General features: G+C 65.3%; 56 protein-coding genes (2 of these 56 only partly in view). 31 read left to right on the forward strand and 25 right to left on the reverse strand.

What is annotated here, in order from left to right; translation table 11 throughout:
- Positions 1-264, forward strand: the 3' end of a protein-coding gene (locus OU999_13360) for a lipopolysaccharide biosynthesis protein (GenBank protein ID WAC22725.1). It extends 1,254 nt beyond the left edge of the window; 264 of the gene's 1,518 nt are visible here — the last part of the coding sequence; its start codon lies beyond the left edge, outside the window; the stop codon is at positions 262-264.
- Between the two features lie 39 nt (positions 265-303).
- On the opposite strand, the gene OU999_13365 is transcribed toward OU999_13360, so the two are convergent.
- Positions 304-774, reverse strand: a complete 471-nt coding sequence (locus OU999_13365) for a low molecular weight phosphotyrosine protein phosphatase (protein WAC22726.1) — start codon at positions 772-774, stop codon at positions 304-306.
- Positions 775-881: 107 nt separating this feature from the next.
- Here OU999_13365 and OU999_13370 point away from each other — a divergent pair, with 107 nt between their 5' ends.
- Positions 882-2,486 (forward strand): MFS transporter, encoded by a 1,605-nt coding sequence (locus OU999_13370; GenBank protein ID WAC22727.1) that lies wholly within the window; start codon positions 882-884, stop codon positions 2,484-2,486.
- Positions 2,487-2,489: 3 nt separating this feature from the next.
- Here OU999_13370 and OU999_13375 read toward each other — a convergent pair whose 3' ends face one another.
- From OU999_13375 to OU999_13405, 7 genes are read right to left on the reverse strand one after another with little or no spacing between them, the layout of a single operon-like run.
- Positions 2,490-3,101 carry a VOC family protein gene (locus OU999_13375; GenBank protein ID WAC22728.1) on the reverse strand — a complete coding sequence of 204 codons (612 nt, stop codon included), beginning with the start codon at positions 3,099-3,101 and terminating at the stop codon, positions 2,490-2,492.
- A complete protein-coding gene (locus OU999_13380; protein ID WAC22729.1) occupies positions 3,101-4,288 on the reverse strand; it encodes a CaiB/BaiF CoA-transferase family protein in 1,188 nt (395 codons plus the stop codon). Before OU999_13380 ends, OU999_13375 begins: the two co-directional genes overlap by 1 nt.
- Complete coding sequence (locus tag OU999_13385; protein ID WAC22730.1) at positions 4,285-5,217, reverse strand: hydroxymethylglutaryl-CoA lyase; 933 nt, start codon at positions 5,215-5,217, stop codon at positions 4,285-4,287. Before OU999_13385 ends, OU999_13380 begins: the two co-directional genes overlap by 4 nt.
- Entirely contained in the window at positions 5,210-5,818 is a 609-nt protein-coding gene (gene leuD, locus OU999_13390) for a 3-isopropylmalate dehydratase small subunit (protein WAC22731.1), read from the reverse strand. The genes OU999_13385 and leuD overlap by 8 nt, the downstream gene beginning before the upstream one ends.
- Entirely contained in the window at positions 5,811-7,187 is a 1,377-nt protein-coding gene (locus OU999_13395) for a 3-isopropylmalate dehydratase large subunit (GenBank protein ID WAC22732.1), read from the reverse strand. Before OU999_13395 ends, leuD begins: the two co-directional genes overlap by 8 nt.
- A 9-nt stretch (positions 7,188-7,196) precedes the next feature.
- Entirely contained in the window at positions 7,197-7,694 is a 498-nt protein-coding gene (locus OU999_13400; GenBank protein ID WAC22733.1) for a DUF3598 domain-containing protein, read from the reverse strand.
- 12 nt (positions 7,695-7,706) lie between these two features.
- A complete protein-coding gene (locus OU999_13405) occupies positions 7,707-9,080 on the reverse strand; it encodes an alpha/beta fold hydrolase (GenBank protein WAC22734.1) in 1,374 nt (457 codons plus the stop codon).
- A gap of 81 nt (positions 9,081-9,161) precedes the next feature.
- Between OU999_13405 and OU999_13410 the strand changes: the two genes are divergently transcribed.
- The 6 genes from OU999_13410 (at position 9,162) to OU999_13435 (ending at position 14,332) form a co-directional block, all read left to right on the forward strand.
- Positions 9,162-9,842 (forward strand): isochorismatase family protein, encoded by a 681-nt coding sequence (locus tag OU999_13410; GenBank protein WAC22735.1) that lies wholly within the window; start codon positions 9,162-9,164, stop codon positions 9,840-9,842.
- A gap of 136 nt (positions 9,843-9,978) precedes the next feature.
- Positions 9,979-10,863, forward strand: a complete 885-nt coding sequence (locus OU999_13415; protein WAC22736.1) for a polysaccharide deacetylase family protein — start codon at positions 9,979-9,981, stop codon at positions 10,861-10,863.
- Between the two features lie 193 nt (positions 10,864-11,056).
- The gene (locus OU999_13420) at positions 11,057-11,980 is read left to right on the forward strand and encodes a polysaccharide deacetylase family protein (GenBank protein WAC22737.1); all 924 of its coding nucleotides are present in this window, start codon (positions 11,057-11,059) and stop codon (positions 11,978-11,980) included.
- The gene (locus OU999_13425) at positions 11,977-13,401 is read left to right on the forward strand and encodes an aldehyde dehydrogenase family protein (GenBank protein WAC22738.1); all 1,425 of its coding nucleotides are present in this window, start codon (positions 11,977-11,979) and stop codon (positions 13,399-13,401) included. Before OU999_13420 ends, OU999_13425 begins: the two co-directional genes overlap by 4 nt.
- Positions 13,398-13,868, forward strand: coding sequence for a hypothetical protein (locus tag OU999_13430; GenBank protein WAC22739.1), 471 nt, complete (start codon positions 13,398-13,400; stop codon positions 13,866-13,868). The genes OU999_13425 and OU999_13430 overlap by 4 nt, the downstream gene beginning before the upstream one ends.
- A complete protein-coding gene (locus tag OU999_13435; GenBank protein WAC22740.1) occupies positions 13,865-14,332 on the forward strand; it encodes a DUF1330 domain-containing protein in 468 nt (155 codons plus the stop codon). Before OU999_13430 ends, OU999_13435 begins: the two co-directional genes overlap by 4 nt.
- Here OU999_13435 and OU999_13440 read toward each other — a convergent pair.
- The 9 genes from OU999_13440 to OU999_13480 form a co-directional block, all read right to left on the reverse strand.
- Positions 14,329-14,823, reverse strand: coding sequence for an RES family NAD+ phosphorylase (locus OU999_13440; GenBank protein WAC22741.1), 495 nt, complete (start codon positions 14,821-14,823; stop codon positions 14,329-14,331). The genes OU999_13435 and OU999_13440 overlap by 4 nt on opposite strands.
- A 5-nt stretch (positions 14,824-14,828) precedes the next feature.
- A complete protein-coding gene (locus OU999_13445) occupies positions 14,829-15,179 on the reverse strand; it encodes a DUF2384 domain-containing protein (protein WAC22742.1) in 351 nt (116 codons plus the stop codon).
- A 56-nt stretch (positions 15,180-15,235) separates the two neighbouring features.
- Positions 15,236-15,961, reverse strand: a complete 726-nt coding sequence (locus tag OU999_13450) for a hypothetical protein (protein WAC22743.1) — start codon at positions 15,959-15,961, stop codon at positions 15,236-15,238.
- A complete protein-coding gene (locus OU999_13455) occupies positions 15,961-16,320 on the reverse strand; it encodes a hypothetical protein (GenBank protein WAC22744.1) in 360 nt (119 codons plus the stop codon). Before OU999_13455 ends, OU999_13450 begins: the two co-directional genes overlap by 1 nt.
- Before the next feature lie 21 nt (positions 16,321-16,341).
- Positions 16,342-17,553, reverse strand: coding sequence for a class I SAM-dependent methyltransferase (locus tag OU999_13460; protein ID WAC22745.1), 1,212 nt, complete (start codon positions 17,551-17,553; stop codon positions 16,342-16,344).
- Positions 17,554-17,657: 104 nt separating this feature from the next.
- Positions 17,658-18,794, reverse strand: a complete 1,137-nt coding sequence (locus OU999_13465; protein WAC22746.1) for a nitrilase — start codon at positions 18,792-18,794, stop codon at positions 17,658-17,660.
- A gap of 6 nt (positions 18,795-18,800) precedes the next feature.
- Entirely contained in the window at positions 18,801-20,366 is a 1,566-nt protein-coding gene (locus OU999_13470; protein ID WAC22747.1) for an FAD-binding oxidoreductase, read from the reverse strand.
- Positions 20,363-21,670: an MFS transporter gene (locus OU999_13475; protein ID WAC22748.1), complete on the reverse strand. Its 1,308-nt coding sequence runs from the start codon at positions 21,668-21,670 to the stop codon at positions 20,363-20,365. The genes OU999_13470 and OU999_13475 overlap by 4 nt, the downstream gene beginning before the upstream one ends.
- A gap of 104 nt (positions 21,671-21,774) precedes the next feature.
- On the reverse strand, positions 21,775-24,300 hold the full coding sequence (locus OU999_13480) for a TonB-dependent receptor (GenBank protein ID WAC22749.1): 2,526 nt from the start codon (positions 24,298-24,300) through the stop codon (positions 21,775-21,777).
- Between the two features lie 124 nt (positions 24,301-24,424).
- Between OU999_13480 and OU999_13485 the strand changes: the two genes are divergently transcribed.
- The 6 genes from OU999_13485 to OU999_13510 all read left to right on the forward strand — a co-directional run bounded on the left by OU999_13485 (position 24,425) and on the right by OU999_13510 (position 32,287).
- A complete protein-coding gene (locus tag OU999_13485; GenBank protein ID WAC22750.1) occupies positions 24,425-25,108 on the forward strand; it encodes a hypothetical protein in 684 nt (227 codons plus the stop codon).
- Between the two features lie 147 nt (positions 25,109-25,255).
- Positions 25,256-27,724 carry a TonB-dependent receptor gene (locus tag OU999_13490; protein ID WAC22751.1) on the forward strand — a complete coding sequence of 823 codons (2,469 nt, stop codon included), beginning with the start codon at positions 25,256-25,258 and terminating at the stop codon, positions 27,722-27,724.
- Between the two features lie 237 nt (positions 27,725-27,961).
- A complete protein-coding gene (locus OU999_13495) occupies positions 27,962-29,347 on the forward strand; it encodes a phosphomannomutase/phosphoglucomutase (GenBank protein WAC22752.1) in 1,386 nt (461 codons plus the stop codon).
- Positions 29,348-29,361: 14 nt separating this feature from the next.
- The gene (gene galE, locus OU999_13500; GenBank protein ID WAC22753.1) at positions 29,362-30,390 is read left to right on the forward strand and encodes a UDP-glucose 4-epimerase GalE; all 1,029 of its coding nucleotides are present in this window, start codon (positions 29,362-29,364) and stop codon (positions 30,388-30,390) included.
- Between the two features lie 2 nt (positions 30,391-30,392).
- Positions 30,393-31,211: a class I mannose-6-phosphate isomerase gene (locus tag OU999_13505; protein WAC22754.1), complete on the forward strand. Its 819-nt coding sequence runs from the start codon at positions 30,393-30,395 to the stop codon at positions 31,209-31,211.
- Between the two features lie 11 nt (positions 31,212-31,222).
- Complete coding sequence (locus OU999_13510) at positions 31,223-32,287, forward strand: mannose-1-phosphate guanylyltransferase/mannose-6-phosphate isomerase (GenBank protein ID WAC22755.1); 1,065 nt, start codon at positions 31,223-31,225, stop codon at positions 32,285-32,287.
- Between the two features lie 45 nt (positions 32,288-32,332).
- On the opposite strand, the gene OU999_13515 is transcribed toward OU999_13510, so the two are convergent.
- Positions 32,333-33,241: a DUF1838 family protein gene (locus OU999_13515; protein ID WAC22756.1), complete on the reverse strand. Its 909-nt coding sequence runs from the start codon at positions 33,239-33,241 to the stop codon at positions 32,333-32,335.
- A 107-nt stretch (positions 33,242-33,348) separates the two neighbouring features.
- Between OU999_13515 and OU999_13520 the strand changes: the two genes are divergently transcribed.
- The 5 genes from OU999_13520 to OU999_13540 all read left to right on the forward strand — a co-directional run bounded on the left by OU999_13520 (position 33,349) and on the right by OU999_13540 (position 38,257).
- A complete protein-coding gene (locus OU999_13520; GenBank protein ID WAC22757.1) occupies positions 33,349-34,191 on the forward strand; it encodes a CoA ester lyase in 843 nt (280 codons plus the stop codon).
- A complete protein-coding gene (locus tag OU999_13525) occupies positions 34,184-34,693 on the forward strand; it encodes a MaoC family dehydratase (GenBank protein ID WAC22758.1) in 510 nt (169 codons plus the stop codon). The genes OU999_13520 and OU999_13525 overlap by 8 nt, the downstream gene beginning before the upstream one ends.
- Positions 34,694-34,767: 74 nt before the next feature.
- A complete protein-coding gene (locus OU999_13530) occupies positions 34,768-35,946 on the forward strand; it encodes an acyl-CoA dehydrogenase family protein (GenBank protein WAC22759.1) in 1,179 nt (392 codons plus the stop codon).
- A gap of 16 nt (positions 35,947-35,962) precedes the next feature.
- Positions 35,963-37,165 (forward strand): CoA transferase, encoded by a 1,203-nt coding sequence (locus OU999_13535; GenBank protein WAC22760.1) that lies wholly within the window; start codon positions 35,963-35,965, stop codon positions 37,163-37,165.
- A gap of 3 nt (positions 37,166-37,168) precedes the next feature.
- Positions 37,169-38,257: a CoA transferase gene (locus tag OU999_13540; protein ID WAC22761.1), complete on the forward strand. Its 1,089-nt coding sequence runs from the start codon at positions 37,169-37,171 to the stop codon at positions 38,255-38,257.
- 8 nt (positions 38,258-38,265) lie between these two features.
- Here the strand turns inward: OU999_13540 and OU999_13545 are convergent, their stop codons facing one another.
- Complete coding sequence (locus OU999_13545; protein ID WAC22762.1) at positions 38,266-39,066, reverse strand: GntR family transcriptional regulator; 801 nt, start codon at positions 39,064-39,066, stop codon at positions 38,266-38,268.
- 80 nt (positions 39,067-39,146) lie between these two features.
- On the opposite strand from OU999_13545, the gene OU999_13550 reads away from it, so the two are divergent.
- The 11 genes from OU999_13550 to OU999_13600 all read left to right on the forward strand — a co-directional run bounded on the left by OU999_13550 (position 39,147) and on the right by OU999_13600 (position 50,060).
- On the forward strand, positions 39,147-40,355 hold the full coding sequence (locus OU999_13550) for an MmgE/PrpD family protein (protein WAC22763.1): 1,209 nt from the start codon (positions 39,147-39,149) through the stop codon (positions 40,353-40,355).
- Positions 40,352-41,656, forward strand: coding sequence for an MmgE/PrpD family protein (locus tag OU999_13555; GenBank protein WAC22764.1), 1,305 nt, complete (start codon positions 40,352-40,354; stop codon positions 41,654-41,656). Before OU999_13550 ends, OU999_13555 begins: the two co-directional genes overlap by 4 nt.
- Complete coding sequence (locus OU999_13560; GenBank protein ID WAC22765.1) at positions 41,653-43,032, forward strand: phenylacetate--CoA ligase family protein; 1,380 nt, start codon at positions 41,653-41,655, stop codon at positions 43,030-43,032. Before OU999_13555 ends, OU999_13560 begins: the two co-directional genes overlap by 4 nt.
- Positions 43,033-43,156: 124 nt before the next feature.
- Positions 43,157-44,341 carry an amidase gene (locus OU999_13565; GenBank protein WAC22766.1) on the forward strand — a complete coding sequence of 395 codons (1,185 nt, stop codon included), beginning with the start codon at positions 43,157-43,159 and terminating at the stop codon, positions 44,339-44,341.
- A complete protein-coding gene (locus tag OU999_13570) occupies positions 44,338-44,643 on the forward strand; it encodes an REDY-like protein HapK (GenBank protein ID WAC22767.1) in 306 nt (101 codons plus the stop codon). Before OU999_13565 ends, OU999_13570 begins: the two co-directional genes overlap by 4 nt.
- Positions 44,643-45,440 (forward strand): SDR family NAD(P)-dependent oxidoreductase, encoded by a 798-nt coding sequence (locus tag OU999_13575; GenBank protein WAC22768.1) that lies wholly within the window; start codon positions 44,643-44,645, stop codon positions 45,438-45,440. The genes OU999_13570 and OU999_13575 overlap by 1 nt, the downstream gene beginning before the upstream one ends.
- Before the next feature lie 170 nt (positions 45,441-45,610).
- Complete coding sequence (locus OU999_13580) at positions 45,611-46,477, forward strand: polysaccharide deacetylase family protein (protein WAC22769.1); 867 nt, start codon at positions 45,611-45,613, stop codon at positions 46,475-46,477.
- A gap of 214 nt (positions 46,478-46,691) precedes the next feature.
- Complete coding sequence (locus tag OU999_13585; GenBank protein ID WAC22770.1) at positions 46,692-47,453, forward strand: enoyl-CoA hydratase-related protein; 762 nt, start codon at positions 46,692-46,694, stop codon at positions 47,451-47,453.
- Between the two features lie 4 nt (positions 47,454-47,457).
- Positions 47,458-48,336, forward strand: a complete 879-nt coding sequence (locus tag OU999_13590) for an alpha/beta hydrolase (GenBank protein WAC22771.1) — start codon at positions 47,458-47,460, stop codon at positions 48,334-48,336.
- Between the two features lie 16 nt (positions 48,337-48,352).
- Positions 48,353-49,261, forward strand: a complete 909-nt coding sequence (locus OU999_13595; protein ID WAC22772.1) for a hypothetical protein — start codon at positions 48,353-48,355, stop codon at positions 49,259-49,261.
- 13 nt (positions 49,262-49,274) lie between these two features.
- On the forward strand, positions 49,275-50,060 hold the full coding sequence (locus OU999_13600; protein WAC22773.1) for an aspartate/glutamate racemase family protein: 786 nt from the start codon (positions 49,275-49,277) through the stop codon (positions 50,058-50,060).
- Positions 50,061-50,109: 49 nt separating this feature from the next.
- Here the strand turns inward: OU999_13600 and OU999_13605 are convergent, their stop codons facing one another.
- Together OU999_13605 and OU999_13610 are read right to left on the reverse strand one after the other, a co-directional pair.
- On the reverse strand, positions 50,110-51,090 hold the full coding sequence (locus OU999_13605) for a quinone oxidoreductase (GenBank protein WAC22774.1): 981 nt from the start codon (positions 51,088-51,090) through the stop codon (positions 50,110-50,112).
- Complete coding sequence (locus OU999_13610; GenBank protein WAC22775.1) at positions 51,087-51,854, reverse strand: hypothetical protein; 768 nt, start codon at positions 51,852-51,854, stop codon at positions 51,087-51,089. The genes OU999_13605 and OU999_13610 overlap by 4 nt, the downstream gene beginning before the upstream one ends.
- Before the next feature lie 109 nt (positions 51,855-51,963).
- On the opposite strand from OU999_13610, the gene OU999_13615 reads away from it, so the two are divergent.
- Positions 51,964-52,740: a hypothetical protein gene (locus OU999_13615; protein ID WAC22776.1), complete on the forward strand. Its 777-nt coding sequence runs from the start codon at positions 51,964-51,966 to the stop codon at positions 52,738-52,740.
- Positions 52,741-52,776: 36 nt separating this feature from the next.
- On the opposite strand, the gene OU999_13620 is transcribed toward OU999_13615, so the two are convergent.
- From OU999_13620 to OU999_13635, 4 genes are all read right to left on the reverse strand, one after another.
- Positions 52,777-54,036: a hypothetical protein gene (locus tag OU999_13620; protein WAC22777.1), complete on the reverse strand. Its 1,260-nt coding sequence runs from the start codon at positions 54,034-54,036 to the stop codon at positions 52,777-52,779.
- Between the two features lie 65 nt (positions 54,037-54,101).
- Positions 54,102-56,288 carry a polysaccharide biosynthesis tyrosine autokinase gene (locus OU999_13625; GenBank protein ID WAC22778.1) on the reverse strand — a complete coding sequence of 729 codons (2,187 nt, stop codon included), beginning with the start codon at positions 56,286-56,288 and terminating at the stop codon, positions 54,102-54,104.
- A gap of 11 nt (positions 56,289-56,299) precedes the next feature.
- The gene (locus tag OU999_13630) at positions 56,300-56,974 is read right to left on the reverse strand and encodes a polysaccharide export protein (GenBank protein ID WAC22779.1); all 675 of its coding nucleotides are present in this window, start codon (positions 56,972-56,974) and stop codon (positions 56,300-56,302) included.
- Between the two features lie 177 nt (positions 56,975-57,151).
- A protein-coding gene (locus tag OU999_13635; protein ID WAC22780.1) for an O-antigen ligase family protein crosses the window boundary here: on the reverse strand, positions 57,152-57,671 show its end. Its footprint extends 860 nt past the window's final position; the window shows 520 of its 1,380 coding nt (coding positions 861-1,380); its start codon lies beyond the right edge, outside the window; its stop codon occupies positions 57,152-57,154.

Here is a 57,671-nt window from a genome sequence, read left to right on the forward strand (position 1 = left end):
CGCGATGTGCTGATCGCCTGCCTTCCGGGCGTGGGTGCGGCGGCAGCGATGGCGGCGCTGGTCTGGACGTTGCGGATCGGGCTCGCTGGCGCGCTCGACAACGGGCTGCCCGAGATCATGGCCCGGCTGGCGCTGCTCGCGGGTATCGGTGCGCTGAGCTATGTGCTGCTGCTACGCATCCTTGCCCCGCAGATGCTGACCGACGCGATTGGCCTGTTGCGGCGCAAGGCACCGGTGAGCGAAGAGGATATGGCGGTCGCCTGACCGCTCGCCTACCGATCAGCGGGCCGATCAGCGGGCCGATCAGCGCGCGGCACCGAACCGCGCCAGCACCGCATCGGCAATGGCGCAGGCATCGGCCCAGGTCGCGTTGAACCCTGCGTCGTCGCCATAATAGGGGTCGGCCACCGCCTGGCCCTGCCGTCCTGCGACCAGATCGAGCGCCAGGCAGAGCTCGGCGGGGCTGCCCATGGGCGCAAGACGCGTGAGCCCGGCCAGATTGTCATGGTCCATCGCCAGGATCAGGTCGAACCGGTCGAAATCCTGTGCTTGCACCTGCCGTGCACGCAGGCTCGCTATGTCGACCCCATGGGCGCGGGCGACAGCGATCGCGCGGGCATCGGGCGGTTCGCCCTTGTGCCAGCCGCCGGTCCCTGCCGAATCGACCGTCCAGCCCAAGCCCTGCTGCCGCACCCGATGGCGCAGTGCCCCGTCGGCGAGCGGCGAACGGCAGATATTGCCGAGGCACACGAACAGGATCGATGGTGTCTGCACATCATTCTCCTCGGCGCTTGCTGTTGCGGCTCACCGTTTGACGCTTGCGTCACCCTTGCGCTCTGCTAGCCAAGGCGAAGGGACAGAACAACAAGGGAGAGAGATGGATGTCGGGATCAGGTGAGAATCATGTTCCGGCAGAACCGGGCCTCGCGCCCGCGACCACTGCCACGCCTTATGCCTGGTATGGCCTGTTCATCCTGTTCCTTGTCTATGTGCTCAATTTCATCGACCGGCAGATCATCACCATCCTGGCGCCCGATATCAAGGCGGACCTGGGGCTCGACGATGCCGATATCGGCTTTCTCTATGGCACTGCCTTTGCCGTGTTCTACGCGCTGTTCGGCATTCCGCTGGGCCGGCTGGCCGATAGCTGGAACCGGGTACGGCTGCTGACGGTAGGTCTTGCCATCTGGTCGGCGATGACCGCAGTATCGGGCTTTGCCAAGAACGGCACGATGCTGGGCCTCGCCCGGATGGGCGTCGGCGTCGGCGAGGCGACCGCCAGCCCGTCTGCCTATTCGCTGATTTCGGACATGTTCCCCAAGCGCATGCGCGGCACCGCGCTCGCGATCTATTCGGCGGGGCTGTATTTTGGCGGCGGCATTTCGCTGATGATCGGCGGGTTCATCGTCGCGGGCTGGAACAATGCCTATCCCGGCGGCGGCCCTATGGGGCTGGTCGGCTGGCAGGCCGCATTCCTCGCGGTCGGCGTGCCCGGCCTGTTGCTCGCCGCCTGGGTCGCGACCTTGCGCGAACCGGTGCGCGGACTGGTCGACGGGCTGCCGACACCGCCGGCAGCCGAGCCGTTTCGCGGCTTCGTGCAGGAGCTGTTTGCGGTCATTCCGCCCTTTACGCTGTTCGCTGCCGCCAGGCGGGGCGCCAAGGCACTGGCGATCAACATCGCCGTGCTGGCGCTGCTGGGGGCCGCTGCCGCCGGCATGATCGCGCTCACCGGTGCGACGCTGCAATGGCTGTGCATCGCGGTCGGCTATTATGCCGTCTTCTCCTGGGCCAGCTCGCTGCGCGCACGCGACAAGGCAACCTTCGCGCTGATCTGGGGATCACCGGCATTTCTCGTCACCATCCTGGGCTATGGCTGTGTCGCCTTCCTGTCCTATGCCACCACCGCCTTCGGGCCGACCTATGCCGCGCAGGTGCTGGGCGAGGAAACCGCCAGGATCGGCTTCTGGATCGGCGGCTTCGGCGCTTTGGGCGGCTTTCTGGGCGTCATCATGGGCGGGCGCATGTCCGACTGGTTGCGGGCCCGCAGCGAAACGGGGCGGATCATGGTCATCGCCTTCGGCCTGATCACCCCGGTCATCCCGGTGATCCTGGCTTATACCACCGCCAATGACCCGACATCGGATGCCGATTTCATCCGCTTCACGGTGTTCGCCTCGCTCGCCAATATGTTCGCAAGCTCAGCGCTGGGTGCCGCCGCCGCCACGACCCAGGACCTGGTGATGCCGCGGATGCGCGGCACCGCGACGGCGACTTTCTTCCTCGCCACCACCCTGTTCGGCCTGGCGCTCGGCCCCTATCTGGCGGGACAGATGTCGGTCATCTCGGGCAGCCTGTCGACCGGGGTGCTCTCGATCCTGATCATCGTGCCGGTCGGTCTGACGCTGCTGTTCTTCGCCTACAGGCTGGTGCCGCTGGCCGAACGCACCGTGGTCGAACGCGCTCGCGCGGCTGGCGAGGACGTCTGAGCCCTATTTCAGGATCTGGTTCATCTCGATCAGCGTGCCATCGGGATCGAAGAAATTGCAGCCGCGCACCCGGATGACCGGGCCGCCACCCCGGCCCGGATATTCCTGCATGCGGGGCGGCGCAGTCATGGTGACACCGGGCACCCTGGCAGCAGCGGCGCAGCGGCCATCAACATCATCGGTGTTCATCACGATGACATGCCCGCCCGGCCCCATGCGCCGGGGGTAAGGCCCCGGATCGGGCAGCGGCGGATCGATCCACTGCATCAGCCCGATCCAGCCGATGAACGGATCGTTCGAATTGAGCAGCACCAGCCGCGCCTTTGCACCGGGCTCGCCCGCCGGAAGCGCGACGCCGCTCGTTTCCACCACAGTATCATAATTGACCTTCAGCCCGACGACATCGCGATAGAGCTTCAGCGAAGCCTCCATGTCGCGCACGATCAGCGTGACGCGGCGGATATCGGTGGGCAGGCGCTCAGCCGGCGCTTCAACGCCGGGGGAGCTGGTCGCGGGTCTCTCCTGGGCGTGCGCGGTGCAGGCAGTGAGCAGCGCGAGCACAATGCCCGGACTTGCCCGCCTTATGCCGGGGAGGGTTGTGCCAATGGATGCCATTACCCGTCTCCCTCCACCGCGCCCGATTCGAGCAGTGCCGCAATCCGGGCCTCGTCATAGCCAAGCCCTGCCAGCACTCTGCGCGTATCGGCCCCGGGCTGAGGCAGCACCGCGTCGCTGTTGGGGCGTGCGCCGTTCATCTCGATCGGCAGCGTCGGCAGCATCGTCGTGGTGCCATTGGCGAGCGTCACCGGTTCGAGACCTCCGCTTGCCAGCAGGTGCGGGTCGTCGAACATGTCCTCGGGCCGGCCGATCGGCGCGAACGGAAGCCCGGTCCCTTCGAGCTTGGCGATCAGCGCATCGCGCGTCCAGGTTTTCACCAGCGCGCGGATCTCGGGCATGATGCGGTCACGCGCCAGCACGCGCGCGGTATTCTCGCGGATGCTCTGGTCGGCCCAGAGATCGTCGAGCCCGAACAGCGCGCAGAACTTTTCCCACAGCGCGTCAGTCACCACGCCGATGAAGATCGGCTTGTCGTCGGCGGTCTCGAACACGTCATAGATCGCCCAGGCGCTGATCCGCGCGGGCATGGGTGCTGCCGGTTTGCCGGTCACCGCCAGCTGCGCCATATGCTGGCCGATCAGATAGATCGTCGTTTCGAACAGCGAACTTTGCACCTTCTGCCCGCGCCCCGTCCGGTGGCGCTCCTCGACTGCGGCCAGGATCGCGATCACGCCGAACATTCCGCCGGTGACATCGATGACGCTGGAGCCTGCGCGCAAGGGGCGGCCCGGTGGCCCGGTCATATAGGCAAGGCCGCCCATCATCTGCGCCACCTCGTCCAATGCGGTGCGCTCTTCATAGGGGCCTGGCAGAAAGCCCTTTTCGCTGCAATAGATCAGGCGCGGATTGGCCTCGCTGAGCTTGTCATAGCCCAGGCCCAGCCGGTCCATCGCGCCGGGGCGATAATTCTCGATCAATATGTCGGCCCCGGCAGCCAGATCGCGCGCCACCGCCAGGCCATCGGGCGATTTGAGATCGAGGCAGATGCTCGCCTTGTGGCGGTTGTACATCGGGAAATAGCCCGCCCCCGATCCGATCAGCCGCCGGGTGCGGTCGCCGCCGATCGGCTCGATGCGGACCACCTCTGCACCCAGCGAGGCGAGGATCGCGCCGACCGCCGGGCCCATCACCATATGCGTGAATTCGACGACCTTCAGATTCTTGAGCGGTTGCGGTCCGGTCATGCCAAGGTCCTTTCAGGCGCGGCACTGTGAAAGCCCAGCGGCAGGCCCGCATCGGGGGTGAAGCCATAAAGCGGCTCGCCAGGCAGCGCTTCGGCCACAATGGCGCGCACCTTGAGCAGCGCGTCGAGATCGATGCCGGTATCGATACCCATGGCTTCGAGCATGAACACCAGGTCTTCGGTGACGATATTGCCCGAAGCGCCCGGCGCGAACGGACAGCCGCCCAGCCCGCCGAGCGACGCATCGAGCGTGGTGATGCCCTCTTCCAGCCCGGCCAGCGCATTGGCGAGGCCCAGGCCGCGCGTGTTGTGAAGGTGCAAGGTCGTCATCCGCTCCGCGCCGATCTCGGCCCGCACCGCGCGGACCAGCCTTTTGACCTGCGCCGGATTGGCATAGCCGGTGGTGTCGGACAGGCTGAATTCCTGCGCGCCTGCTTTCGCCGAAGCCGCCGCGAGACGGACGACCTGATCTTCGTCGACCGGGCCTTCCATCGTGCAGCCGAACGCGGTCGAAAGGCCCACCGCGAAATGCACGCCGGCCTCGCTCGCCAGCCCGGCGATGACCGCGATTTCCTCCAGCATCTGTGCATGGCTCTTGCGCACATTCTTCAGACTGTGCGTCTCGGACATCGAGAACGGGATCGAGATGGCATGCGCGCCCGCTTGAATCGCACGCGCCGCACCCTTGGCATTGGGCACGAGCGCGACCACGTTGAGGTTCGGGATGGTCCGCGCAAACGCGACGATCTCGGCGCTGTCGGCCATTTGCGGGAGCAGTCTGGGCGGCACGAAGCTGCCCACCTCGATCTCGCGAACGCCGGCTGCGGCTTCGGCGGCGATCCAGCGCTTCTTGGCCTCGCTTGGCATCACCCGGTCGATGCTCTGCAACCCATCGCGCGGGCCGACCTCGCTGATGAGAATGTCAGGCATGGTTCTGCTCCAGATAGACCCAGGGGCGCTGCTGCCGGTCGCGCGCGCGGAAATCGGCAATCGCGTCGCGATGCTTGAGGCTGAGATCGATGGCGTCGAGCCCTTCGAGCAGCATGGCCTTTGCCTCGGCATCGATTGCGAAGGTCCAATGGCTTTTACCGCTGCGCACAGTCTGTGCTGCCAGATCGACCTGCACCTCGCGCCCCGCCAGCGCGGCAATCGCCTGATGCTCCAGCACCACCGGCGCGATGCCGTTGCGGATGCAATTGCCGTGGAAGATCGGGGCAAAGCTCTCGGCGATGATGCAGCGCACGCCATATTCTGCGAGCGCCCAGACCGCATGCTCGCGGCTCGACCCGCAACCGAAATTGACCCCTGACGCGAGGATCCTTGCATCCGCAAATTCGGGCTGGTTGAGCACGAACTCGGGATTGGGCGTCCGCTCGGCATCCAGATAACGCCAGCCTGCGAACAGCCCGCCAGCAAGCCCGGTCTTGCCTGTGCTCTTCATCTCGCGCGAGGGGATGATCGCATCGGTATCGACATTGTCGCGCAGCAGCGGCGCGGCAATGGCGCTGAGCGTGGTGAAGGCTTCAGCCATCGGCCAGTTCCCGCGCATCGGCGATGACGCCGGCAATCGCACTGGCGGCGACCGTTTCGGGGCTGGCGATGTGCGTTTTCACGCGCAGCCCCTGACGGCTTTCGAAATTGCGGTTAGTCGATGAAATGACCCGCGATCCTTCGGCAAAGCTCTCGCCCCCGGCAAAGAAGCACATCGAACAGCCGCTCATCCGCCATTCGAAGCCGGCATCCAGAAACACCTGGTCCAGCCCTTCGGCCTCGGCGGCGCGCTTGACCGCGCTCGAGCCTGGAACGCAGATCGCGCGGATGCCCGCTGCCACCTTGCGGCCCTTGAGCAGGGCGGCGGCGCGGCGCAGATCGGACAGGCGCGCATTGGTGCAGCTGCCGATAAAGGCGGCATCGATGGGGGTGCCGATCAGCGGTGCACCGGCGGCAAGCGCCATATAGTCGAGCATCGCGGGCATGGCATTGGCAGGCACCGCGCCGGTAATGGCTATGCTGGCCTGCGGGCTGGTGCCCCAGCTGACCATAGGGGCGATGGTGCTGGCATCGATCACGATCTCCGCGTCGAACACGGCATCGGCGTCGGATCGCAACTCCCGCCACTGTGCCAGAGCTGCATCCCATTGGCTCGCTTGCGGCGCATAGCGGCGCCCCTCGAGCCAGGCGAAGGTCGTGTCATCGGGCGCGATCAGCCCGGCAAAGGCCGAGAATTCGGTCGCCATGTTGCACAGGGTCATCCGCGCTTCCATGTCGAGCGCGGTCACCGCCTCGCCTGCAAATTCGACGACATGCCCCGCGCCGCCGCCAGCGCCATGCGCGGCGATCAGCGCCAGCATCATGTCCTTGGCGGTCACGCCGGGCGCGAGCGTGCCGGTGAACGTCACCCGCATCGACCGCGGGCGGGTCAGCCGCAGCGTGCCGGTCGCCATTGCATGTTCGGCCTCGGACGATCCGATGCCCCAGGCGAGCGCCCCCAGCGCGCCTTGCGTGCAGGTATGGCTGTCCGGCGCGATCAGCGTGAGGCCGGGCAGCACGATGCCAAGCTCCGGGCTGACCACATGCATGATGCCCTGGTCGGGATGACCGACATCGAACAATGTGATGCCCGCCGCCTCGGCTGCCGCGCGCGTTTCGGTGATGAAGGCCTGGCCGCCGGGCATCAGCGTGCGGTCGGTGCGCCCGGGCAGCGTATCGACGATATGGTCCATGATCGCGAAGACGCGCGCCGGGTCCTGCACATCACGCCCCGCCTCGCGCAGCGCGTTGAGCGCCGCCGCCCCGGTGCGCTCGTGCAGCAGCACCCGGTCAATCGCGACCAGCGCCGCCCCGCCCGGAAGCGGGGCGACGACATGGGTGTCCCAGATGCGGTCGAACAGCGTGGTCACGGCTGGCGCTCACGCACTCGCGTTCATCTCCGCCTCGATCGCGCGCCAGTCCTTGCTGACCAGCGTTTCCTGGATCGCGGTGCGCGTTTCGAGCAGGCCGTTGCGGATCCAGTGCCAGGTCCGGCAGCGCGACTGGCCGTCGTCCGAAATCTGGATCATCTCGTAGAGATAGAGCGAGGGATCACCCTGGCGCTGCCAGTAGAGCATGATCGTGCGGTTATATTCGTCGAGCCCGACCTCGGCGGCCCAGCCGACGATCAGCTCATTGTCCCACCAGACGCGCTTGTCGCGATATTCGGCGGGGAATTCGCGAATCTCGGTGCGGCCATCGGGCCAGGTATAATGGTTGGTCTGGTGATAGAGATATGGCCCATCGTCGGGGAATCGGCACAGCAGGCGACTCTTGTGCTCGTCGATCTTCTCTCCGGCAGCGTTGTAATAGGTATAGACACCATCCCACACGCCTTCGTGCCGCGCCATGATCGGCATGTCTTCGCGAATACCCATAGCCTTGTCTCCTTATTGACCGATGATTGCTTGATAATAGGCCCGCGCCGCAGTTGCGCGCAGCAATGCCCGGTGTTCGCCTGCCAGACATTCGGGGCGGATCGCCTCGGGGTCAAAGCCAATCGCGCTTGCCGCGCCCACCGCATGATGCGGCGCAAAGAAATGCCGCGCGCGCACGATCTGCCAGGCGCGGATCAGGTGCGTGCCGTATCGGTCGGGCCTGAGATCCGGGAACAGCAGCTCGGCATCGCCCGGTGCTACATGAGGCAGTCGAATATCGGTGAGGCCGAAATGCGCCGCGACTTTGTCGATCACCTGCTGCCAGTCAGCCCAATCGATCGGTGCCTCGCCGGGCCATCCATCGGACAGTCCGTGCCCCGGCAGGTCGATGGCGAGCGTGCCGGTGGTGCCGCGCTTCAGTTCCTCGCCGGGGGCATGGACGATCAGCACGCCCGATCCAGGATCACCCTGCCAATGGATCAACCCGTCAAAGCGATCGGTCCGCACGGGCAGGAAGCCGGCCGCAGCGCTCTGGGTCGGCACAATCGCGGGCGGCCGGGCCAGGCCTTGCAGGAAATCGAGGCTGAGCGCCTGATGATCGGCGGGGGTCGCGCATCTCTCGGCGCGCCAGCCAGCGGGCATTGCGCCCAACCGGTCGATATGCGTCTGTAGCGGATCGCCATCATAGGCGCTGATCAGCACCGGGGGCGTTAGCGCATCGGCGGGCGGAATATCGCGCGGCGCGCGCAGCACAGCGCCATAGCCCGCGCGATAGGCCGCACCGGCATCGAGCATCTCGCGCACCGCCAGGTCGATCCGCGCGACATCAGCATGCGCGCCCGGCAGCCGCGCCGCATCGCGCGTGTCGAACCAGGGGAAGAACCAACTCTGCTCGAGCATCCGGCTCCACAGCCAGACCAGATGCTCGCCATAGCCCGCCGGTTCGAACGGCGGCAGGTATTTCTCCCCGAACAGCGCCATTTCCTGCGGCGTCCAGATCGCATAGCCGCCGATGGCAAGGCCGGTGAACCGCTGCGGATGCCGTTTCAGCGCGGTTACCAGGATGATCCCGCCCGAATGGAAACCATAAGCCGGGCATGGCGGCAGGCCGAGCGCGTCCATCGTGGCCACCAGCGCATCGGCGAAATCGTCGATCTCAGGACTGCCGGGCAGCGGATCGGACTGGCCGAAACCGGGCGTATCGGGCGCGATACAGGTGAAATGCTCGGCCCAGCGCTCCATCAGCGGGGCATATTCACCGCTGTTGCGCGGGCTTTGATGGATCATCAGCAGCGGCGGCCCACTGCCCGCCTGTCGGTAATGCACACGCCTCTGGCTACCATCGCCCAAGGGCACATCGACATAATGGCGGGTGATCCGGATCATGCCCTAATTTGTCCGGACAAATTCATCTCGACAAGCCCTTTTTTGCGATTATGGTTCGATTCGCTGCCTGATGGAGGAAACATGGAGATTATCGGCACCCGGATGATCCGCGAGGACAAGACCGCGCGCGAACTTTTCGAAGCGGTGATGGCCAATCCGGCGCGCAACAAGTTCGGCTTCGGGGAAAAGCTCGCCATCGTGAATGTCGATGTCCAGCAGGCCTATACCCGGATCGACATGTTCAAGACCGCGTACGAGACCGACCCCCGGCAGATCGAGCATATCAACACCATCTCGGCGCTGGCGCGCGCCAAAGGCATGCCGGTGATCTGGACGCGCGTGGCGTACAAGGACGATGCCGCCGATGCCGGTGTCTGGGGCACGCGCACCAACACGCCGGACAGCCTGCAGAACATCCGCTATGACAGCGAGCGCCACGCCTATGACCCGCGCTGCGCATTCGGCCCGGACGACCTGCATTACACCAAGCGCATGCCCAGCGCGTTCTTCGAAACCCCGCTGGCGAGCTATCTCCAGTTCCACCGCGTCGACACCGTGGTGGTGACCGGCGGCAGCACATCGGGCTGCGTCCGCGCGACGGCGGTTGATGCGCTGAGCCACGGCTATCGCACCATCGTGCCGATCGAGACCTGTGCCGACAAGCATGAGAGCTATCATTTCGCCAACCTGACCGACCTGCAGATCAAATATGCCGATGTCGAACCGGTGCAGACGGTGATCGACTGGCTGGAGGCGCGGTGATGGGGGTGGCTATCGTAAAATGCCCTCTCCCCTTCAGGGGAGAGGGAGGAGCCGCGCAGCGGCGAAGGGAGAGGGGCAATCGCCGACCTCTGCACAGTCCCCCCTCCCAACCCTCCCCCCTGAAGGGGAGAGGGCGATGACCCCCGACACGCAACTCTACGACTTCTCGCCCTGGCGCGGCCGCCCGAAGGTGCGCTGGCCCGGCGGCAAGAGCTGCGCGGTCTGGGTCGCGCCGAACCTGGAATATTACGAGCTCGACCCGCCCGCCAATCCGCACCGCAAGAGCTGGACGAAACCGCATCCCGATGTCGTCGGCTATGCGCACCGCGACCATGCCAACCGGGTGGGGCACTGGCGGATGGCCGACGTGATGACGCGGCACGGCTTTCCGGGCTCGGTCAGCCTGTCGGTGGCGCTGTGCGACCACATTCCCGAAGTGGTCGAGGATGCCCGCCAGCGCGGCTGGGAGTTCTTCAGCCACGGCATCTACAACACCCGCTACAGCTATGGCATGGATGAGGCACAGGAACGCGCCATCATCGAGGACAGCATTGCCACGGTCGAGCGCGCCACCGGGCAGCGGATCCGCGGCTGGCTCGCGCCCGCGCTCACGCACACGCCGCGCACGCTCGATCTGATCGCCGAATATGGCCTCGATTATACCTGCGACCTCTATCACGACGACCAGCCGACCGATGTGAAGGTAGCGTCCGGACGGCTGACCGCGATCCCCTATAGCCTTGAGGTCAACGACCATTACGGCTTCTTCATCTACAACATGAGCCCGCGCGATTATGCCGATACGCTGATCCGTCAGTTCGAGCGGCTGGCGAAGGAAGGCGAAGCCCCGGACGGCCCCGGCGGCACGGTCATGTGCATTCCGCTGCACAGCTATCTGATCGGCCAGCCGCACCGCATCGGCCCGTTCGAGGAGGTGCTGCGCCATATCGCCGCCGACGGCCGCGCCTGGATCGCCACCGCGGGCGAGATTGTCGATGCCTGGCGGGAGCAGCAGCCATGATCGCGACCCTAGCCATCAACTTCTCTCCCTCGACGGGAGAGAATAGGGAGGCTTGGCGGCTTGTCCGCCTAGCCGGACTTAGAGAGGGTGGAGCGGTTGCAAACACCCTCTCCCGGCTGCGACTAGCTCGCTGCGCTCACAAGTCTTCGCTGCCCTCTCCCGTCAAGGGAGAGGGGTATCAGGGAGTGCGCGCATGACGCTCGACCCCAGCTATCTCGAATATCCCCATCGCCAGCAGGGCATGGACCATAAGCTCTACCCGTACAGCAACCTGTTCACCCGCCCGCCCATTACCTGGCCGGACAGCAAGGCCGTCGCGATCTGGCCGGTGATCAGCCTCGAATGGTTCCCGATGGTGCCGAGCGACACGCCGTTCCGCGCGCCGGGGCACATGCAGACCGCCTATCCCGACTACCGGCACTATACTGCGCGCGAATATGGCACGCGGATCGGCCTTTTCCGGCTGCTGGATGCGTTCGAGGCGGTGGGCGCAAAGGTCTCGGTGGCGTGCAACGCCGCGATTGCCACCCGCTACCCCGCGATCATCGAGGCGTTGCACAAGGGCGGGCACGAGATCATCGCGCATTCGACCGACATGAATGGCACGATCGCCTCGGGCCTTTCTGAAGAAGACGAACGCGCACTGATCGCCGGTTCGCTCGATGCGCTCGAAGCGGCGAGCGGCACGCGCCCGCGCGGCTGGCTGTCGATCGCGCGCTCGCAATCGTTCAACACCCCGTGCCTGCTCGCCGAGGCAGGCGTTGCCTATATGTGCGACTGGGTGAACGATGAACTGCCCTATGCGATGAGCACTGACGCCGGTAGCATCCTCAATATCCCGCTCAACCACGAGCTTTCCGACCGGCAGATCATCAACGTCCAGCAGCAGTCGGTCGACAGCTATGCCGAGCAAATGCGCGATGCCTATGGCTGGCTGGCGAAGGAAGCTGAGACGCATGGCGGGCGGATGCTGCCGCTGCACCTGACGCCTTATATCATGGGGCTGCCGTACCGGATCGACGCGTTCGAGGGGCTGGTGCGCTGGCTGGCCGAGCAGCCGGGCGGCTGGTTCGCCACCGGGAGCGAAATCCTCGACAGCTGGAGCGCGGACACGTGAAGGTCGTCAACCCGCGCACCGGCGAGGCGGATTACGAAATCGCGCCGCTCGATAGCGCGGCGGTGCAGGCCGAAGCTGCCCGGCTGCGCGCGGCGCAACCCGCCTGGGCAGCGCTCGAACCGGCAGCGCGCTCTGCCATCCTCCACCGCTGGGCCGATGCGGTGGTGGCGCATGGCGGAGCCCTGCTCGAAGCACTCACGCTCGACACAGGTCGGCGGCGCATCTCCGAGATCGAGGTCGATGGCCTGCCCGGCACCATCCGCCGATGGGCCGATCTCGCGCCCCGCCTAATCGCAGAGCATAGCCGCAGCGACCAGCCGAGCGCGCACCCCACGGTGCGCAACGGGACGCGGCTTGTGCCCTATCCGCTGTTCGGGGCGATCGCGCCGTGGAACTTCCCGATCGTGCTCTCGACCATCGACGCGATCCCCGCGCTCGCGGCCGGGTGCGCGGCTTTGGTCAAGCCGTCCGAGATCACCCCGCGCTTCATCGCGCCGCTGAGCGAAACCATCGCGCAGGTGCCCGAGCTCGCCGCTGTGCTGAGCTTTATCGAGGGCGATGCCGCAACCGGCCAGGCTTTGGTGGCGGCCGTCGATTATGTCTGCTTCACCGGCTCGGTCGCGACCGGGCGCAAGGTGGCGGAAGCCGCGGCGCGCGCCTTCATCCCCGCCAATCTGGAACTGGGCGGCAAGGACCCGATGATCGTGCTGGCCAGCGCCGATCCGGTCGCTGCCGCGCAGCTCGCCCTGCGCGCCAGCATCGTCGCCACCGGTCAGGCCTGCCAGTCGATCGAGCGGATCTATGTCGCCCGCGCCATCTACCAGCCGTTCCTCGATGCGCTGGTCGAGGCCGCGAGCAAGGTCCGGCTCAACTATCCCGACATTGCCACCGGCGACATCGGCCCGTTCATCTTCGGACCCCAGGGTGCTAAGGTGCAGGCGCAGATCGACGAGGCCGTGGCAATGGGGGCCAAGATACTCACCGGAGGCACGGTCGAAAACCTGGGCGGCGGCCAGTATCTGAGGCCCACGGTCATCGCCGATGCCACTGCGGACATGGCCGTGGTGCGCGACGAGACCTTCGGCCCGGTGCTGCCGGTGATCGCCTTTGACGATTTGGAAGAGGTCATCGCGCAGGCCAATGACAGCATCTACGGCCTTTCCGCTGCCGTGGTCGCGGCCACGCCGGAGGAGGCCGAAGCCGTTGCCGTCCGGCTCGAGGCGGGCGCGGTGTCGATCAACGATGGCTCGCTGACCTCGATGGTCTGGGACGCGGAAAACAGCTCGTTCAAACTCTCCGGCATGGGCCCATCGCGCATGGGGGAGAGCGGGCTGCTGCGCTATTTCCGCAAACAGGCGCTGATCCGCCAGACCGCAAGCCCCCTTCCCCTTTCCGCTTATGCCGAGGATGCCCCGCGATGAGAGATATTCTGGCCAAGGCCATGCCCGCGCTGTTCGCGCATGAAGGGATCTGGGACGGCACCTATCGCCATCTGGATGCGGACGGCACGCTGATCGACCAGCACCGCATGCGCACCCGCTGCGAATTTCCGGCGACAGGCGAATATGCCTATATCCAGCATAACCATCTGATCTGGCCCGATGGCCGCGAAAACCGCCTGAGCTTTGGCGGTGTGTTTCGCGACGGGCGGCTATACTGGGATACCGACCGCTTTCACGGCCATGGCTGGGAGACGCTCGACAATGTGCTGATGCTGACCCTGATCCGCAAGGATGAAGCGAACGTGCGCTTTACCGAGATGATCCAGATTTCCGATGATGGCGAGAGCCGCGCGCGCACCTGGCAATGGTTTCGCGATGGCACGCCGTTCAAGCGGACTTTGTGCGACGAAAGGCGCGTCTCGCGCGATCCGGAGGAAGAGCTTTGATTACCCCCCTGCTGATGATGGCCGCCGCGAGCGACGGCGCTTCGACCACGGCGCCTGCCTGCGACGCCCCGGTGGTCATGGTGGTCGCCGGCCCCACCCACGACCGCGAGCGGATGGCGGCTTACGGCAAGGCCATTGCCGACAGCAAGTTGTACGAGCGACTGGGCGGCTATTATATCAACATCCCCCGACCGCTGGCCACGTTCGAGGGCACCCCGCCCGCCGGGTACACGGTGCTGATGATCCGCTTCCCGTGCCTCGCCAATGCCCAGGCTTTCTGGAATTCCAGGGAATATCAGGAGAAGATCAAGCCGCTGCGGCTCGGCCCATCGGCGGGCGATTATGTCGTGACGGTCTATCCCGAAGCCCCGCTGCGACCCGACTTGCAGGGCAAGGTCGGCGACAATGGGTACACGGCAAAGTTTGATGCGTCGGCGATCGAACAGGTCGCACCCAAGCCTTAGGATTGGCGCAGGCCGAGCCGGTCGCCATCATCGGCCAGCGTGATCCGGCCCTCCCAGTGCCACAGCACCAGGTTGAGCGCATCGGCGGGCGCTCCGCGCGCATAGCTGGGCACGACGATCCCGGCAAAGCCCTGCGCAATGGCGGCTTCCGCCAGATCCTGGGTCGGGACCGGTTTGCCGCCGAGCATCCGGTCGCGCCAGCCGGGGTCGGCGAGATCGCCCGGGGTCATGCCGAATGGCTTCAGCGCCGCCGCATCCCGGCCATCGAGCAGCGGCCCGATATCGGCCTGATAGGCGACCAGCGTGGTCGGTTGCAGCGTGCCGACCTGGTTGGCTTCGCGCAAAGCCGTCTCGGGCGCGAGCGAGGTGTAGAGCGCAGGCCGCCCGATCCGGTTGAAGCTTCCGCCGAACCGCGCAGCCCCTTCGCCCGACAGCGGCGCGCGCGACCAGACCGGGTTGTGGGCGCGATAGAGCAGCCCGGTGAAGTGCATGGGGGTCAGGCGTGCACGCCCGCGTCGACCGCGTCCATATAGGTCAGAACGTCATCTGCCCGGTTGCCCTGCACCAGCTGCATCGCGGTCTGGCCCGAAAATCCGGGCAGCGGTTCGGAGCGGTACCAGGCATAAGCCAGCAGCGCCGATCCGAAGCGCGGTTCGACCTTGTTCAGTATCTCGACCATCTGGCGGATGCGGCGCTGGGTGCGGTCGGAGGCAATCCGGTCCTTGCGCTGGATCGCGTCCTTGCCAAGGCCGAGCGAGCGCGCGAGTTCGTCGCTCGTCGTGCGCAGCGCCTCGATGATCTTGCGCGGGGCAAAGGCCCCATGTTCGGCATAATTCTGGATCGGCATCGGACTGCTCCACAAATTCCGACGCTATATAACGTCAGAATATGCGGCAGATCAAGTCAGCGTTCCAGTTCGACCAGTTCGTAGCGGCAGAGCATCGATCCATCGATGCTGCCATAAACGAAGATCGAATCGGCATCCGCCGTCACCCACATGTCATAGGTCGGATGGGTCTTGCCGCCCATTCCGGGGCCGAGATCGTCGATATAGCGATAGTGGCGGCAGGCGAAGGTGCCCGCTTCCACCGTCTTTTCCTCTTCGCCGACATATTCGAGGCCGATGAGCACCTCGGCGATCAGCGGCGGGGTGGCGCCACGATGGTCGGGCGAGGGCAGGAAGCAGCGGACATTGCGCCGGTGCGGGCCCTTGGTCACATCCATCACCCGGGTCATGAAGCCGTCGCCGGCAATCGGGTGCGTGCCGAAACCGTCGAACGCGCCGCCCACCGCGACGCGCTGCGACACCCGGCCGATGGACGGACCGAAACTTTCGCACTCGATCACGCCGGCGGCCGCATCATGCCGCATCCAGCCCGACCCCATGAAGCTGTCACCCACGGTCAGGTGCACATGCAGATGTTCGGGCACCATATCGGGCCCGATGCCATAGACGATATCGCGCAGCACCTTGGGATCGGGCTCCTCGATCTCGCAGCGCGCGCGCATGATCGTGCGGCCATCTGTGTGGTGCGTGAAGCTGAACCATTCGCGCCCGCGCTCCTGATCCATCAGCTCGGGTTTCTTGCTGGTATAGCGGATCTTGCCGCTGACGGTGCGGTGCTGCATCACAGGTCCTTCAGTTCGCGGCTCAGTTCCTCGACCGGCTTGTCGTCGGCCTTCATCGCTTCCATCATCTGCTGCGGTCCGCGCATCACGCGCGCGATATATTCGCGGATCATCGCAGCCCGTTCATAGCCAGCCTCGCGGTCGGGCCTGTAGCCCTCGATATCGGCGCGGCTGATCGTGCCCTTGGCGTCGAGCAGCCGCTCGACCGTATCCAATCGCTCGCGCAGCACCGACACCTCGCCGATCACCGCCATCAGCATCGACAGCATCTTTTCCTTGTCGGGATCGCCCAGGAAATCGGGGCGCTTGCCCTTGGCGCGCGCATTGGCGCGGATCATCCAGTCGACAGGCTCGGTCAAAATGTATCTCCGTGGGAAAGATTATGCGGGCCGTCCGCCCTTCCAGGCGCCATAGGCATGCCAGACGGCGGCGCGGCCGTGGTCCTCTTCCTTCTCCTCGCCCGCCGAGGGGAAGATGTCGGTATCGACCACCGCGCGCACCCCGGTGACGAACAGGTCGTCGGGGGCAAAACCGGCATGCTTCATGATCGTCTTGAGGTCGAGCGCATGCATCGCCGACCAGAAGGGCTCGTTATTGTTGAACGCATCCCAGTCGCGGATGAACTGCTCGTAGAGCGGCATCGCGTCGGAATATTGCGGCTGTTCCAGATGCAGCATCAATCCGCCCGCTTTCAGCACGCGAAAGCCTTCGCGGATGATGCGCGGCAGCGCGGTGCCGCTGGTCTCGTGCAGGAACATCGTGGTCTGCACCCAGTCGAAGCTTTCGTCTGCCCAACGCGACAGATCCTCGGCATTGGCCTGGATGAAGCGGATATTGGTCGCACCCAGCGATTGCGCGCGGGCATGCGCATAGCGCAGCGAGGGCGCAGCGGTATCGATCGCGATCACCTCGCAGTCGGGAAAGGCGAGCGCCAGCGGCACGATATTGTGCCCGACGGTGCAGCCGATATCGAGGATACGCTGCGGCTGCCAGCCGGGGCGTTCGGTCCGCGCCCATTTGACCAGAGCCTGGCCGCCGCCGTCGGAGAGCGCGCCGAGGCCGCCTGCGGTGGTCGCGAAGATGCCGCAATCATAGTTCGCCCCGGCGGAGACATCGCCGGGCACTTCCTCGCCATGATAGCTGCCGGGCATGCAGTGGATGTCGATCGCGCTCTGATAGCGCGGCACGGCAATGGCGGGATCGAGCTCGAGCGTGTCGCGGCCCTCGTTATACTGGCGCGCCTTGGCATTAAGCTCGTCAAGCTGGCGCAGCACCATCGCGCGGCCGTTCTGCTGGCGCATCTCCATGCTGTTGCGCTTCAAGGCCGACCAGAAACGGTGGTGCGGATCGCGGTTCATCGCATGGCGGATCTCGAATCGGTCTTTCGGCTCGCGGCCATGTTCGGCAACAAAGCCGGGCAGCACGCGGGTTTCGTACGCCTGCTTGTTGCCGGGGCCGAGCGTGCCCGAAAGATATTTGTTCAAGTTCGCCAGAAAATCGAACCGCGCCGCCTCGTCATGGCTGGGCTGCGGCGATACGCCGTGCAGCGCCACGGCGGTATAGGGCGGTGCGACATCGAATTGGTGCGTCATCCTAATCCTCGTTTCCTGTCCCGTTTTCCGGCGAAAGCCGGAATCCAGAGCGGCTTCAGAGCCATCCGACTCCTGGGCTCCGGCTTTCGCCGGAGAACAAGGGGTCAAATCAACCCGTCCTTTGCCATCCGCTCGATAACCTCTTCCTGCACGCGCTTGAAATAATCGCGGCCGGGCACCTTCACGGTGCCGCCGTCCAGCATGCCGTCTGCCGGATGACGGACGGTCCCGTACGCTGCCGCGAACAGTTCGAGCCGCTGGCGCGCGAGATAGTTGGTCATGCCGGGCGTCCGCCGCGCATGGCGCAGCGCGCCCAGGTCGATCTCGGCAAAGGCGGTGAAGGTCTCGCCGCTGTTCGATTCGGCGAGCACCCGGCCCTTGTAATCGATCACCTGGCTGTTGCCGTCGGCGCTGGCGAGCGGCAGGCTGGTGCCTTCGATCCCCGCGGTATTCGCCGAGACGACATAGGCCATGTTCTCGAACGCGCGCGCGCGCCGGGCGATGGCCTTGTTGGTATCGATCGGTGATCCGATTTCGGACGACGAGTGCAGGAACAGCTCCGCGCCGCGCAGCGCATGCGCCCGCGCGATCTCGGGATAGAGAATTTCTTCCGAAGCGATCGCCGCCATGTTGCCGATCTCGGTGCGCGCCACCGGGAACACGCCGTCGATGCCATAGACATCGAGATATTTCGACCAGACATCATGCGGCGTCGGCGCGAACATCGAATTGAGGCGGCGATAGCGCAGCACAATCTCGCCCGAAGGCGCGATCAGGAAGCTTGCCTGGAAATACAGGCCGGGGAAATTCGGATCGACCTCATAGGCATTGCCCGCAAGGTACAGGTTCAGGTTCTGCGCGACCTTGCCCAGCGCCTCATATTCTTCGCCCTGCATCTCGAACGCGGCAAGCCTGGCGAAATCGGGGATCGAGATGCGCCCCGGATAGCTGGTGAACAGATATTCGGGCAGCACCGCGAGCTTCACCGGATGCCCGCCATATTGCTCGATAAAGATCCGCGCCGAACGGATCTTGCCCTCGACCTCGCCGATCATGCCGAGCACCTGCGCGCGCGCGGCTTGCCGGTCGGGCGCGCGCTCTACCGAACGGGCGGCGAGCTGCATCGCGACGGCGGCATAGGTCTGCACCTCAGCCACGCGCGCCTCCTCGGCCAGCGCCGAATCCCAGGGCAATGCACTGGCGATCATCGCAGCCAGAACCGTGCGGCGTTCGAGGTCCATCTGCGCTCATTCCAGTCCCAGGCTCCCCGGATTCATCAGGCCCTTCGGATCGACGGCGCGCTTCAGCGCCACCAGCATCTCCCAGGCGGCGGGGTCGAGCGCATCGCGCAGCGGATAGGTGCGCGCGATCTGGACATGGGTCGAGCCCAGCGACCGGAAGATCGCGATGATGCTTGCGCGCAGCTCGCTCACCAGCGCGCGCGCTTCTAGCCCTTCGGGAAAGCCCTTGAGCTTCTTCAGATGATCGGGTTCGACCGCCTGGCGGTGCAGCGGGTTCATCGCATCGGGCCAGAAGAACACCGGCTCGATCAGGCAGCCCGAGCGGCTGACTGCTGCCAGCATCGCGCCGGCATTGACGTCGAGCCGCTCCATGCTGGCGGCATTGTCGGCATAGAGCGCCTCGATCCGCTCCCACGCCTCGACCAGCTTCGAGTGCGGCAGGAAGCCGTGCACCGGCACCCAGCGCTCGCCATCGGGGCCGAGCATCGAATTGGGCGGCGGGAAGGGATTGGCGCGCAGGATCTTGGGGATCGAATTTTCGACCGCGCTGCCGCCATGGGCAGCGATGATCTTGCCGATCTCGGCCATTTCGGCATCGACCGCGCCCTGGTGGCGGCCTTCGGCGATGGTGTGGAGCGAGAAAGGCACGTCCTTGAGGAACGAGCGACCCGCCGCGACGACCTTGGCGCCTTCCTTGATCGCCTTCCAGGCCGACCCTTGCGATTTCATCATGTTGAGCAGCGACTTGGCGTCCTTGGCCAGGCTATCGCGCTTCATCCGCTGCGATTGCAGATAGGGATCGAAGGCGAAGCTTTCCGACGCCAGCCCCTCGCGCGCGATCGCGCTCATCGATCCCAGCAGCCCCTTGTGGTCGGGCAGCGAGAACGAGCCATAGGCAAAGGCGGTCGCTTCCCTGACCAGCCGCATCGTCACCCGCGCCTTGATGCCGAACGCGCCGGTATCGGCGGCGAACAGTCCGGTGAGGTCGGGGCCGAACGGACGGAAGAAATCGCTGCCGGTGCTGACGATGCGGCCATCGGCCAGCACGACGTCGAACGACAGAGCGCTATCGACCACCGATCCGTGCCGCGCGCCCCAGAAGATGCCGTTCTGGCTCATCCCGCCGCCGATCGCCGCGCGCAGGCCCGAAAGCGTGCCCCAGCTCGGTGCGCGCAGGCCCAGCGGTTTCAGCGCATCGTGCAGCGCCTGCCAGGTGCAGCCCGCTTCCACCGTCACGGTCATGTCGGTGGGGTTGATATCGACGATCTGATCGAGCGAGGTCGTATCGACCAGGATGAAGTCGCCGCCCGAATAGAGATAGCCGCCAGTATAGCTCATGCCGCCGCCGCGCGGCACAATCGCCAGGCCCTGCGCCGTGGCCGCAGCGACGCCGCGTGCGAGCTGATCGACGGTGGCGGGGCGCAGCACGGCCAGGGGCTGACGCCCGGTCGAATAGACGTCGTGCGAGAAGAAGTCGCGGGTCGCAGCGTCGGTCAGCACCGCCTCCGCACCTGCTGCGGCGATCACGGCATCAAGAGCGCCTGCATCATCCTTCACCAGTGTAGCCATCATGCCGTCTCCATGGATTGCAGCTCGGGCGGTGCGACGGCCGCCGGAGCCTCGGTAAGCACGGGATAGCGGCCCAGCAGCATCAGCAGCGCGCCGCCGATGACATAACCGAAGATCGAGAGGAACAGGATCGGGTCATAGCTGCCGGTCGCATCGCGGACCGAGGAATAGACGATCGGCGAGATCGCCGAGAACACGCCGAAGGGCATGTAGAGCATGCCGTAGATCTTGCCGTAATGCGCCATGCCGAAATAGCGGCCGGTGAGATAGGCGATCAGGTCGCTCTCCGCGCCGGCGGCAAAGCCCAGCAGGAAACCGGCGAGCGCCGCCAGCGCAAAGCCGGGTGCGGGGTTGAGCAGGATCCAGCTCGATGCGGCCGGCAGGCACAGCAGCGGGAAGGCAACGAAACCCGCCCAGAACCGGTCGAGCAGCAGCCCGGTGATGATCCGCCCGGACAAGATGCCCAGGCCCAATATGCCCATCACCGAGGCCGCACCCTGCGCCGGGATGCCGCGGTCGGCGAGCATCGCGGGCATGTTGATGAACGCCCCGCCAAAGGTCAGCGCGATAACCAGGATCGACACCCAGATCAGCCAGAAGCGATAATCGCGGACCGCCTGGCCGAGCGTCACGCCGGTCAGCGCGCCGCTCGCGGTCTTGATGCCCGGCGGCTGCTCTTCGGGTCGGGGCTCGCGGAACAGCCAGGTCGCTAACGGCAGTGCCACCAGCAGGGGCAGCATGCCGACAATCGCGAACATCGATCGCCAGCCCCAGGATTCGATCGCCCAGACCGCCAGCTTGGGCACGACAATCGCCGCCAGGCTGGTGCCGAGCAGCAAAAGCCCAAGCGCCAGCCCCCGGCTCTTGTAGAACCACATGTTGATTGCGCGGCTCCAGGTCACCGGGGTCGATCCGATGCCGACCAGCCCGACGAGCAGCCAGAGCAGATAATAGGCCCAGAGCACCGGCGGGGTCAGCGACAGCAGCGCAAAGGTGACGCCGAAGCCGAACAGCGACCACAAGGCGATGCGGCGCACGCCATAGGTATCCGCCAGCCAGCCGAAGACAGGGGCGAGCAGCGCGGCGACCACGCCGAAAATGGTGATCGGCGTCAGGATCTGGGTGGTCGTCCAGCCGAATTCCTGGGTCAGCGGCGCGATGGTGAAGCCGATGACGTTGAACGGGATCGGCGAGGCCCCGCAGGCGACGCCGATCACACCGGCCAGCAGGACTTTCCAGCCACCGGCAAATTCACCGCGCGGAGCCGCCGCAATGCTTGCCGTCAGTTCGTCTGCCCTGCTTGCCAATGGGTCGCTCCCGTCAGTCCGTCGTAAACGTAAAGCCTAGGTCGGAGCGGAGCATCGCACAGACTCGTGCGATGCTCCATCCGCCAGACGGCCAAAATGCGCGATCAGAAATTGTAGCGCGCACGCACCGTCCACATCATCGGCTGATTGAGATAGCTGTAGTTGGACAGCGAGGACTGGATGAACTCCTCGTTGAAGCAGTTGGTGCATTCCACCGCCAGCTGCCAGCGGTCCTCGGGGCCGTTGAGCGCCAGCCCTGCATTGACCAGCCAGGCCGCCGGGCTTTCCGATCCGGTGATGAACGGGCCATCGCCGAAGGGATTGGCCGGCGTCGTGCGTCCGCCGCGCGTCACCGGCTGGTTGTACAGCGACAGGTTGGCGATCGCGACCTCCTGCTTCGAGCGGTAGCTGGCGTTGATCGTCGGAACGAGCGTCAGCCCGCTATCGCCCAAAGGCGCGCGATAGCTGCCGCCGATGGCCAGCGACCAGTCGGGCGTGCGCACCGGGGTTGCGATCGTGCCATTGGCCGTCACGATCCCGGCGGCGCAGGCCGGCGCGTTGTTGACCGGCGTTCCTGCAGGTGCCGAATTGGCGCTCGCCGGAATCTGCCCTGCTGCCAGCTGCGTACGGCAGGCCGCCAGCTGCGCCTGGACGTTCTGGATGCCGTAAAGGTCGTTTCCGGCCGGCGCATTGGGCACGCGGTAATTGTCGTCCTGATAGCCGACATTGGCATAGAGCGTCAGGCCCGTGACCGGCGCGACGGTCAGCTCCGCCTCGATCCCCTTGTTGCGGTAATCGGCGAAGTTGCGGGTCAGGAAGGTGATCGCCCCGGTCGCCGGGTTGAGCAGGCCCGCCAGGATCTGCAGATCGCTGACATCCATCCAGAAGGCGGTGACGTTGGCGCGGACCTTGCGGTCGAAGAACTCGCTCTTGAAGCCGGCCTCATAGCTCCACACCCGCTCTTCGTCGAAGGGCAGGAACTGGCTGGGCGCAGTGGCGCGCGCATTCCAGCCGCCCGACTTGAAGCCGCGCGTCGCCGAGGCGAACAGCAGGATATCGTCACTGGGCTTGTAGTTGAGCGCAAAGCGCGGGGTCCAGATCTTCACATTCTGGCGGCGCGGGATCACCACGCCATTGGCCGAGCGCAGGTTGACATTGGCCATGCACGTCGCCTCGATCGTGCCATCGTTGCACGAGGCGCGATTGTCGCTGATCGAGACGTTCTTGGTCTCGTCGGTATAGCGGACACCGGCGGTGAGCTTCAGCTGTTCGGTGATGTTGAGATCGGCCTGGACGTACCCTGCATAGGCCTTGGTGGTGTTGCGGATGATGCGGTCACCCAGCAGCAGCGAGGTGGCCGGCGAGATCGAGAACACATCCGCCAGGTTGGTGCGGTTGCGCTCGTCGATATAGAAGAAGCCCGCGACATAATCGACCAGGCCATTGCCGAAGCTGCCGTCCAGCTTGACCTCCTGGGTGAACTGCTCGTGGCTGCCGTCATTGACGATGACAAAGCCGCCGCGCGCATAGCGCTGGATCGCCGGGAACGGCACGCTGGCCGATGGGCCGCCGCGCCCGTCAAAGAAATCGAGCGCAAACTGCTGGGTGAGGCTGACATAGCCGGTGATCAGGCTGAGCGTCGTCTTGTCGGCAATGTCGAACGACAGGTTCGAGGTGATGAGGTCGGTATCCGCCTTCTGGCCGTTGCCATAGCCAGCCTTGCGGCCCTGGATCACCAGGGGCGCGAACGGCGTGGCGGTCGCTGGATTTTCGCTGAGGCCGGTGGTCGAGAAGCGGCCCTTGCAATCGGTCGGATTGGCCGGATTGCAGGTGAAGTTGAGCGTGTTCTCGCCCTCCGACACCATATGCGCATAGCTTGCGCGCCAGCGTGCCCAGGGGGCCAGCTCGCCCTTGACGCCCAGGCGCACGCCCCAGCCGTCATCGTCGTTCAGCCGCTCGCCGGTGGTGACATTCTTCACATAGCCGTCATCGTCCTGCCAATAGCCGGAAACCTTGATCGCCAGGGAATCGGCCAGCGGCAGGTCGATCGAGCCGCGCACCAGCTTCTTGTCGAACCGGCCATAGCCGACTTCGGCATAGCCGCCGATCGTGTCGCCGGGATCGGCCATGATCACGTTGATCGCGCCGCCGGTGGTGTTGCGGCCGAACAGGGTGCCCTGCGGCCCGCGCAGAACCTCGACCCGGGCGACATCGAACAGCGCCAGGTTGTTGGCGTTCTGCCGCGACAGATAGATGTCATCGACATAGGTACCGACCGGCGGATCGAAGGTCGCGATCGTCTCGGTAGAGCCCAGACCACGCAGGAAGTATGCATTGGCCGAGCCGATACCGGTGTTGTTCTGCGCCACCAGATTGGGGACATACTGGCCCAGCTGCAGCGTGTTCGACACCCCCTGGTCGCGCAGCTGCTCTGCGGTGAACGCGCTGATCGCGATCGGCACGTCCTGCACGCTTTCCTGACGGCGCTGTGCGGTCACGATGATTTCCGAAAGGCCCTGCTGCTCATCCGAGTCGGTGGCCCCTGCCTGTTCCCCGTTCTGGGCGTAGGCGGGCATGGCCAGTGCGACAGCAAGCGCCGAGACGGTCGCCACCAAGCGTAAGTTGATCATCGTCTAGTCTCCCTGAATGTCCGGTTATTCTGATCCGCCTGACGTTCATTTTTTTCTTGCAACTTGTCCGGACAAATCTGCATTGTCAATCGGCATAGTGCAAGATTCTGGCGGGAGACGTGGATTGAGCTGGTCTGAAATTGCGTACCCTTCGCTGGTGTACGTGCATCTGTTGCTGTTCGTGCTGTGGCTGGGGGCGGACGTCGGCGTGTTCCTGCTGGGGCAGCATTTCCGCAAGCGTCACCTCTACACGCTGGACCAGCGCATCGCGCTGCTGAAGCTGCTGGTGCTGGTCGACATGACCCCGCGCAGCGCCTGGGCGCTGATGGTGCCGGTGTCGCTCTCGGTGCTGAAAATGGGCGGCTGGTGGGATGTGCCTGCGGCATTGCTGGTGGCGGCCTGGATCATCGGCGGCGTGTGGCTTTGGCTGGTCTGGGACGCGCACAATCATGATCAGACGCCGCGCGCCAAACGCGACCGGTTTTACGAAAACGGGCTGAAATACGGGCTCACCGCCTTCTACCTCTGGCTGGGCGCGCAATCGGTGCTCACAGGCGCGCCGCTGGCGCCAGGCTGGCTGGCCTGGAAGGCGCTGCTGTTCGGCGCGATCTTCGTCGCTGCGATCGGCATCGATATCGCCTTCAAGCCGGTCGGGCCGCAGCTCGTCCGGTTGCTTAGCGAAGGGTCGAGCGATGCAACCGAGGTGCCGCTGCGCCGGACGATGGACCGCACCCGCATCTGGGTGATGGCAATCTACATCCTGCTGGTCGTCACCTCGTGGCTGGGCGCGGTAAAGCCCGGCTTCTGATCGCGCGGCCACAGGGACCGGTGTCGTATTCAAGCAACACGGAGGATAGAATTCGCGGAGCGGATAAAATTTGTCTGGACAAATTTGGCGCGTTGAGGTGATCTTGTCCGGACAAGGGAGACATAAAAGAACCTGAGGGGGTTTCACATGACACACAGCTTCAAGGCCTGCCTGCTTGCCGTTACCGCGCTCAACAGCGTGCCTGCCATGGCGCAGGAGGCAGCGCCGGGTGCCGCGCCTCCCGACAGCGATGTGATCATCGTGACCGCCCGAAAGACCGAGGAAACGCTGCAGGAGGCCCCGACCACCGTCTCGGTCGTCACCGCCGCTGCGATCGACCGGCTGGGCCTCGACAACCTCACCGACATCGCCAAGACCGTGCCCGGCCTGGTGTTCGACGATTCGCTGGGCCGCGATGCCAACCGCCCGGTGATCCGCGGCCAGGCCAATATCCTGGGCCAGTCGGGCGTCGCCTTCTTCATCGACGGCATCTATTATTCGGGCTCGCTCGCCGATTATGACGTCGATACCGTCGAGCGGTTCGAAGTGGTCAAGGGCCCGCAATCGGCGCTTTACGGCCGCAACACCTATTCGGGCGCGATCAACCTCATCTCGAAAATGCCGAGCACAACCTGGACCGGCCGCGTTCAGGTCGATCTGGCCGAAGACGACCGCTATGAGGCGACCGCAAACGTGCGCGGGCCGCTCGCCGATGGCCTGGGCATCGTGATGGGCGGGCGCGTGCTCGACAATGCCGGTGCCTTTCGCAACGCCTTTGACGGCACCCGCATCGGCAAGCAGCAGAGCTATTCGGGCTATGGCGCGCTGCAGTTCAACAATGGCGGGCCGTTCCGCGCCTCGCTGCGCGCCAACTACAATGTCATCGATGATGGCCAACCCGCCATCTTCGCGCAGAGCGCCAATGCCAATAACTGCTTCCCCGACAATGGCACGCTCTATCGCGGCCAGCGCCGCTATTTCTGCGGGGTGATCCAGCCGCAACAGGTCAATACCGACTATCGCCGCCAGTTCGTCGATCCGGAAAATGCCGGGCTGGAATCCAAGACGCTGAACGCTGGCCTGCGCATGGATTTCGACTTTACCGACGAGCTCACGCTGACCAGCCTGACCGGCTACAACCGGCGCACCGCCAACACCAAGACCGATGGCGACTATTCACCCAACAGCTTCAACATGGTGATCTTCGCCTTTGGCGCGACTGGCCCCGCCCCCGCGCCGATCGTGCCACCGCGCACGACGCGGTTCACCGCCTTTGCCACGTCGGTGCAGGATTTCACCTTCTCCAACCGCCAGGTGACCGATGACTGGTCGCAGGAATTGCGTCTGGCCTATGAAGGCGACCGGCTGCAGCTGATGCTGGGCGGCTATTATTTCGACCAGAACGACGTCACCCGCGACACCCGTGTCGTGCCACCCGGATCGCTCGCCCGCGCGCAGGCCAATGCCAATGCGGCCACCGCCTCACTCTGTGCGCAGCTCGCCAATTGCGGCATCTTCACGCCGATCACGGTCACGGCAGCCAACCTGCCCGAATCGCGCAACGTCAACTCGTTCGATATCGAGAACAAGGCGATCTTCGGCTCTGCGACCTTCGACATTACCGACACGCTCTCGATCTCGGCCGAGGGCCGCTATGCCGAGGAAAAGATCCGCCAGTCGACGCTGACCTTCAACAACGGCCAGGCCATCCCTGCCCCGCGCGTGGTGCAGGCGACGTTCAAGGAATTCACCCCGCGCTTCACGCTCAGCTGGCAGGCGACGCGCGACAACCTGTTCTATGCGGTCTATGCCGAAGGGCAGAAGCCCGGCGGTTTCAACAGCAACCAGGCGATCCTGGCCGGCTTCCCGACATTCCAGCCCGAAGACAACAAGACGTACGAAATCGGCACCAAGAACACCTTTTTCGACGGCAAGCTGACCGCCAATCTCGCGCTCTACCATACCGAGGTGAAGGGCTATCAGATTACCCAGAACGTCTCGGTGCCGCCCAACCAGGTCTCGCTCACCCGCAATGGCGGCGATGCGCGGATCAACGGTGCCGAGCTTGAGCTGCTGATCCGTCCGGTGCGCAATTTCACGGTCACCGCGAACTACAGCTATGTGAATGCCAAGTTCACCCGCGGCACCGACGAGAATCTGGGCCTGATCAACGATGTCGCCGATGACGGACTGGTCAACTGCTCGCTGGGCGACGAATTCCCGGCGGTGACGGGATGCCAGTCGCGCTATGGCGCAATCCGGGGCAAGCGCATTCCGCGCGCGCCCGAGCATACCGTCTTCGTCGATGTCGACTATCGCACCCCGGTCAGCGACGACTGGAACTTCTTTGTCGGCAGCAACGTCAACATGGTCTCGACAAGCTTTGACCAGGTGCTGAACTTTGCCGAAACCGGCGGATCGGTGGTGGTCGATGCGCGCATGGGCCTGCAGAGCGACCGCTATCGCGTGATGCTCTATGCCCGCAACCTGTTCGACGAGGATTCGGTGGCGCAGATCCTGCGCTATGCCGATGCCAATGCCGACCTGCGGCGCAATTTTGTCGCCGGACTGCGTCCGCCCCGGCGCATCGGCATCCTGCTGACCGCCAGTTTCTGAAGGTTCCACAACGCCTGCGCCCTTTCCATGCGAAAGGGCCTAAATTCTGCCCCCGGGAACCACATGGCTTCCCGGGGGTCTTTTTTGTGCAGCCCATGCTGCACGGCTTCGGCGCGAGATATCCAAGTTGAAATTCGGCAGGCGCGGCGGTAACGACGCTGCAATACCCGCCTCAAATGCTTAGTCCGCTTCATGAAACGAATGAGCGGAACATTCCTTCGGAAGCTGACCAGACCCATGACGCATGCATTTCATCCTACCAGCCTTCGCGAATATGACATTCGCGGGATCATCGGCGAGACTCTGGGCGAGGATGATGCCTATGCCATCGGCCGCGGCTTTGCGACGCTGATCGCACGCGCGGGCGGCAAGTGCGTGGTGGTAGGCTATGACGGCCGCGTGAGCTCGCCGGTGCTGGAGGCGGCGCTGGTCCGCGGTCTCAACGACAGTGGCGTCGATGCGATCAGCGTCGGCATGGGTCCCACACCGATGCTCTATTATGCCGAAGCCGTGCTAGAAGAGGCGGATGGCGGCATTCAGATAACCGGCAGCCATAACCCCGCCAATTACAACGGCTTCAAGATGGTCTTTCAGGGCCGCCCGTTTTTTGGCGCCGACATCCTCAAGCTGGGACAGATGGCGGAGTCTGGCGACTGGGATAGCGGCACCGGTACGTCGCGTTCGATCGACATTCTCGACCGCTATGTCGACCGGCTGGTCGAGGATTTCGGCGGCACGGCAGCGCGCGTCGGCTGGGACTGCGGCAACGGCGCGGCGGGGCCAGCGGTGGAAGAGCTGGTCCGGCGCCTTCCGGGCGAGCATTTCACGCTGTTCACGCAAGTTGATGGCAATTTTCCCAATCATCATCCCGATCCCACCGAGGAAAAGAATCTCGCCGATCTGAAGGCGCTTGTCGCTGAGAAGAAGCTCGATTTCGGCGTGGCTTTTGATGGCGATGGCGACCGTATCGGCGCGATCGACGGCCAGGGCCGCGTCATCTGGGGCGATCAGCTGCTCAGCATCTACGCCGAAGCGGTGCTAAAAGACGTTCCCGGCGCAACGATCATCGCCGACGTCAAGGCCAGCCAGGCGCTGTTCGACCGCGTGACCGAGCTGGGCGGCGTGCCGCTCATGTGGAAGACCGGGCACAGCCTGATCAAGTCGAAGATGAAGGAAACCGGCTCGCCGCTGGCAGGCGAGATGAGCGGCCATGTCTTCTTCAAGCACCGCTATTACGGCTTTGACGATGCGCTGTATGCCGCTGTCCGCCTGATCGAGGCGCAGACCCTGCTGGGCAAGTCGGTCACCGAAATGCGCGGCAGCATGGCCCCGATGATCAACACTCCCGAAATGCGCTTCCAGGTCGACGAGACACGCAAGTTCGCGGTGGTCGAAGAGGTGCTGGCTCGGCTGTCGGCAAGCGGTGCCGAGGTCAATGCGACCGATGGCGCGCGGGTCAGCACGCCCGATGGCTGGTGGCTGCTGCGCGCATCGAACACGCAGGACGTGCTGGTTGCGCGCGCTGAAGCCCGCAGCCAGGAGGGGCTCGACCGGTTGATGGCGCAGATCGATGAACAGCTTGCAGCCTCCGGACTGGAGCGCGGCCCTCAGGCAGCGCATTGAAAGGCATCACGGAAATGGCAAGCCAAGCGGTTGACGCGTTCAAAGCCAGCCACAGCGTACTGGTGACCGGCGGTGCAGGCTATATCGGCAGCCATGCCGTGCTGGCGCTCAAGGATGCCGGCTGGAAGGTCGCCGTGATCGACAATCTGGTCACCGGATTCCGCTGGGCGGTGCCCGATGATGTGGCGTTTTACGAAGGCGATATTGCCGATGGCGACCTGGTTGCCCGGATCATTGCCGAACAGCAGATCGGCGCGATCCTGCATTTTGCCGGGTCGGTCGTGGTCCCTGAATCGGTCAGCGACCCGCTCAAATATTACAGCAACAACACGGTCAAGAGCCGCGCGCTGATCGAATCGGCGGTCCAGGGCGGGGTGAAGCACTTCATCTTCTCGTCCACCGCCGCGACCTATGGCACCCCCGATTTCGAGGGGCCTATACCGGAACAGGCACCGCAAAAGCCGATCAATCCCTATGGCACATCCAAGCTGATGACCGAGTGGATGCTGCGCGATGTCGCCTTTGCGCATGACTTCAACTATTGCGCACTGCGCTATTTCAACGTCGCAGGGGCCGATCCGCAGGGCCGCACCGGCCAGTCGACGGCGGGCGCGACGCACCTGATCAAGGTCGCGGTGGAAGCCGCGCTCGGCAAGCGCGAGCATGTCGCGGTGTTCGGCACCGATTTCGACACGCCAGACGGCACCGGGGTGCGCGACTATATCCATGTCAGCGATCTGGCAAACGCGCATCTGCTGGCGCTCGAGGCGCTGATCGAGCAGCCCGACCAGTCGCATTTCCTCAACTGCGGCTATGGCCATGGCTATTCGGTGCTCGAAGTACTCGACGCGGTCGATCGGGTCACCAACCTCAAGATCGAGCGCCTGCTTTCCGGCCGCCGCGCGGGTGATCCCGCTGCGCTCACCGCAGACAGCAGCGCGATCCGGTCGCGCTTCGGCTGGAGCCCGGCGCATGACGATCTCGACACCATCGTCACCGATGCGCTGGCCTGGGAACGACGGCTGAGCGAGAAAGCCGTGTGACCATGGCCGCTGATGCCTGCAAGCTTGCCACCCGTCAGGTGGAAAAGCCCTGGGGTCGGCTGGTGCTGCCCGCGCCGTTCCGCAATGCCTGCAGCGACAAGATCGGCGAAATCTGGTTCGAGGCCGAAACCGGGCCTGCACTGCCGCTGATGATCAAATATCTGTTCACCAGCGAGAAGCTGTCGATCCAGGTGCATCCGAGCGATGCTGAAGCCCGCGCGATGGGCCTGGTCGGTGGCAAGGAAGAATGCTGGCTGGTGCTCGATGCAGAGCCCGGCGCGTGCCTGGGCATCGGCACCGTGCGCCCGCTCGATGCCGATGAACTGCGCGCCGCCGCGCTTTCCGGCGAGATCGAGGCGCTGATGGACTGGAAACCGGTCGAACGCGGCGATTTCTATTACATTCCGGCGGGCACCGTCCATGCCATCGGTGCAGGCGTCAGCCTGATCGAAGTGCAGCAGAATGCCGATATCACCTACCGGCTCTATGACTACGGCCGTCCGCGCGAACTGCATCTGGACGATGGCGTCGCAGTATCGCACGCCGCGCCTTACCCGCAGGCGCTGCACCGCCAGGTGGATTTCCAGGCTGACCAGATGCTGGTCGACGGGCCCTATTTTGCATTGCTGCTGACCGGCGATCCCGATGCGCGGCTGGGCGGGACCGGCCCGTTGATGGTGCTTCCGGTCGAAGGCAGCGCCACCCTGCACGGCGATGACGACGCGCTTGTCGCGCACGCAGGCGAATGCCTGGCGATCGACAGCGCCAGCCGCTTTTCGGTCAGCCCCGGCGCACGGCTGTTGCTGGCACGAGCCCTTTGACGCGAGAAACCATGACCCAGATCATCCCCGTCATCCTGTCCGGCGGATCGGGCACACGGCTCTGGCCGCTGTCGACCGACCATAGTCCCAAGCAGTTCCTGGCGCTGGCCTCTGACCAGAGCATGTTCGCCGATACGCTCGCGCGGGCGGGTGACAGCACCCGGTTCACCGCGCCGCTGATCATCGGCGCAGAGCGGCATGCTGCGCTGATGGAGGCAGAGCTTGCCGGGCCGGACCACGCCCCGGCGCGCATCATCCTGGAGCCGAGCGCGCGCAACACCGCGCCTGCGATCGCGCTCGCGGCGCTCGCATCAGGCAGCGGCGATGCGGTGATGCTGGTGATGCCGAGCGACCATGTGATCGGCGACCTGCCCGCGTTTCTGTCTGCGGTCGATACCGCGCTGCCCGCCGCGCGCGATGGCTGGCTTGTGACCTTCGGCATCGAGCCTACGGGTCCGGAAACCGGGTTCGGCTATATCCGCATGGGCGAAAACCTGACCGATGCCCCCGGCGTGCGCAAGGTCGAACGCTTTATCGAGAAGCCCGCGCGCGACAGGGCCGAGGCGATGCTGGCCGAAGGCAGCCATGCCTGGAATGCGGGCATCTTCCTGATGCGCGCCGACCGCTATCTCGAAGAGCTGGCGGCGCACGCGCCACAAATGGATCATGACGCACGCGCCGCGCTGGAAGGTGTCGACCTGACGGCCCGGCTGATCCGCCCCGATGCGGCGTGCTTTGCCGCCTGCCCGTCGGATTCGATCGACTATGCGGTGATGGAACGCGCCGACCGGGTGGCGATCGTCCCCGTCGCCTGCGGCTGGTCCGATGTCGGCAGCTGGGATGCGCTGGCGGAGATCGGTTCAGCCGATGCGCAAGGCAATACCGTGGCAGGCGATGCGGTGCTGATCGATACGCGCGGCTGCCATGTCCATGCCGATGGCATCACCGTCACCGCATCGGGCATCGAGGATCTGATCGTCATCGCCAATGGCAGCCATGTGATGATCGTGCCCAAGGGCCGGTCGCAGGACGTCAAGAAGATCGTCGAGGCGATGAAGGCACGCAGCCAGGATTGATGGAGGCGCCGGCCCGCTTGGGACCGGCGCTGTATCCATCCGCGCTTATTCGGCCTTGCCGGGCTTTGCGCCATCCTTGGCGCGCTGGGCCTCGATCTTCTTCTTGAACACCGTCCAGGTCGTCTCGTTCGGGCGGCTATCGTCGACCGGCGGCGGCGCATTATAGCCCGGATAGTTGGTCGCGATCTCGCGCTTGATGACGTCGGGCAGCTCGTCATAGCTGTTCAGCTTCACGCCCATGGCGTTGAACACCATCTGGCCGTCGCGGCCCTCCATCAGCATCCAGGGCATCCAGTCCGAAATGCGCACCCAGGCGACCGTCGGGTTGACCGATTTGGTATCGGTATCAAGCGCCTTGACCGGCATGGAGAAGTCGAAAATCTCCATCGCGTGGTACTTGTTGCCGACATAGTCCTGATAGTCGCCGGCCAGCGGATTGACATAATAGAGCGGTGCCTCGACCGGCATCAGCATGGTGTCGCCCATGCGGGTGAGGCTCAGCGAATAGGGCTTGCCGTCCGGACCCTTGGGGAAGCTGGGGCGCGAATTCACCGGGTCGTTGGCGATGTGCATCACCTCCACGGTCTTGCCGGTATAGGGGTTCTGCCAGCTGCGCAGCACCTCGTTCGTCTTGGGGTGGAGATACAGCGTGATCTCCCGGCTGACCATGCGATAGCCGGTTCCGCGCTGCGCATCGGTGACGGTCACGCACTGGCGGATGTTCATCCCTTCCATGTTGAACAGGTGCTTGTCGGGCTCGCCCTGGCGGCGGCTGTAGATCTTGCCCTGCCAGCGATAGACGGCGGGCACCTTGTCCTTCACGCCGCATTGCGTGCGCTTCATGATCTCCAGCGCATCCTCGGGCTTGGCCGGATCGAGCTGCCGGGCCAGCGCCGGGGTGGCAAGGGTTGTGGCCGCCAGAAGGGCTGCCAGAGTCAGGGTACCGATACGCATAAACCTCTTCCCTTCGTGATTATCCTGATTTGTGCTTGACTTTAGATTTGTCCGGACAAATTGTGAAGCAGAAACATGTCGTCGACAAAGGGGCTTCGGAAAAAATCATGTTCGCTGCCAGCAGCATCCTGTTCGTACCGGGTTCGCGTAGCGACCGCATCTCCAAAGCGCTGGCCAGTGCGGCGGACCTTGTCTGCATCGATCTGGAAGATGCCGTCGCCGCGCCCGACAAGGACAGCGCGCGCGAGACGGTGATGACGGGCCTGACCGGATGGGACCGGACGCGCGTTGCCGTCCGAATCAACGGGGTGATGACGCGTGCGGGCCTCAAGGATCTTATCGCGCTGACGCACTGCGCTGCACCGCCGCCGCTGCTGTTCGTGCCGATGGTCGAGCATGCCAGCGAGATCGCCCAGGTCGCGCGCGTGCTCGACAATCCCGCGATCGGCCTTGTTCCGCTGATCGAGACGGTGAAGGGTCTGCGCGAGGCGCATCTGATCGCCGCGCAACCGCAGGTGGCCGCGATGATGTTCGGCGGCGGTGATTTCTCCGCGCAGCTCGGTGTCGACCTCGCCTTCGATCCGCTGCTGGTGGCGCGCGGGCAGTTCATCATGGCCTGCGCCGATGCAGGCGTACCCGCGATCGACGTGCCCTTCGTCAAGCTCGACGATGCGCAGGGGCTTGCCGACGAATGCCGCAAGGTGCGTGCGCTGGGCTTTGCCGCCAAGGCCGCGATCCACCCCGCGCAGGTCGAGGCTATCAATACCGGGTTCGGCGCCGATGCGGCTGCCATTGCCGAGGCAAACGAGGCGATCGCCGCCTATGAGGCGGCAGGCGGCATGGCGATCCGCCACAACGGAAAGATGCTGGAGGCTCCCATCGTCGCACGCATGCGCGCGATGCTCGAGCGCGAGGCCAAGCGAAACGAAAGGACCATGATCGATGCGTGAGGGAGCCAAGGAAGTTTCAGAGGGCCGCTATCGCGAGACCTTCGGACGGGCGTTCGAGGATTTCGTCGTCGGCCATATCTATGAACATCGCCCCGGCCGCACGATCACCGATGCCGACAATGTGTGGTTCACGCTGCTGACGATGAACACCCATCCGGCGCATTTCGATTATGAATATGCCAAGAAGACCGAATTCGGCAAACCCCTGGTCGCCTCGCCGCTCACCGTCGCGCTGATGGTGGGGATGAGCGTGTCCGATGTCAGCCAGAAGGCGGTGGCGAATCTGGGCTGGGACAATATCCGCCTGACGAACCCCCTGTTTCCCGGCGACACGCTTTATGCCGAGAGCGAGGTAATCGAAAAGCGCGAGTCCTCATCGCGGCCCGAACAGGGCATTGTCACGGTCAAGACCATCGGCAAGAATCAGCACGGGCAGGTGGTCTGCACCTTCAGCCGCACCATGCTGATCTGGAAGCGTGGCTTCGGACCGTCGGACGATTGATCGGGGCCAGGACAAGATTTGATCCTCGCAGCCCTATGGGGGGCAGCGAGCAGAAAGACCGGAGTGACCCAAGCATGGCAAGCCTGCCAATTGAAGAGATGCGCACGATCGATGCGGACGAGGAAGCCGCCTTCCTCGATGCGATCGACCGCTGGATCGAGCGCGAGGTCAAGCCCGTGGTGATGCACCACGACCACAAGGACATCTGGCCCGCCGAGCTGGTCGATCAGATGATCGAAATGGGTCTGTTCGGCGCGACCATCGGCCAGGAATATGGCGGCCTGGGCCTGCCCGCGACCACCTATGCCAAGATTGTCGCGCGGATCTCGTCCTACTGGATGGCGCTGACCGGCATCTTCAATTCGCACCTGATCATGGCCTGCGCGGTCGAGCGCTTCGGCACGCCGGTGCAAAAGGCCAAGTGGCTGCCCAAATTCGCCAGCGGCGAGATCCGCGGCGGTCTGGCATTGACCGAGCCCAATGCCGGGACCGACCTGCAGGCGATCCGCACCACTGCCGTGCGTGACGGCGACGACTATGTCATCAACGGCACCAAGACCTGGATTTCCAACGCCATCCAGGGCAGCTGCTTTGCGCTGCTGGTCAAGACCGACCCCAAGGCCGATCCGCGCTACAAGGGCATGAGCCTGTTCATCGCGCCCAAGCAGGAAGGCTTCACCGTCGGCAAGAAGTTCGACAAGCTGGGCTACAAGGCGATCGACAGCGCCGAGCTGATCTTCGACAATTACCGTCTGCCGGCCGAAAACCTGATCGGCGGCGTCGAGGGCCAGGGCTTTTTCCAGGCCACCGGCGGACTGGAACTGGGCCGCATCAACGTCGCAGCACGCGGCGTCGGCCTGGCAGATGGGTCGCTGCGCCTCGCCACCGAATATGCACAGCTGCGCCAGACGATGGGCAAGCCGATTGCCGACCATCAGGCGATCCAGCTCAAGATCGGCGAAATGGTCACCCGCGCCCGCGCCGCGCGGCTTCTGACGCTCGATGCGGCCGAAGCCTATGACCGCGGCGAACGCTGCGACATGGAAGCGGGCATGGCGAAATATTTCGCCTCCGAAGCGGCCGTGCGCAATTCCGAAGAGGCGATGCGCATCCATGGCGGCTATGCCTATTCCAAGGAATACGAGATCGAGCGCTATTATCGCGACGCCCTGCTGATGTGCATCGGCGAAGGCACCAACGAGATGCAGCGCATGATCATTTCCAAGCAATGGGTAAAACGGAACCCGGCGTGAGGGGGGAGTGTCTGTCATGAGGCTGCCGCTCACCGGCTATCGCGTGCTGTCTGCCGAGCAATATGGCGCGGGGCCTTATGGCACGATGTTCCTGGCGCAGATGGGGGCGGAGGTCATCAAGATCGAACCGCCGAACAAGCCGGGCCAGCCCGGCGGCGATACCGCGCGCGCGGTTGGCCCCCATTTCCTGCGCGAGAATGAAAGCCTGTATTTCCAGACCTTCAACCTCAACAAGAAATCGCTGACGCTCGATCTGCAGAGCGAGCGCGGGCGCGAGATCCTGCGCGCGCTCGCGGCCAGCTCGCACGCGATGGTCAACAATCTGCGCGGCGATCTGCCCGCAAAGCTGGGGCTCGATTATGCCGCGCTGGGCAGCATCAACCCGGCCATCGTCTGCGCGCACCTTTCGGCTTATGGGCGCGACAATGTCCGCGCCAAATGGCCAGGCTATGATTATCTGATGCAGGCCGAGGCGGGCTTCCTATCGCTGACCGGAGAGCCTGATGGCCCGCCGGTGCGCTTCGGCCTTTCCATCGTCGATTTCATGACCGGTACGCAGATGGCGGTCGGCCTGCTCGCGGCGATGCTCGATGCCCAGCGTTCGGGGCTCGGCTGCGATGTCGATGTCGACCTGCTCTCGGTCGCTGCGCACCAGATGAGCTATCCGGCGGTCTGGTATCTGAACGAGGGCGACGTCACCCCGCGCGCGCCGCGCTCGGCGCATCCTTCGGTCACGCCCAGCCAGATGTTCCGCTCGGCCGATGGCTGGATGTTCGTGATGGCGCAGCTGCCCAAATTCTGGTCGATCCTGGTCGATGCGATCGGCCAGAGCGACCTCAAGGACGATCCGCGTTTCAGGACGCCCGCCGACCGGCTGGCCAATCGCGACACGCTGACACAGGTGCTCGATTCGGTGTTCGGCACGCAGCCGACGCAGCACTGGGTCGATCTGCTGTCGGGCAAGGTGCCGGTCGCGCCGGTGCACGATCTGGCCAGTGCGATGGACAACCCGTACCTCGCCGAGACCGGCATGATGCAGACCGTCGAGCATCCCGACCGCGAGAATCTGCGCGTGCTCGCAAGCCCGATCCGCATGGATGGCGAGCGGCTGCCTGCACGCGCCGGACCCTTGCTGGGCGCGGACAATGACGATGTGCTGGCCAGCATCGGGCTTTCGGGCGGCGAGATCGAAACCCTCAAACGCGACGGAATCATCTGATCCATGGGCAAGCTTTCCGGCATCCGGGTGATCGACCTGTCGCAGTTCCTGCCCGGGCCGATGCTCACCGTGATGATGGCGGACCAGGGCGCGGAGGTGATCAAGATCGAGCCCCCCGCCGGTGATCCGGCGCGCACCATGGCCCCGTTCGAGAACGGCCAGTCGGTCTGGTTCCGCAATCTCAATCGCGGCAAGGCGAGCGAAGTGCTCGACCTCAAGAGCGAGGCGGGGCGCGCGCGGCTGACCGATCTGATCAAGAGCGCCGATGTGTTCGTCGAAGGCTTTCGCCCCGGCGTGATGCAGCGGCTGGGCTTCGATTATGCCGCGGTGAGCGCGATCAACCCTGCCATCGTCTATTGCTCGGTCTCTGCCTTCGGGCAGGATGGGCCGATGGCGCATCACCCCGCGCATGACCTGGCGGTCCAGGCGCTGTCGGGCTTCCTGTCGGTCAATGACGGGCCCGATGGCACCCCGGTGGTGCCGGGCGTGCCATCTGCCGACATGGCCGCTGGCCTGACCGGCCTGTCTGCGGTGCTGATGGCGCTGATCGGCCGGCAGCGCACCGGTAAGGGCGATTATGTCGATATCGCCATGTTCGACAGCCTGCTGCCCTGGTGCGCGCATATCGCGGGCAGCGCGATCGCGGGCGGCGAGTCACCGCACTCCTCGACCCAGCGCTCGCTGGGCGGTGCAGGCTTCTATCAGGTCTATGCGACCCGCGATGGCCGGCATGTCGCGCTGGGCGGGCGCGAGCTGAAATTCGTGAAGGTCCTGCTCACCGCTCTGGGCCGCGAGGACCTGATCGCGCTCGGCGAAGCCGAAGCGGGACCCGCCCAGGCCCCGCTGATCGCATTCCTGCGCGAGACCTTCCTCACTCGCACCCGCGACGAATGGGTGGCATGGTTCGAGGACAAGGATGTCGCCTTCTCCCCCGTGCTCGATTTTGCCGAAGGCTTTGCCAGCGAGCATGTCGCCACGCGCGGCCTGCTCGTCGAAGCGGGCAGCGCGCACCATATCGCCCCGCCGATCCGCTTTGCCGGAGAGCCCGACTGGACACCCGAAGATGCGCCGGAGCTGGGTCAGGCACAATGAGCGGTGCGTTACGCCTCGACGTCGATATGCATCGAATAGGCGAAGCGGTCGCCGGGATGGTGGCTGACCGAAAGCTCGAACATCCGCCCGTGCTGGTCATGATAGCAGCGCAGGATGCGCAGGCACGCGGATCGGCGCGGAATGTCGAGCGCGGCGGCGACCTCGGCGCTCGCGGGCACCGCCTGGATGTCCTGTGTCACGCGCGACATGGACAGGCCCGCTGCATTGCTGATGAACTGGAACAGCGTGTTGGCGCCGGGGTTGATCTGCTGGTCGGCGGCATCGGCAGGCGGCAGGATCTCGGCCACAGCCGTCGCCAGATCGGCGATGACATAAGCCTCGGTCAGCGCGATCGGCTGGCCGTCGCTGACCTGGCGACGCACGCCGCGAAAGCGGAACCATTTGTCGCTGACCGGCATCGCGATCTGCACCGCGATCCCCTTGGGCAGCGCCTGCAGCCCCAGATGATCATAGGCAATGCGGGTGTCGCGCGCATATTGCAGGATCTCGCCGACGTTCGACAAGGGCTGGTGCAGCGCACCACCGCGCGCCGCCGCCGGTTGCACCACGGTGCCAGACCCACGCCGCCGGGCGATCAGCCCTTCGGCCTGCAAGCGGCGCAGCGCCTCGCGCACGGTGAAGCGGCTCACCCCATATTCGGCGCACAGCGCGCTTTCGGTCGGGAAGCTGTTGTTGCCCGCCAGCTTGCCCGACAGGATGCCCGCGCGCAATTCGTCGGCAAGCTGCTGGTAGCGCGGCTTGTCCGAAGGTTTGTCGAGAATATCACTGGCCTCTGCGCGGCTGTTCAACGCGTGCTCCTGCTCCAACATTGCTCTGCGGATTGCGGTGCATGACCGCCGCGAGCCTCATCCAGCGGCTTAGCGCACATTTGGCCCGTTCGCCAAATGAAAGCGACCGCGCGCGGGCGCGGCTGCACCTGCTCGACTGGCTGGCCTGTGTCGCAGGCGCGCGCCAGAGCCCGGTGGCCGCCGTGGCGCGCATGGCCGAGCCCGATATGCTGACCCGCGCCGCATTGCTCGGCAATGTGCTCGAGATGGACGATGTCCACCGCGCCGCGCTGCTCCATCCCGGCCCGGTAATCTGGCCTGCCGCCCTGTCTGCGGCGCGGCAGGAGAAGAGCGGCATGGATGCGCTGCTCGATGGCGCGGTGCGCGGCTATGAGGCGATGATCGCCGTCGGCGCGACCTTTGACGCGCACCATTATGCGCATTTCCACCCGACCTCGACCGCGGGCGGCTTTGGCGGGGCGGCGGCGGCAGCCTCGATCTTCGCGCTTGATGAAGCGGCGACCGGCTGGGCGCTCGGCAATGCGGCATCGGTCACCGGCGGGCTGTGGCGGATGCGGCACGAGGACGTGATGACCAAGGCGATGCACGCCGCGCGCGCCGCACTGGAGGGGCTGTGGCTGGCCCGGCTGGCGCGCCAGGGCTTTACCGGGCCGGTGGGCGCGCTGGAGGGCGAACAGGGCCTGTATGCCGCGATGGTGCGCGATCCCAAGCCGATGGTACTGGGCGAGCCATGGCTGGTCCATGCGGTGAGCTTCAAGCCCTGGGCCGCGTGCCGCCATGCGCATCCTGCCATCGACGGCGCGCTGGAGCTGCGCGCGGCGGGCAGGCTCCACCTGCCAGTGGTGGTCGAGACCTATGCCGACGCGCTCAAGTTCTGCGACCGGCCCATTCCCAGGACCGAGCTCGACGCGAAATTCTCGATCCAGCATGCAGTGGCGGTGATCGCCGATGGGCGCAACGCCACGCCGGAGGATTTCACCCCCGAGGCCATCGCCGCACTTGCCGAGAAGCGCGCGCAGGTGAGCGTGCGCGAGGCGGCGGAGTTTACCGATCGCTATCCCGCCCATTTCGGCGCGCGCGTGATCAGCGGCGCTGCTGTCATTTCTCTGGCCGACACGCGCGGCGATCCCGAGCGTCCGGCTGGGCCCGAGATGCTGCGCGCCAAGCTCGACAGCCTGGTGCGCTGGGGCGGCCTGAAGCCCGTCGAGGCCGATCGGGCCGAGCAGATCGCGCTGCACGGCACCAGCGTCGGGCCGCTGCTAGCGCTGCTCGAGGACTGGCTGGAATGAGCGCGACCGGCGACCTTCTGGCGTTCGTCCGCGCAGAGCACCGCCTGCCTGCCAAGGTGCGGGCAGCCGCGCTGCACCTTCTCGGTGATACACTGGCCGTCGGCGCGGCGGGCGCGGCTGCACCAGGCGCCGATGACGTGCTGACCGCCGCGCGCAGCTGGGGCATGGGCGAGGACGCGCGGTTGATCGGGTCGGGCGAGCGCCTGCCCGCAGCATCTGCCGCATTCGTCAACGGCTTTCGCATCCACTGCCTCGAATGGGACGCGGTGCACGAAGCGGCGGTGGTGCACGCGCTGTCGGTGGTGACGGCGGCCCTGGGCGCTGCCATCGACCGGATGGGCGGCTGCGATCCTGACGATACGCTGACCGCGCTCGCCATCGGGGTCGATATCGCCGCAGGGCTGGGCCTTGCGGCGACCAGCCCGCTCAGCTTCTTCCGCCCCGCCACCGCAGGGTGCATCGGCGCTGCACTCGCGGTGGCGCGGATCGAGCAGGTCGAGCGGCTCGAGGATGTTCTTGGGCTAGCCTATTCCTCGCTAGCGGGAACGATGCAGGCGCATGTCGAAGGCTCGATTGCGCTGCCGCTGCAGATCGCCAATGCGGCGCGCGCTGCCATCGCAGCGGTCGATCTGGTCAAGGCCGGGCTGACCGGGCCGCACGATGCACTCGAAGGCCCGTATGGCTATTTCCGGCTGTTCGATCAGGGCGATCTTGCCAGCTACACGCGCGATCTGGGCCGCATCTGGCGCATCGCCGAGATCAGCGTGAAGCCTTATCCTTCGGGCCGCGCCAGCCATGCAGTGCTTGGCACGCTCGCCGACCTCAGGCTCGTTCCCGCCAGCGTCGCATCCATCGAGGCTTATGTCCCGCCGCTGATCGCGCGGCTGGTCGGGCGTCCGCTGGTGGCGGACATGACGCCCGCCTATGCGCGGCTGTGCCTGCCGATGCTGACCGCGCTGATGCTGACCGATGGCCGTATCGACCCGCGCCGCTTCGTACCCGAAACGCTCGCCGACCCCGCAATCCGCGCGCTGGCCGACCGGCTCGCGATCACCGTCGACGGCAATCCCGATCCCAACGCGCTGTTCCCGCAAAAGCTGCTAGTGCGCCTGACCGATGGCAGCACCATCGAGCGCGCTATCCCGCACACATTGGGCAGCCCTGATGCACCCCTGTCGCCTGACGGCACCGCCGCCAAGCGCGCGCTCGCCCGCGAACTGGCAGGCGATGTGCCCGATGCGCGGCTGTTCGACGATCCGCTCGCCTATTTCACCCAACCCCGTGGCAGGGAGCCGCAATGACCTTCCCAAGCTATTTCGAAGCCTTTGATGCCAAGCAGATGCTGGCCGATTATCCGGTCGGCGATGCGTTCACGCAGCGTTATACGGGCATGAGCCGCGACGAGCTGTTCGCCATCCAGGACAAGCAATTCCGTCGCCTGGTGCAGCGCGGCTGGCAGATTCCCTTCTATCAGCGGCTCTGGGGCAATGCCGGGATCGAGCCGGGCGATATCAACGGCCTGGCCGATATCACCAAGCTGCCGGTCTATGACAAGTCGGACCTGATGGCCTCGATTGCCGATCACCCGCCGTTCGGCGATTTCGCCGGGATCGACATGAAGGACGCATCGCGCGCGCCATCGATCTTCCACACCACATCGGGCACGACGGGCCGCCCCCAGGCGCTGCTGTTCGGCCCCAAGGGACGCGAGATCACCAATTTGCTGGTCGGCCGCATGTACCGCTGGCAGGGCCTCGAATCCTCGGATGTGATCCAGTCGGTCTATGGCCATGGCATGATCAATGGCGGCCATTATATCCGCGAGGCCGTCACCCATTTCACCAATTCGCTGTTCCTCTCCGCAGGCACCGGCATCGAGACGCGCTCGCTGAATCAGGTCAATCTGATGGCCGATTTCGGCGTCACCGTACTGGTCGGGTTCGTCGATTATATCCGCAAGCTCGCCGATACGGCGGTGGCCGAACAGCTGCTCGACAAGATCAACATCCGCATGATCGTCGGTCATCTCGGCACCGAGGACCGCGCCTCGGTCGAGGCGGCCTGGGGCGGGGCCAAGGCGTTCGACTGGTATGGCGTGGGCGATACCGGATCGATTGCGGGCGAAGGGCCGGAGCGCGACGGCCTTTATGTCTGGGAGGACGCGCAATATCTGGAGCTGCTCGATATCGACAGCGGCCAGCCCGTCGCCCCCGGCGAGACCGGCGACATGGTGGTGACCTGCCTGTTCAAGGACGATATCGCGCCGTGCATCCGCTTCAACACGCATGACATCACGCATGAACTGACCGGCACCAATGCGACCGGCATGGCGTTCAAGCGGATCGCGGGCTTCAAGGGCCGCAGCGACAATATGGTCAAGCTGCGCGGCATCAACGTCTTCCCGCACGCCATCGGCGCGCTGATCGAGAACCGCAGCGATCTGACCGGTGAATTCGTCTGCCGCCTGGTGCGCGACCCCGCCAGCCAGCGCGACGATATGACCGTGACGCTTGAAAGCCGGGGCGGGACGGACACCGGCGAACTGGCCGAACTGCTCCGCCGCGGCCTGGGGGTCGAGGTGCAGGTCGATCTGGTCGCCCCGGGCGGCACCGCACCGCTGACCCAGATCGAGGTGCGGCAAAAGCCGATCCGCCTGATCGACGAGCGGGGATTGTGAGGGGGACCTCTCTTGCTCCCCTCCCTGGACAGGGAGGGGCTGGGGGTGGGTCGCGGCGTAATGCGCGGCCTTGGGTTCAATCTCGCCTACCCACCCCTAACCCCTCCCTTTCAGGGAAGGGAACGTGACGCTCGATCCCTTCAACGCGTTCGTCGAACACGCGCTCGGTGCACCCGCGGCGCCCGGCCCGCTCGCGGGCATCACCATCGGCGTGAAGGCCAACATCGCCGTCAAAGGCCTGCACTGGACCGCCGGCATGGCGCTGTTCCGCGACCGGATCGCGTCGCACGACTCCGAGGTGGTCGCGAAACTGCGCGCCGCCGGGGCCACCATCACCGGCATGCTCAACATGGAGGAAGCCGCTTTAGGCGCCAAGACCGACAATCCCTGGTTCGGCGCAACGCATAATCCGCACCGGATGGGCTGCACGCCCGGCGGCTCATCGGGTGGCAGCGGCGCGGCGGTGGCAGCCGGGCTGTGCGATGCTGCGCTCGGCACCGACACCATGGGCTCGATCCGCATCCCGGCGGCCTATTGCGGCGTCTATGGCTTCAAACCGGCGCAAGGCTCCGTCAGCCAGCACGGGCTGGAGCTCGCCGAACCCGATTTCGACGCCATCGGCCCGCTCGCCCGCTCGCTCGATCTGCTCGAACGGCTGGCGCGGGTGATGTCCGCATTCGGCGAGAACCCGGCGCCTTCAGGCATGGTGACGCTGACCGATCTGGGCGGGGTTGAATGCGATGCCGCCGTGCTGCGCGGCTTTATCTGCGCGCGCGCGGCCAATGGCGCGGTGAGCGAGATCGCGCTGCCGCATGCGCTGTCGCGCGTCCGCTTTGCCGGGTTCATCAAGACCGTGCGCTTCATGGCCGATCATTTTGCCGATGCCGATCCCGCCCTGCTCTCCGACCATTTGCGCAAGCTGATCGCTTATGGCCCGCGCCGGTCCGAGGCCGATTGGGCCGACGACCAGCGCGTGCTTGCCGAGACCGCCGATGCCCTGCGCCATGCCATCGCGGCGCACGGCCCGCTGCTGCTGCCCACCGCGCCGCAGACCGCCTTCCCCCACAGCACATCTGCGCCGGCAAGCCAGGCCGATTTCACCTGCCTTGCCAATGTCGCCGGATTGCCCGCGATCAGCCTGCCCGCAGGGTTCAGCGATGATGGCCTGCCGGTCGCCGTGCAGCTGATCGGCCTGCCGGGCCAGGAGGCCGACCTTTTCGCTCGCGCCCGCACGCTTGATGCCGCGCTCGCCGCCTATCGTCCGCCCGCCAATCTGGCCGCCAATCTGCCCGAAGGAGAAACCCCGTGAAGATCATCGTGCTGTTCAACCTGAAGCCCGGCGTCTCGATCAGCGATTATGAAACATGGGCACGCACCCGCGACATTCCGGGGGTCAATGCGCTGTCTTCGGTCACCAGCTTCACCGTGCACCGCGCCACCGGCCTGTTCGGATCGGACGCCGCCGCGCCCTACCAGTATATCGAGATCATCGACCTTCCTGCCATGGACCCGTTCGTGGCCGAGATCAGCACGCCCGAATTCCAGGCGATGGCCGCGCCCTTCCAGGATTATGCCGACGCGCCGCAGTTCATCCTGACCGAGGACCTGTGATGCGCCGGTTCGAAGGCAAGACCATCGTCGTCACCGGATCGGGCAAGCACAAGGGGCTGGGCCAGGCGATCCTGCAGCGCTTTGCCGATGAAGGCGCGAACTGCGTGCTTTCAGACCTTGTCCTCGATGCCGAGGCCGAAGAGGTCGCAGAGGATCTGCGCGGGCGCGGCGCGAAGGTCGCGGCGATCGCATGCGACGTTTCAAGCGCCGAGCAGTGCCGCGCGCTGGTCGATGGCGCGGTGGCCGCGTTCGGATCGGTCGACATATTCGTCAACAATGCCGGGATCGGCTTCATGATGAAGCCGCTGCTCGATGTCGATCCGGCCGACTGGGACAAGGTGCTCGCCGTCAACCTGTCGGGCGCATTCTATTGCACGCAAGCGGCCGCGAAAGGGATGATCGCTGGCGGGCGCGGCGGGCGGATCATCAACATCGCCAGCCAGGCCGCCAAGACCGGCTTTCCGCACCTCCCAGCCTATGTCAGCTCCAAGCACGGCATGGTCGGCCTGACCCGGGCGAGCGCGGTCGAGCTTGGCGCGCATGGCATCACCGTCAACGCAGTGTGCCCGAACCATGTGACCACGGGGCTCGGCGCGCAGCAGAACGCGTATTTCTCGAAGCTCTTGGGCTTTGCCAGCGTCGAGGCCTATCTCGCCAACATGAAGGCGAAGAACCCGATGGGCCGCCCGGGCCTTGCCAGCGACACCGCGTCCGCCTGCGCCTGGCTGGCGAGCGACGATGCTTTTTACGTGACCGGCGAAGCGCTCAACGTGAGCGGCGGCGAGGAGATGCACTGATTTAAATCTCCTCTCCCCTTGCGGGAGAGGAAACGAAGCCTTGCGAGCTTGCTCGCTAGGCGCAGTTGGAGAGGGGGTTTCCACCCTCTCCCAGCTCCGACTAGGACCTTTTGAGGTCCAAGTCTGCGCAACCCTCTCCCGTCAAGGGAGAGGGGTTTGGAGGATAACGGATGATCGAAGAGAGAATGGACTGGCCGAACGGCGCGAAACTGGCCTTGAGCGTCGTCGTCAATGTCGAGGAAGGCAGCGAGATGACCATCGCGCGCGGCGACCGGGGGATGGAGCCGGTCGACGAGCTGGGCGTGTTCGTCAAATCGGCCATCCGCAACTATGGCAACGAGAGCAACTATCTCTATGGCATCAAGGCGGGCGCACCGCGCGTCGTCAAGCTCCTGAAGCGCTATGACATCATGGCGAGCTGGACGGTCGCCGCGATGGCGCTGGAGACCTATCCCGAGATTGCCGAGGCGATCGTCGAGCTCGGCCATGAACCGGTGAGCCATGGCTGGCGCTGGGTGCACCAGTTCAAGATGGATGAGGCGACCGAGCGCGAGTTCATACAGAAGGCCGTGGCGTCGATCGAGAAGACCACCGGCACCCGGCCCTATGGCTGGCTGTCGCGCTACCTGCACACCGACAATACCCGCCGCCTGCTCAGCGACGCCGGTTTCGAATATCATATGGACGATTATTCGGGCGACATTCCCTATTGGGATCGCGACACCGTGCCCGAAAGGCCGATGGTGATCATGCCCTATCAGCTCGATACCAACGACATGAAGATGTGGACGGATCCTGCGATGACGCCGAACCAGTGGCTCGATTATGCCGTGCGCTGCTTCGACCAGCTTTATGCCGAAGGCGAGGAGGGGAACCCGAAGATGATGTCGCTGGGCCTGCACCTGCGCATCATCGGCAGGCCGGGACGCATCTGGGCGCTGGAGGAATTCTTTCGCCATGTCCGATCCAGGAACGACGTCTGGGTAACGACCCGCCGCGCGATTGCGCAGCATTTTGCCGCCACGGTGCCGGCGTGAGGGGCGTGGCTATCCTCCCCTCGCCCCTTGCGGGGGCGCACCCCTTCCCCTCTCCCCCCGAGGGAGAGGGTTGCGCAGACTTGGCGGCTTTGCCGCCTAGTCGAAGCTGGGAGAGGGGGCAGCGGCGGGCCCTTCGCACAAAGCCCTCTCCAAGGCTTGCTAGGCAGGAAGCTGCCAAGCCAAGCCTGTCCTCTCCCGTAAAGGGAGAGGAGATATGAGTCTCACCCTCACCCTTGATGGGGCGATCGCGCACCTCGTCATCGACCGGCCCGACAAGCGCAACGCCTTCACGCAATCCATGTGGGAGGCGCTGCCCGAGCTGATCGAGCGCGCGATGCTCAACCCCGATATCCGCGTGATGATCCTGCGCGCCAGCGTGCCCGGCGCGTTCAGCGCCGGCGCGGACATTGCCGAGTTTGGCGCGGGCGCGCAGGACCCCGAGTGGCGAATCCGCAACCAGGCGGCGATCCGCCGCGCGATGGAGACACTGGCGCGCGCGCCCAAGCCGGTCATCGCGCAGATCGAGGGCGATTGCATCGGCGGCGGCTGCGGCCTGTCGCTTGCCTGCGATTTCCGCATCGCGACCCCTGCCGCGCGCTTCGGCATCACGCCGGCCAAGCTCGGCCTCGTCTATTCGCTCCACGATACCAAGCTGCTGGTCGATCTGGTGGGACCGGCGGCGGCCAAGCGCATCCTGTTCACCGCCCAGCTGGTCGATGCGACGCAAGCGCACCGCATCGGGCTGGTCGATGAGATTGCCGAGGACGCCGGAGCTGCCGCCACCGCGCTCGCCGCGCAGATCGCCAGCGTCTCGCCGCACAGCGTGCGCGCAAGCAAGGCGATGATCGGCCGCATCATCCATGGCCAGGCCGAGGACGATGCCGAAACGCTCGCCCAGTTTGCCGATGCCTTTGGCGGGCCGGATTTCAGGGAAGGCGTCGCCGCGTTTCTCGCCAAGCGCAAGCCGGAGTTCTGATCGCATGGCCGATAGCGTTCCCGTCCGCCGCCTTTATGTCGATGGCCCGTTCGGCCAGCTGCATGTGCGCGAGGCGGGAATGGCCGAAGCCGGTCGTCCCTCGCTTGCCTGCTTTCACATGAGCCCGATGACGGGGCGGACGTTCGAACGGTTCATGGGCGTCCTGTCCGCGATCAGCGGGCGGCATGTGCTCGCGTTCGACACGCCGGGTTTCGGCATGTCCGACGCGCCGCCGGTTGCGCCGGGAATCGCCGATTATGCCGATGCCCTGATCGCGGGGATCGAGGCATGTGCCGGGTCCGGTGCGGTCGACCTGATGGGCTATCATACCGGATCGATGATCTCCTGCCAGCTGGCGGCGGAGCGCGCCGGCCAGATACGCCGCGTCGTCCTGATCTCCGCGCCGGTGTTCAGCGCCGAGGATCTCGCCGCGATGCGCGCCGAATACCGCCACCGCACGCCTGAGGCCGATGGCAGCCATATCCTGCACCGCTGGCAGCGCTTCCACCATCATTTCGCCGCGGGCGGCCTGCCGCTCGACGAAATCAACGCCGCATTTCCCGACGGGCTGCTGGGCCGCAATATCGAGCATTGGGGCCATGATGCCGCGTTCGGCTTCGTGCCCGGCATGCGTCTTGGCGAAGTGACCCAGCCGGTGCTGCTGCTGAACCCCGAAGACGACCTGCGCGATCACACCGCGCCTGCCCCCGCCTTGTTGCAGAACGGCCATATGGTGACGCTCGATGGCTGGGGGCACGGCTTTCTCGACCTCCACGCCCGCGAGAGCGCTGCGCTGGTCGAAAGCTTCCTCGGCGCAAGCGCCGACCCCTTTGGCGCTTTGGCCTTGCCCGAATGCGCCAGACCGCCTGTCCTGTCCGCCTGAACCGAGAGGCCCGATCATGTCGCATCATCTGAAGCACGGAACGATCATGGGGGGCGTGGTGGTCACGCCCGATCTTGCAGGCTCGCTCGCCGACTATCAGGGGCGGCTGGGGCTCGATCTGGTCGAACACGGCCCGCTGCCCGCCGATCTCGCGGCGAGCTGGGGCTGCGTAGGCAGCGCTGGCGCGCCCTATGCGATGCTGCGCCCGCAAAGCGGCGCGCATTGCTTCATCCGGCTGGTGGAACAGCCCGATCATGCCGATTTCCAGCCCACCCGCAGCTATGGCTGGGCCGCCTATGAACTCACCGTCAAGGACGTGTTCGGCTGGCCCGACCGGCTCGACGGCAGCGGTTTCCGCGTCATCGGCCCGCCCAAGGAGATTGCCGGCCTGCCCTATTTCGTACCCATGCAGGTGCTGGGGCGAGGCGACGAGATGATCTATCTGAATGAGGTGGCGATGGACACGCCTTCGTCCGACCTGCCCAAGGCGCACAGCCTGACCGATCATATCTTCATCGTCATCCTGGCAGCGAAGGACCGCATGGCCTCGGTCGACTGGTACCGCCACGCGCTGCGCCTCGACGAAGGGGAGAGCTACACGCTCGAATACACGATGATCAACGCCGCGTTCGGCAAGCCCGCCGGGACGCAGTCGGTGATCACGATGGTTCAGAACGAGCGCCTGCCGATCCTGGAGATCGACGATTATCCCGCCGAGGCGACCGACCGTCCGCAGCATGCCGACATGCTGCCGCCGGGCAATGCGCTGGTGACGCTGGCGGTGGAAAGCTTCGACGATCTCGATGTTGAATTCGTCACCCCGCCGGTGCTGCGCCATGGCGACCTGTACATGGGCAATATGGCAGCGACGGTGCGCGGACCCTCGGGCGAGCTGGTCGAGCTGATCGAGACCGGGCTGTCCTGAGCGCATGGGCCGGATGCGGATCGGGTTGATCGGGACAGCGCTGAACCCGTTGCAGCGCGGCGGCCCCGCGCCTGAACTCGCGGCGCTGTTCCCGGACGCCAGCTTCCACGCCTTTCCCTCGCGCGTGCCCGCCTTCCCCTACACGCCGCTCGAACAGGCGATGCAGGCGTTGGGCCATGCCGAAGCCGCGCTCAGCGCCGCAGAGCAAGGCTGTGATGCAGCGGTGATCGACAGCGTGGGCGATTATGGCCTGGCCGCGATGCGCGCGATGCTGCCCATTCCTGCGATCGGATCGGGCGAGGCCGGACTGGCCGAGGCGGGACAAGGCGGGCGGCGGTTCGGCATCGTGACGGTGTGGCCCGAATCGATGAATTTCATCCTGGCCGAACGGCTGCAATCCTGCGGCCTCACCGATCGGTGCACCGGTACCGTCAATATCGGCAGCGACGATGATGCCGCCTCGCTCACCGGGCCGGGCAGCTATCTCGCGCAGGTCCGCGAAGGCCAGGCCGCGATCCTGCAGCGGGTGCTGGCAGGGATCGAGACGCTGGTGGCGGGCGGCGCAGAGGCGGTGATGCTGGGCTGTACCTGCATGTCCGCGATGGCCGAGAGCGTTGCCACCGCATCGCCCGTACCCGTGATCAACCCGCTCGCCGCCGGGCTGCGCGCCGCGCTGGCTGCTCCGCCCCTCACGCTTCCCCCACTGCCGCGTGAGGGTCGCCCCGCCCTGCTGCGCGCGATGGTGGGTGCGGTGGCAGGCGAGATGGCCGAAGACTGCCCGGTGTGCATCGCCGGCTAGGCCGTTCTCGCGCCAGGGCAGGGAACGGCATGGGCACAGCCTGAAGCGCTCAGGGCAGCAGCAATGTCGACCCGCTGGTGGCGCGGCCTTCCAGATCGCGATGCGCCTGCTCGGCCTGTTCCAGCGGATAGGTCTGGCCGATCGTCACCTTGACCTTGCCCGATCGGATCATCTGCCACAGACGCGCTGCGCCAGCTTCACGCTCGGCCGGGTCGGCATAATAATCGAACAGCGTCGGCCGGGTATTGTAGAGCGAACCCTTGGTGGCGAGGATGCCCAGGCTGATGCCCGTTACCGGCGCGCTGGCATTGCCGTACGACACGATCAGCCCGCGCCGTCCGGTGCTGTCGAGCGAGGCCTCCCAGGTATCGAGCCCGACGCCATCATAGACCACGCGCACGCCGGCCCCGCCGGTCAGCTCGCGCACGCGCTTGGCGGTATCCTCGCGGGTGTAGAAGACGATATGATCGGCCCCCGCTTCGCGCGCGAGCGCGGCCTTTTCCTCGCTGCTCACCGTACCGATCACGGTTGCGCCCACGGCCTTGAGCCATTGCACCAGCAACAGGCCGACGCCGCCTGCGGCTGCATGGACCAGCACCGCCTGGCCCGGTTCGACCCGCGCGCAGCGTTCGACCAGGAATTCGGTGGTGCAGCCCTTGAGCAGCGCCGCAGCGGCCACCTCGTCCGAAATATCCTCGGGCAGCCTGAACAGGCTCGAGGCGGCGACATTGCGGAGATCGGCATAGGCGCCGCGCGCAGGGCCAAAGGTCGCGACCCGGTCGCCGACGTTCAGCCCCTCGACGCCCTCGCCAACCGCCTCGATCACGCCGGCTGCTTCCAGCCCCAGCCCGCCCGGCAGATCGACCGGATAGATGCCGCGCCGATGATAGGTATCGATATAGTTGAGGCCGACCGCAGTCTGGCGCAGCGTCACCTCGCTTGCGCCGGGCGTCGGCACGTCAACGCTGTGCCACTGGATCACCTCGGGACCGCCGGTTTGTGTGAAGATCGCCTGGCGTGCCTGCATCATTCTGCTCCATTCAAAGTAAAACTGGCCAAAGTACAGCTGGCCTGCATCCAGCGTTGATTGATTCCCACCCGCACCGCACCGGGATCGGCCCAGCCATAAGCCACCGCGCGGTCCAAGTCATCGGGGGTGAAGACATAGAGGACGATCGACGGTCGGTTGCGCGTCGGCGGCGGCCAGACCACATTGCGGATACGGATGATCGCTTCAGGCGCGCCGCTATCGCCGCCGCCGAGCCGCAGCCGCCCGCCCTGGTCGTGCGTCTTCATGTCTGCCTGAAACAGCCAGTCCTCGCTGCCATCGGGTTTGGGGGCGCTGCGCCTCACGCTCATCCAGCAGGTGACGGGTCTTGCCCGCCTAAGGCTGGTTTGCTGGCCATCAGCCAGGCGCAGGGTGAGGCCCTGCGCGTCGAGCCGCACCGGCAGCGGACGGCCTGAACAGCCAGTGGCGGCGGGCAGGAAGCTGGTAGAGCCATCGGCGTCTTTCCGCGCGGTCAGCATGCAGGGGCCGATCGTCCAGCCGGTGGGGGTTGGTACGATGGTTTCGCTGGTCAGCACCGTGCCGAACCGGTCGATCCGCTGCCAGACGAGTGCATCGCCCCTGGCTTCGATCCGCACACCGGTCCAGGGCGGCGGTGTGCGTCCGGCCTCGCCATCGAAATAGACCTGCTCTTCATTGGTAAAGGTTCCGGTCGCATCCAGGACAACCGGCTGCGCCAGCGCAGGCGCAGCCATCAGGACGAGCGGAAGAGACGCGAGCAGGATCATGGCCGCATTACGCCCGAGCCCGCACCGGGCGTCAACCTATTTGTCCGGACAAATTGCGTTCTCATCCATTGATGCTAGTCTGGTGCCGTACAGTGGAGGAGGGATCAGCATGATACGGTTTCTGGCAATGGCGCTGCTCGCCTGGTGCAGCTGGACCAGCCCCGCGCGCGCCGAATCGGACGGCAGCGCACGCGCGATCCTTGAACAGGCGGTCGTGGCGGCTGGCGGCGAGGCGTGGCTCAACCCTTCAACCCTCTATCTGGCCGGGAACGCGGTCTTCTATGCCCCTGACAGCGCGGAGCCGCGCAGCACGGCCGACGATTACCGCATGTGGCGCGCGATGAACCAGGATCGCACCACCGCACACGGTGCCGATGGCAAGGTGCGGATCACCGCAAAATCAAAGGGCAAGCTGCTGTTCGAGGTCGGCTATGACGGCGCCACGACCTGGACCGAAAAGGGCGTGATGCCCCAGGACCAGGCCGATGCCTATTGGGCGAGCAATTTCGGCTTCGGCATCATTCGCGAGGCGCTGGGCACGGGCTTCCGGCTGGAACGCGCGCCCGACCGCGACATCGGCGGTCACAAGGTCGCGCTGATCCGCGTGATCTCGCCCGATGGTGGCACGACATTGTTCGGGATCGACCAGGTGAGCCATTATATCCGGTACATGGGCTTCGTCACCCCGCGCGGCTTTCACGAGCGCCATTATGACGATTTCGTCCGCCTGCCGTCCGGCTGGGTGCAGGCGCGCGAGGTCAGCCTGTTCTACAACGGCGTGAAGGCCAACACCGTCTATTGGCGCGAGGTGAAGGTAGGCGAGCCGATCGATCCGGCGCTGTTCGCGCCACCTGCGGCATTGCCCGAAACACTGCCCCGGCCCTAGCCGCGAAGCCCGTCGCGGCGGGCGAGGATCGTCACCCTAGCGCGACGTGCGCGTGCCAGGTGCAGCCGTGGGCACGGCGCGCGCGGGTTCGAGCGTGATCCAGTCGATCGCAAATTCATGCGGGCTGCCATAGGTCGCAGGCGAACCTTCGACCTCGAGCCAGTAATGGCTGCAACCCGTCTCTGCTGCCACGAACACCGTGTTGAGCTTGGACGATGAGGTTTGCGCGCGCTTGATCGGCGGGGCGTCGCCCCGCTCGGCACAGCGCAGCTGGATCCACGGCGCCGCGCGCCATTCAGCACCGCGTGCGCTAGCCTGGGCCTGCAGGCGATAGCTCTGCCCGGGGGTCAGCTTGACCAGCTGCCGTGCGGCAACACCGCCCAGCGTATCGGCAACCTCGACCATCAGCGTGTTGTCGGACTTGTTGATATAGCCGGAATAGCCGCCGCGCGAGATCAGCTCCCAATCGAAGGGCAGCAGCTTGGCTTCGGCAGCAAAGGTCGCATTGCGCAGGATATTGCGCGACTTGCCTCGCTTGCCCGTGCCATTGGCGGCATCGAGACGGCGGACCAGCCGCTCGGCAGGATCAAACGCACCGTCCTGGGCAAGGCGCGTCAGCAGCAGCTGGTCGCGCGCTTCCTGGCCATTTTCACGAATATTGGCCAGCCGCCCGCGCAGCTCCGCCAGATTGATCAGGCCTGGCCGGAATTCGAGCGCGGTGACCCAGAAGGTATCGGACCAGGGCGGGCCAGCGCGCAGCATGCCATCGAGCAGCGGCACGCTCTCCTTGTAGCGCAGCGTCTGCACCAGCGTCCCCATGAACGCATCGCGCGTCGCCGGCTGAGTCCGCATCGCGATGTCATACTGCTTGAGCACGCCATCGAGATTGTTCTGCTTGCCATAGTCACGAATGAGATAGCTGTGGGTCAGCGGATCGCGGTTGGTCAGCTGGGCGGCGAAGCGGATCAGCCGGGTCGCCTCGGTGGAGCGTCCGCGGCTGGCCTCGACATAGGCGAGATTGCGCAGCGCAGCCGCATTGGTCGGCTCCAGCTGCAGCGCCTCGCGCGACAGCGCTTCGATCTGCCGGGCCGGGCCGGGCTTGATCTTGCCGGTGACCGGATCGAGATTCTTGCGCAGCTTCAGCTCTGCAGCCCGGCCGATGCTGTAGCCATTGGCGACCGGAAAGCTGGCTGTCGAGGGGTTCGGAGTACGGCGGCTGATATTGCCATAGGCCGCCACTGCCGACACGAGCGCCAGCGACACGGCGGTTGCCCAAATCACGGTCGATCTGATCATCTGGTTTCCCGAATGTGGCGTGGCCGCACCAGAGCTTTCACGAAGCGCCCGGTGCGGTGCCAGAATTACTGATCGGCAGCCTTACCGGTGGCACCATAGCCATAGCCATAGCCATAGCCGTAACCATAGCCATAGGCGTCGTTGCGATGATCCAGCTTGGTCACCAGCACGCCCAGGACGTTGCCGTCACCCTCGCGGATGCGCTGCAATGCTCCGGAGATCGCGCGGATCTTGGCACGGTTGGCCTCGATCGTGAAGATCACGCCTTCCACGCTCGATGCAATCAGCGGAACGTCGGCCAGGCCGAGCACCGGCGGCGCGTCGATCACGACATGGTCGTAGTCGGCGGTCAGCCGTTCGATCAGCAGCTTGAGGCGATCGGACGACAGCAGCTGCGCGGCGTTGGGCGGCATGCGACCGGCAAAGATATGGTTGAACGGCAGGCCTTCGGTCTGGCCGACAATGCCGGCGATATCGTCGTCGCCGCTCAGGAAGTCGCTCAACCCCTTTTCGTTGCCGCGCACGTTGACGATCTTGTGCAGCGACGGGTTGCGCATGTCGGCATCGATCATCACCACCTTGCGTCCGGTCTCGCTGAGCAGCTTGGCCACGGCAAAGGCCGAGCTCGACTTGCCCTCGTTCGGGATGGTGCTGGTGAGCAGGAATGATCGCGGCACGCCATGCGAGGTCAGGAAGCGCATGTTGGTGTTCAGCGCCAGATAGGCCTCGTACAGCGCCGAACTGCGGACGCTGAGCTGCTCGATCACGTCATCGGCATCGGTATTGGGGATCGAGCCCAGCAGCGGCAGCCCGAAGAGCTGCTTGACCGCACTCGGATCGCGCAGGGCCTGATCGAGGCTTTCCTTGGCGAACAGCACACCACCCGAGATGGCGATACCCGCGACCAGCGACAGCAGCAGGTTGACCAGAAGGTTGGGGCTGGACGGACCGGCGGGCTGCTGGGCGGCGTCGATGACCGAAACGTTGCTCTTGCGCACGTCGGCGACCCCGATTTCCTTGTAACGCTGCAACAGGGCATTGTACAATTCGCGGTTGGTATCAGCTTCGCGCCTCAGGATGCCATATTGGATCGAGTCACCGCGTTCCGAAATGAGCTCGGCCTTGAGCGCCTCGACCCGGGTGCGCAGCGCATCTTCGCGCTGCTTGGCGATGCGGAAATCGGCCTGAAGGTCAGAACCCGACCGGCCCAGCTCGTCGCGAATCGCCACTTCAAGCGAGTTGATTTCAGAGCGCATCGCCTGGAGACGCGGATAGCCCGGCTCGAACTGGTTGAGCAGCTTGGCATATTCCGCCTGCAGCAGCGAGCGACGCTCGCGCAGGCTGGCAACAGCGGCACGCGACGCACCGGCGGATTCGGACACGCCGCCATTGCGCAAGCGCGATTCGGCGGAAATCCGGGCCGCGATGGCCTGGTTCAGTTCCTTGTTCAGCTCTTCAAGGTCGGCAGCAGCAATGGTACGCTCGCTGGTCGTCGTGCCATTTTCGTCGTTGGTCGACGACAGGGTCACGATCCGCTTGTTCGACGCATAGCTGACCAGGTTGCGCTCCGACAGCTCAAGCCGGGCACGCAGCTGATTGAGCCGCTCTTCGAGGAACACCCGGGCATCGGCCGAAGACGAATAGCGCCGCGCCAGTTCCGATTCGATGAACTGGGCCACCCAGCCATTGGCGATCTTGCGCGACAGGCTGGGATCGGGGCTGGTGAAGCGGACATCGACCAGGCTCGAGCCACGGATCGGCGCGACGTTGATATTGTCGAGAAGAATGGCAACTGCCGTATCTTCCATCTGCTTGCGCGTGCGGGCCTGATCGGCGCCGCCGTCGTTCAGCTTGTAGGCCTCGGCGAACTGGCCATCGTCATAGAGGCGCAGTGCACGGACAACGCGCTCGGCCAGCGAGCGGGCCTCGAGCAGCGCGTATTGCGTCTGGTAATATTCCAGGTTCTGCAGGAACTCGTCGTCGCGAACGCCGTCGACCTTGGTCACATTGTCGGACGGGCGGCTGATCTCGACCCGCGTCGTCGCGGTGTAGAGCGGCGTCGCGAGCAGCGTCGCTGCCAGACCGAACGCCAGAGCAGCCCCCACGATGAGCGCGATCAGACCCCAGTTATGGCGAACGATCCGCCAATATTCGAGCAGGACAGGGGATTTGGCCGGGCCGGTGCCGTAAACACCGCGATCGGTGCCCTGTTCTTCCGCAGGCAGAACTGCAGCGCTTGGTTGATCGGTCATGTGTGTCAACTTCAATTCTGGGCCAGGATGATCAGCGGTGCCGTAAGGAGCGGGGTAGCCTGGAGGATGCTGTTGAACAGGCGCCGGGCCTGCGAATCGCCGACAACCACGACATCATTGCCGTAGATCTGAGGATCGGCATAATTGCCCCGGCGGATGGCCCGGAGGTTGTAGAGACCGGCATAGCGCTTGCCGTCGACCGTGCGGAACACGACGACATCGTCGAGCTTGGCGAACTCGCTATTGCCCCCGGCAACCGCCACCGCCTGCATCAGCGTCATGTTGCCGATGACCGGAAAGCGGCCCGGCTGCTTGACCTGCCCATCGACCGTCACCAGCGAGCTCACGGACTCGGTGAGGTTGACGGTCACTTGCGGGTTGCGGACAAAATTGCCGGCAAGCCGCGTTTCGATCTGCCGGGCAAGATCGCTCGGCTGCAGGCCGGCAGCCTGGACCTCGCCGATCAGCGGATAGGAAAAGCGCCCGCCTGCGTCCGTCTGGACATCAAGCGACAGCTCTTCCACGCCGAAAACCCGAACCGAAAGCTTGTCGAGCGGACCGATGACATAGGGCCGCGATGGAACGCTCAGGCTGGCGGTGTCCGGCTGCGGCAGCTCGGTCGACGGGACGACCTGAACCGCGCTGTCCAGACTGGCCAGCGGTGCCGAGGCGCAACCGCCAAGCATCAGGAAAAGCGCTCCGATCAAAGGAGCAATGTGAGAATATCGGCGAACCATTGTCAGCTTTCAAACAAACTTTGCGGTAGAAAATCCAGTCAATGCATCGACAGGCTCGTACCCTCGCCTCATCCGGCCAACGTCTTAAAGACGATGGTCCGGGGGAGCAAGGCATTTCCCCTGACGTTATGCTGCACTTGCGGCGCTGGACCGGCTGGTCTCGGGCAATGCCAGAATGCCCGCCATCACCGCCGCCAAAGCCATGATGATCGGCACCCGGGCCGGGTAGTCGAACACGCTGGCCAAAGCCAGCAAAACGAAGAATCCCGCAGCCAGCAGCCGCATGCCATTTTCATGGCTGCCGCTTTTGGCCGCACGCAGCACGGCAACCGAGCGGAGCGCGACCCAGCCGATTCCCGCCGCCAGCAGCAGAGCGCCGGGCACGCCGCCTTCGATCAGCACCTGCAGCCAGTCATTATGCGCATTGTTGAGATAGCTGGGTCCGATCAGCTCGACCGTCTCGAACTGGCGATACACGTTCTCGAACGCACCGAAGCCAGCGCCAAACGGGAAGAAGGACCAGAGCATTCCCAGAAGCTGAGGCAGCACATCACCGCGCAGCTCGACCTGGCTTTCCGATTCCATGATGCGCTTGAAGCCCTCCGAGCGCGACATGAAGATGCTGACCGCCGTCGCCAGAACCGCG

The sequence above is a fragment of the Blastomonas sp. SL216 genome (assembly GCA_026625625.1).
Classification (GTDB): Bacteria; Pseudomonadota; Alphaproteobacteria; order Sphingomonadales; family Sphingomonadaceae; genus Blastomonas.

Excerpts from the sequence above, each read along its gene's own strand:
- OU999_13370 (WAC22727.1), top strand. The coding sequence starts at position 882 with ATGTCGGGATCAGGTGAGAATCATGTTCCGGCAGAACCGGGCCTCGCG.
- OU999_13375 (WAC22728.1), bottom strand. The coding sequence starts at position 3,101 with ATGGCATCCATTGGCACAACCCTCCCCGGCATAAGGCGGGCAAGTCCG.
- OU999_13380 (WAC22729.1), bottom strand. The coding sequence starts at position 4,288 with ATGACCGGACCGCAACCGCTCAAGAATCTGAAGGTCGTCGAATTCACG.
- OU999_13385 (WAC22730.1), bottom strand. The coding sequence starts at position 5,217 with ATGCCTGACATTCTCATCAGCGAGGTCGGCCCGCGCGATGGGTTGCAG.
- leuD (WAC22731.1), bottom strand. The coding sequence starts at position 5,818 with ATGGCTGAAGCCTTCACCACGCTCAGCGCCATTGCCGCGCCGCTGCTG.
- OU999_13400 (WAC22733.1), bottom strand. The coding sequence starts at position 7,694 with ATGGGTATTCGCGAAGACATGCCGATCATGGCGCGGCACGAAGGCGTG.
- OU999_13405 (WAC22734.1), bottom strand. The coding sequence starts at position 9,080 with ATGATCCGGATCACCCGCCATTATGTCGATGTGCCCTTGGGCGATGGT.
- OU999_13410 (WAC22735.1), top strand. The coding sequence starts at position 9,162 with ATGGAGATTATCGGCACCCGGATGATCCGCGAGGACAAGACCGCGCGC.
- OU999_13415 (WAC22736.1), top strand. The coding sequence starts at position 9,979 with ATGACCCCCGACACGCAACTCTACGACTTCTCGCCCTGGCGCGGCCGC.
- OU999_13420 (WAC22737.1), top strand. The coding sequence starts at position 11,057 with ATGACGCTCGACCCCAGCTATCTCGAATATCCCCATCGCCAGCAGGGC.
- OU999_13430 (WAC22739.1), top strand. The coding sequence starts at position 13,398 with ATGAGAGATATTCTGGCCAAGGCCATGCCCGCGCTGTTCGCGCATGAA.
- OU999_13440 (WAC22741.1), bottom strand. The coding sequence starts at position 14,823 with ATGCACTTCACCGGGCTGCTCTATCGCGCCCACAACCCGGTCTGGTCG.
- OU999_13445 (WAC22742.1), bottom strand. The coding sequence starts at position 15,179 with ATGCCGATCCAGAATTATGCCGAACATGGGGCCTTTGCCCCGCGCAAG.
- OU999_13450 (WAC22743.1), bottom strand. The coding sequence starts at position 15,961 with ATGCAGCACCGCACCGTCAGCGGCAAGATCCGCTATACCAGCAAGAAA.
- OU999_13460 (WAC22745.1), bottom strand. The coding sequence starts at position 17,553 with ATGACGCACCAATTCGATGTCGCACCGCCCTATACCGCCGTGGCGCTG.
- OU999_13465 (WAC22746.1), bottom strand. The coding sequence starts at position 18,794 with ATGGACCTCGAACGCCGCACGGTTCTGGCTGCGATGATCGCCAGTGCA.
- OU999_13470 (WAC22747.1), bottom strand. The coding sequence starts at position 20,366 with ATGATGGCTACACTGGTGAAGGATGATGCAGGCGCTCTTGATGCCGTG.
- OU999_13480 (WAC22749.1), bottom strand. The coding sequence starts at position 24,300 with ATGATCAACTTACGCTTGGTGGCGACCGTCTCGGCGCTTGCTGTCGCA.
- OU999_13490 (WAC22751.1), top strand. The coding sequence starts at position 25,256 with ATGACACACAGCTTCAAGGCCTGCCTGCTTGCCGTTACCGCGCTCAAC.
- OU999_13495 (WAC22752.1), top strand. The coding sequence starts at position 27,962 with ATGACGCATGCATTTCATCCTACCAGCCTTCGCGAATATGACATTCGC.
- galE (WAC22753.1), top strand. The coding sequence starts at position 29,362 with ATGGCAAGCCAAGCGGTTGACGCGTTCAAAGCCAGCCACAGCGTACTG.
- OU999_13505 (WAC22754.1), top strand. The coding sequence starts at position 30,393 with ATGGCCGCTGATGCCTGCAAGCTTGCCACCCGTCAGGTGGAAAAGCCC.
- OU999_13510 (WAC22755.1), top strand. The coding sequence starts at position 31,223 with ATGACCCAGATCATCCCCGTCATCCTGTCCGGCGGATCGGGCACACGG.
- OU999_13515 (WAC22756.1), bottom strand. The coding sequence starts at position 33,241 with ATGCGTATCGGTACCCTGACTCTGGCAGCCCTTCTGGCGGCCACAACC.
- OU999_13520 (WAC22757.1), top strand. The coding sequence starts at position 33,349 with ATGTTCGCTGCCAGCAGCATCCTGTTCGTACCGGGTTCGCGTAGCGAC.
- OU999_13525 (WAC22758.1), top strand. The coding sequence starts at position 34,184 with ATGCGTGAGGGAGCCAAGGAAGTTTCAGAGGGCCGCTATCGCGAGACC.
- OU999_13530 (WAC22759.1), top strand. The coding sequence starts at position 34,768 with ATGGCAAGCCTGCCAATTGAAGAGATGCGCACGATCGATGCGGACGAG.
- OU999_13535 (WAC22760.1), top strand. The coding sequence starts at position 35,963 with ATGAGGCTGCCGCTCACCGGCTATCGCGTGCTGTCTGCCGAGCAATAT.
- OU999_13540 (WAC22761.1), top strand. The coding sequence starts at position 37,169 with ATGGGCAAGCTTTCCGGCATCCGGGTGATCGACCTGTCGCAGTTCCTG.
- OU999_13555 (WAC22764.1), top strand. The coding sequence starts at position 40,352 with ATGAGCGCGACCGGCGACCTTCTGGCGTTCGTCCGCGCAGAGCACCGC.
- OU999_13560 (WAC22765.1), top strand. The coding sequence starts at position 41,653 with ATGACCTTCCCAAGCTATTTCGAAGCCTTTGATGCCAAGCAGATGCTG.
- OU999_13575 (WAC22768.1), top strand. The coding sequence starts at position 44,643 with ATGCGCCGGTTCGAAGGCAAGACCATCGTCGTCACCGGATCGGGCAAG.
- OU999_13580 (WAC22769.1), top strand. The coding sequence starts at position 45,611 with ATGATCGAAGAGAGAATGGACTGGCCGAACGGCGCGAAACTGGCCTTG.
- OU999_13585 (WAC22770.1), top strand. The coding sequence starts at position 46,692 with ATGAGTCTCACCCTCACCCTTGATGGGGCGATCGCGCACCTCGTCATC.
- OU999_13590 (WAC22771.1), top strand. The coding sequence starts at position 47,458 with ATGGCCGATAGCGTTCCCGTCCGCCGCCTTTATGTCGATGGCCCGTTC.
- OU999_13595 (WAC22772.1), top strand. The coding sequence starts at position 48,353 with ATGTCGCATCATCTGAAGCACGGAACGATCATGGGGGGCGTGGTGGTC.
- OU999_13600 (WAC22773.1), top strand. The coding sequence starts at position 49,275 with ATGCGGATCGGGTTGATCGGGACAGCGCTGAACCCGTTGCAGCGCGGC.
- OU999_13605 (WAC22774.1), bottom strand. The coding sequence starts at position 51,090 with ATGATGCAGGCACGCCAGGCGATCTTCACACAAACCGGCGGTCCCGAG.
- OU999_13610 (WAC22775.1), bottom strand. The coding sequence starts at position 51,854 with ATGATCCTGCTCGCGTCTCTTCCGCTCGTCCTGATGGCTGCGCCTGCG.
- OU999_13615 (WAC22776.1), top strand. The coding sequence starts at position 51,964 with ATGATACGGTTTCTGGCAATGGCGCTGCTCGCCTGGTGCAGCTGGACC.
- OU999_13620 (WAC22777.1), bottom strand. The coding sequence starts at position 54,036 with ATGATCAGATCGACCGTGATTTGGGCAACCGCCGTGTCGCTGGCGCTC.
- OU999_13625 (WAC22778.1), bottom strand. The coding sequence starts at position 56,288 with ATGACCGATCAACCAAGCGCTGCAGTTCTGCCTGCGGAAGAACAGGGC.
- OU999_13630 (WAC22779.1), bottom strand. The coding sequence starts at position 56,974 with ATGCTTGGCGGTTGCGCCTCGGCACCGCTGGCCAGTCTGGACAGCGCG.